The organism is Streptomyces sp. NPDC008163 (genome assembly GCF_042956885.1).
GTDB lineage: Bacteria > Actinomycetota > Actinomycetes > Streptomycetales > Streptomycetaceae > Streptomyces > Streptomyces drozdowiczii_A.
On record NZ_JBIBHG010000016.1, the window covers coordinates 128,559 to 178,820 of the forward strand.

Below are 50,262 nucleotides of genomic sequence, written 5' to 3' on the forward strand. Positions count from 1 at the left end.
GGGGATGCTCAGCGCATGACTGCGATTTCTCTCGGAATGCCCGCCGTTCCGACCAAGCTCGCCGAACGGCGGGTCAGCCGGAAGATCCAGGTCGGATCGGTTGCGGTCGGCGGGGACGCGCCCGTCTCGGTGCAGTCGATGACGACGACCCGTACGTCCGACATCGGCGCGACGCTTCAGCAGATCGCCGAACTCACCGCCTCCGGCTGCCAGATCGTCCGTGTGGCCTGCCCGACGCAGGACGACGCGGACGCCCTGAAGATCATCGCGTCCAAGTCGCAGATCCCGGTGATCGCGGACATCCACTTCCAGCCGAAGTACGTCTTCGCCGCGATCGACGCCGGCTGCGCGGCGGTCCGTGTGAACCCGGGGAACATCAAGCAGTTCGACGACAAGGTCAAGGAGATCGCGCGCGCCGCGAAGGACGCGGGCACGCCGATCCGGATCGGCGTCAACGCCGGCTCGCTGGACGCCCGGCTGCTGAAGAAGTACGGCAAGGCCACCCCCGAGGCACTGGTCGAGTCCGCGCTCTGGGAGGCGTCCCTCTTCGAGGAGCACGACTTCCGCGACATCAAGATCTCGGTCAAGCACAACGACCCGGTCGTGATGGTCAACGCCTACCGCCAGCTCGCCGCCCAGTGCGACTACCCGCTGCACCTCGGCGTCACCGAGGCCGGTCCCGCCTTCCAGGGCACCATCAAGTCGGCCGTCGCCTTCGGCGCCCTGCTCAGCGAGGGCATCGGCGACACCATCCGCGTCTCGCTCTCCGCCCCGCCCGCCGAAGAGGTCAAGGTCGGTATCCAGATCCTGGAGTCGCTGAACCTGCGCCAGCGCCGTCTGGAGATCGTCTCCTGCCCGTCCTGCGGCCGCGCCCAGGTCGACGTCTACAAGCTCGCCGACCAGGTCAGCGCCGGCCTGGAGGGCATGGAGGTCCCGCTGCGCGTCGCCGTCATGGGCTGCGTCGTCAACGGCCCCGGCGAGGCCCGCGAGGCCGACCTCGGCGTCGCCTCCGGCAACGGCAAGGGCCAGATCTTCGTCAAGGGCGAGGTCATCAAGACCGTGCCCGAGTCGAAGATCGTGGAGACCCTCATCGAGGAAGCCATGAAGATCGCCGAGCAGATGGAGAAGGACGGCGTCGCCTCCGGCGAGCCCGAGGTCTCCATCAGCTGACCCGCCCCGGCCCCCGCCAGCGCCCCGCGAGGAACCCCTCGGCGGGGCGCTGCCACGTGCCGTCCCGCAGCGGGTGCGCACAGCTGTTCCCGGGCACGGGCGGCGTCACTCAGGCTCTTCGGTTACAGTGCGGAAATCAGCAGACCGCATGGTGAGGCCCCCTCGTGTTGACGCACACCACTACCCGGGTCCTCGAACCCAGCGACCTCGGCGCCGCTCTCGCCGTCCTGGAGAGCGAGCCCGTGGTTAACGCCTTCGTGACGTCCCGCGTCCAGATCGCCGGACTCGACCCCTGGCGCCTCGGCGGCGAGATGTGGGGCTGGTACGCCGACGGCCGGCTCCGCTCCCTGTGCTACTCGGGCGCCAACCTCGTCCCCATCTGCGCCGGCCCCGAAGCCGTCCGCGCCTTCGCCGACCGCGCCCGCCGGGCCGGCCGCCGCTGCTCCTCGATCGTCGGCCCCGCCGAGCCCACCGCCGAGCTGTGGCGCCTCCTCGAACCGGGCTGGGGCCCCGCCCGCGAGGTCCGGGCCAACCAGCCCCTCATGGTCACCGAGAGCCCGTCCGCCGACGTGGAACCCGACCCGCTGGTCCGCCGCGTCCGCAAGGACGAGATGGACATCCTGATGCCCGCCTGCATCGACATGTTCACCGAGGAGGTCGGCGTCTCCCCGCTCGCCGGCGACGGCGGACTCCTCTACCAGGCCCGCGTCGCCGAACTCATCGGCGCCGGCCGCTCCTTCGCCCGGATCGACGACGGCAAGGTCGTCTTCAAGGCGGAGATCGGCGCCACCACCCCGCAGGCGTGCCAGATCCAGGGCGTCTGGGTCGCCCCCGAATACCGCGGCCGCGGCCTCTCCGAGACCGGCATGGCCGCCGTCCTGCGGTACGCGCTGGCCGACGTCGCCCCGATCGTCAGCCTGTACGTGAACGACTACAACACCCCCGCGCGCAAGGCGTACCGCCGCATCGGCTTCCGGGAGACCGGCGCCTTCATGAGCGTGCTCTTCTGACCGGCCCCCGTCAGGGGCCTCCCGGACAGTAGGGTCGGCCCATGGCAGCAGATTCCGGGGGCGGCCCCCGCACCACCGGCGTCCGGGTCGGGCCGATCGACCTCGCGGCCCGCGTCGACGAGGCACTGGCCGTTCAGGCCGTCGCCTTCGGCCTGAGCGCCGGAGAGGTCGAGGTCCGCCGGCACATCGTGCTCCGGCACCTCGACCACCCGCACGCCCGCGCCCTCGGCGCCCTGACACCCGAGGGCCGGCTCGTCGGCTTCGTCTACGGCATGCCCAACGACCGCGGCCACTGGTGGTCCACCGTCGTCGAGCCCTACCTCCGCGCCACCGGCAGCGCCCACTGGCTGAACGACGCCTTCGTGATCACCGAGCTCCACGTCCACCCGGACTTCCAGAACCGGGGCATCGGCCGCACCCTGATCACCACCATCACCGACGCCGTCGCCCAGCCCCGCTCGATCCTCTCCGCGATCGACACCGAGAGCCCGGCCCGCGGCCTCTACCGCTCCCTCGGCTACCAGGATCTGGCCCGCCAGGTGCTCTTCCCCAGCGCCCCCAAGCCGTACGCGGTGATGGGAGCACCCCTGCCACTGCGCCGTACGTGACGGAATGGATTTCCGCCCGCACGGGCCGCCCCGCTAACCTCGGGCCCATCACCCTTCCGAGCAGGAGTTCACCATGGCCCAGGTCCAGCGCATGTCCCGATTGATGATCAAGACACTGCGCGACGACCCGGCGGACGCCGAGACGCTCAACCACAAGCTCCTCGTCCGAGCCGGCTACGTACGACGCACCGCTGCCGGAATCTGGTCCTGGCTGCCGCTCGGCAAGAAGGTCCTGGAGAACATCACCCGCGTGGTCCGCGAGGAGATGGACGCCATCGGCGGCCAGGAGGTCCTGCTCCCCGCGCTGCTGCCCAAGGAGCCCTACGAGGCGAGCGGCCGCTACGACGAGTACGGCGACCTGCTCTTCCGGCTTCAGGACCGCAAGGGCTCCGACTACCTCCTCGGCCCCACCCACGAGGAGATCTTCACCCAGATCGTCAAGGACATGTGCTCGTCCTACAAGGACCTGCCGATCATCCTGTACCAGATCCAGACGAAGTACCGCGACGAGGCCCGCCCCCGCGCCGGTGTGCTGCGCGGCCGCGAGTTCCACATGAAGGACTCGTACTCCTTCGACACCACCGACGAGGGCCTGGCCGAGGCGTACCAGCTGCACCGCGCCGCGTACATCCGCGTCTTCGAGCGGCTCGGCCTGGACCACCGCATCGTCTCCGCCGTCTCCGGCGCCATGGGCGGCTCCGCGTCCGAGGAGTTCCTGGCCCCGGCGCCCGCCGGCGAGGACACCTTCGTCGACTGCCCCAACTGCGACTACGCGGCCAACACCGAGGCCGTGACGTTCAACGCCACCCCCGGCGACGCCTCGGGAGTCGGCCCCGTCGAGGAGCTGGACACCCCCGACACCCCGACCATCGAGACCCTGGCCGCCCACCTCGGCGTGGAGGCCTCCGCCACGCTGAAGAACGTGCTGGTCAAGGTCGACGGCGAGATCGTCGCCGTGGGCGTGCCCGGCGACCGCGAGGTGGACCTCGGCAAGCTGGGCGAGCACCTGGCCCCGGCCGTGGTCGAGCTGGTCACCGCCGAGGACTTCGTCGGCCGCCCCGACCTCGTACGCGGCTACGTCGGCCCCCAGGGCCTGGAGAAGGTCCGCTACATCGCCGATCCCCGCGTCGCCCCCGGCACCGCCTGGATCACCGGCGCCAACAAGGACGGCAAGCACGCGAAGAACGTCCTCGCGGGCCGCGACTTCGAGGTGCACGACTACCTCGACGTCGTCGTGGTCGAGGCGGGCGACCCCTGCCCCAAGTGCGGCACCGGCCTCCAGGTCGACCGCGCCATCGAGATCGGCCACATCTTCCAGCTCGGCCGCAAGTACACCGACATCTTCGCGCTCGACGTGCTCGGCCAGCAGGGCAAGCCCGTCCGCGTCACGATGGGCTCGTACGGCATCGGCGTCTCCCGCGCCGTGGCCGCCATCGCCGAGCAGACCGCCGACGACCGGGGCCTGTGCTGGCCCCGCGAGGTCGCCCCGGCCGATGTCCACGTCGTCGCCGCGGGCAAGGCCCTCCAGACCGAACTGGCCCTGGAGGTCTCCGACAAGCTGGCCGCCGCCGGGCTGCGCGTCCTGGTGGACGACCGCGCCGGCGTCTCGCCCGGCGTCAAGTTCACCGACTCCGAGCTGATCGGCGTCCCGAAGATCCTGGTCGCCGGCCGCCGCTCGGCCGAGGGCGTCCTGGAGCTGAAGGACCGCCGCACCGGCGAGCGCGAGGAGCTGACGGTCGAGGAGGCCATCGCCCGCCTCTCCGAGCAGGGCTGACGCTCTCCACGCGCGAGGGCCCCGCACGGAACGCTCCGTGCGGGGCCCTCGCGCGTACCTACAGCCAGCCCGCGAACTCCAGGGTCACTTCGCCCTCCTGGCGGCGCCCGGCCGCCAGTGCCCGGGTGCCCGACTCCACGGCCCGGAACAGCGTCCAGCCGTGCAGCCGCTCCTGATCCACGTCCAGCGAGTCCGCGAGTTTCTTGACCCTGCGCCGGGCCGTCGTCGCCCCGGCGGGCGACGCGATCAGGTCCTCCACCCGGTCCCGGACCAGCCGCGCCAGGTCGTACGCCCGCTCACCGACCAGCGGCTCGGGCCCGACCGTCAGCCAGGGCGCCCGCTCACCCGCGAGCACCTTGCTCTGCCGGAAGTTGCCGTGCAGCAGCAGCGTCTCGGGGGAGCCGGCGACCAACTCGTCCCGGACCGCCAGCGCGGCGGTGACCAGGGGTTCGAGTGCGGGGTCGGACGCGGCGGCGGCGCGCATGGCGTCCACCCGCCGCCCGGTCCGCTCGGTGACCGTCTCGAAACCGTGCCCGGCCGGCGGGTCGACCCACAGCCGCCGCACCGTCCCGGCCGCCTCCAGGAGCGCCTTCGCCTCCGGCAGCGACCGCAGCGACATCTCGGGGTGCAGCCGCTCCAGGAGCAGCGCGCCCTCCACGGGCCGCCCGCCGTCCTGGGGATCGAGCAGCCGCACCGCGCCCCAGCCGTTCCAGTGCGCCAGCGCCGCCCGTTCCAGCTCCGGCGCGGCACCGGACGGGGCCAGCTTCAGGGCGGCCGGGGTGCCATCGGCCCCCCGGACCAGCAGAACCAGACTGCTGCGCCCGCCGGGGGCCGCCACCCGCTCCACGACCGGGGCGCGGCCGGTCGCGGCCAGCGCCTGCTCGGTCCGTGCGGGGAGCCCCGCGAGCCAGTCCCCGGCGGCCGTATCCCCGTACGACTCACCGAGCGCTCGCACCAGACGCTGCGGCGGTTCAAAACCCATACGTGCCGTGTTCCCTTTCAGAGCCTTTTCGTGTGCGCCCTATTTCAGTGCGCGGTGGCGGCCCCGGCCCGCGTCTTTGTCCCGGCCTCGGCGCCGGCCCGCTCGGCGAGCCCGGGAAAGGGTACGCCGCTGCCCCGCCAGCGCGCCGCGCGCACCGCGGCCTCCCGCAACGCGTCCGCCGCGCTGCGCCGCAGCGAGCCGTCGGCGGCCCGGACCAGGTCGGAGTACACGTACCCGACGCGGTCCTCCAGGACTGCGGCGAGCCGGACCGCCGCCGCGGCGTCCGGCACCGCGAACGGCAGAGCGTACGCGGCGTCCGAGGCCACCGGCTCACCGCCCAGGTCCCGGACCGTGCGCACCAGGGCGTCGCGGCGGGCGCGGTGGGCGTGGTACGCGGCGGTGGCCTCGGCCCGGCGCTCGGACCCGACCCGGCCGCCCGCGACCCCGTAGCCGTAGACGGCGGCGTGCTCAGCGGCCAGCGCCGCCTGGGCCGCTTCCAGCGGGCCGTCGCTCTTGCCGTCGCTCATGCCGGGGTCTCCTTGGCCAGTTCGGTCAGCAGGTAGGCGTGGGCCGCACAGGCGGCGGCGACCGAGGCCAGCAGCCGGGCCAGCTCCCCGGGCGCCTCCAGGAGCAGCGCGGTGTAGGCGTCCGCCGCGCTGCGCTCGGCAGCGGCCAGCTCCTTGACCGCGGCGGCGGGGGTGGCGGCGCGCGAGCGGGCCGTGCCGGGCGCGGGCGTCTTCTCCGGGGCGAGCGCCGTGAGGTGGGCCCGGACCGCGTCGCGCAGGGGGGTGAGGGCCGTCGCGGTCGCCGGGTGGGCCCGGAGCACGTGCTCGTAACCGGCGAGCAGGGTCGCCGTGGTGCGGGTGGCGCCGGCGCGCAGCGTCTTCTCCGCGCGCGCCGAGGACGCCTTGCCGGCGGCGGTCCGCGCGCCGCCGTGCGCGGAGCCCTTGGTGGACCCGCCCGTGTCCTCGTCGCTTCCGCAGCCGGACAGCACCGCCCCGGCGGCCAGCGCGCCGGTCGCCGCGAGCGCGCCCCTGCGCGTCGTCCCCGTACGCCGCACTTGCTCTCCTTCGGGCTGGACCTGTCTTGACTGGATCTGTCCGGAAGTGATCACCGCCTGTGAGCGTACCCGCGCTCGGGGGACCGGCTGACAGCAACACCCCTTGCGACCGGATACCCTTTGACCAGACACGCGAGATCCCCACAACAGCACACGCGGCCGAGGAGTCACCCGGATGAGCACCACCCAGAGCGAGAGGCTGCGCGGGCTGGTCGAACCGCTCGTCAGCGCCGAGCAGCTGGAGCTGGAAGAGATCGAAGTCTCCCGGGCAGGCCGCCGCAGGGTGCTGCGGATCGTCGTGGATTCGGATGAGGGTGTCGAGCTCGACACCTGCGCGGAGCTGAGCCGCGCGATCTCCGCGAAGCTGGACGAGACCGATGTGATGGGCGAGGACGAATACGTCCTGGAGGTCAGTTCGCCCGGCGCCGACCGCCCGCTCTCGGAGCACCGCCATTACGTACGCAACACCGGGCGCCTCGCCAGGCTGACCCTGCGCGAGGGCGGCGAGCTGGTGGCCCGCATCCTCGCGGTGGACGAGGACGGTCTCGACCTGGAGGTGCCGGGCGTCAAGGGCCGCAAGCCCACCGCCCGCCGGATCGTCTTCGACGAGATCGCCAAGGCCCGCGTGGAGCTGGAATTCAACCGCAAGGACAAGAAGGAAGAGGAGGCGTAGCCGTGGACATCGACGTGAAGCTGCTGAAGGGCTTGGCGCAGGACAAGGAGATCCCGTTCGACGTCCTGGTCGAGGCGATCGAGTCGGCCCTCCTCATCGCGTATCACCGCACCGACGGCAGCCACCGCAGGGCGCGCGTGGAGCTGGACGAGCGCGGCCATGTGACGGTGTGGGCCAAGGAGGACCCGGCCGATCTGGAGGAGGGGCAGGAGCCCAAGGAGTTCGACGACACCCCGTCGGGCTTCGGACGGATCGCCGCGACCACCGCCAAGCAGGTCATCCTCCAGCGTCTGCGCGACGCCGAGGACGACCGCACGTTCGGCGAGTACGCGGGCCACGAGGGCGATGTCGTCACCGGCGTCGTGCAGCAGGGCAAGGACCCGAAGAACGTCCTGGTCGACATCGGCAAGCTGGAGGCCATCCTGCCGGTGCAGGAGCAGGTGCCCGGCGAGGAGTACACCCACGGCCTGCGGCTGCGCACGTACGTCGTGCGCGTCGCCAAGGGCGTGCGCGGTCCCTCCGTCACGCTGTCGCGGACCCACCCCAACCTGGTGAAGAAGCTCTTCGCGCTGGAGGTCCCGGAGATCGCCGACGGTTCCGTCGAGATCTGCGCGATCGCCCGCGAGGCCGGCCACCGCACCAAGATCGCGGTCCGCTCGACCCGCTCCGGCCTCAACGCCAAGGGCGCCTGCATCGGCCCGATGGGCGGACGGGTGCGCAATGTGATGGCCGAGCTGCACGGCGAGAAGATCGACATCGTGGACTGGTCGGACGACCCGGCCGAGATGGTCGCCAACGCGCTGTCGCCCGCACGGGTGAGCGAGGTGGAGGTCGTTGACCTCGGGGCCCGTTCCGCCCGGGTGACCGTGCCGGACTACCAGCTCTCCCTGGCGATCGGCAAGGAGGGGCAGAACGCCCGCCTGGCCGCCCGGCTCACCGGCTGGCGCATCGACATCCGCCCGGACACCGAGACCGACGCCGAGCGCGACGTCGCCGACCGCGAGCGCGCGGAGCGGGCCCGGGAGCGCTCGGACCGGCGCTGACGCGCCCCGGGCGGCGTCCAGGGAATAGATCACGTCGGCCGGTCGCTGAGATCACGACAACGTACGTTCGATTTTTGCCCCAAAGGGGTGAGGTCGGTGCGGGGAGGTAGACTTAACCGTGTCTGGCCGGACGCACGCCCGCGCTTGCCCTGAGCGAACCTGTGTGGGATGCCGGGAGCGGGCGGCCAAGAACGAGTTGCTGCGCATCGTCGCGGACGGGGACCACTGCGTCCCCGATCCTCGCGGTACGCTGCCCGGCCGGGGTGCGTACGTGCATCCCGTCCCCGACTGTCTGGACCTGGCGGTTCGCCGCCGGGCATTCCCCCGGGCCTTCAAGGCCAAGGGGCCGTTCGACCCGACCGCGGTACAGCGGTTCGTCGAGCGGGTGACACCGTAAGAAATGAACGGCACGGGTCCCCGTGCGGTCAGGTACCTCGCGAGTTGGAAGTAGGTCGAGATTGCGATGAGCACTCGATGAGTACGCGATGAGTACGCCCATGAAGTAGCGACGGTCCGGCGGTAACCCGGACCTAAAAGGAGCGAAGTGGCTAAGGTCCGGGTATACGAACTCGCCAAGGAGTTCGGTGTGGAGAGCAAGGTCGTCATGGCCAAGCTCCAAGAACTCGGTGAATTCGTCCGTTCGGCGTCCTCGACGATCGAGGCGCCGGTCGTGCGCAAGTTGACTGACGCACTGCAGGGGCCCGGCGGCAACGCCGGCAAGCCCGCTGCCAAGCCGGGCGCGCCCCGTAAGGCCGCCCCCGCCAAGCCCGCGGCGCCGTCTCCGGCCCCCGCGGCACGTCCCGCTGCCCCGAAGCCCGGCGCCCCGGCCCCCAAGCCGGCCGCCGCCGAGGCCCCGAGCAGCACCCCCTCCGCCCCGTCGGCGCCGGCCCCCGGCCCGCGTCCGGGCCCGAAGCCTGCGCCGAAGGCCCCGGTCACCCCGGTGCCCGCCGCGGAGTTCTCGGCCCCGGCCCCGGCCCAGCCGGCCGCGCCGCAGGCACCGCGCCCCACCGGCGCGACCCCCGGCCCCCGTCCCGCGCGTCCGGCCCCGGCCGGCCAGCGTGACGGCGGCCAGCGTGACGGTGGCCAGCGCGGCGGCGAGCGTCCCGCGCGCCCCGCCGGCCAGGGCGCCCCGCGCCCCGGCGCCCGTCCGGCCGGTCCCCGTCCGGGCAACAACCCGTTCACCTCCGGTGGCTCGACGGGCATGTCCCGTCCGCAGGCCCCCCGTCCCGGCGGCGCCCCGCGTCCCGGTGGCGGCCAGGAGCGCCCCGGCGCCCCGCGTCCGCAGGGCGGCCCCGGTGGCGCCCCGCGCCCGCAGGGCCAGGGTGGCGCGCCGCGTCCGACCCCGGGCGGCATGCCCCGGCCGCAGGCGCCCCGTCCGGGCGGCGGCCCCGGTGGTAACCGACCCAACCCGGGTATGATGCCGCAGCGTCCCGCTGCCGGCCCGCGTCCCGGTGGTGGCCCCGGCGGTGGCCGCGGTCCCGGCGGCGGCGGTCGTCCGGGCGGCGCAGGTCGTCCCGGTGGCGGCGGCTTCGCCGGTCGTCCGGCCGGTCCCGGCGGCGGTGGCGGCGGCTTCGCCGGCCGTCCCGGTGGCGGCGGCGGTGGCGGCGCGGGCCGTCCCGGCGGCGGCGGTGGCTTCGGCGGCCGTCCCGGCTTCGGTGGCCGTCCCGGCGGCCCCGGTGGCCGCGGTGGCACGCAGGGCGCCTTCGGCCGTCCCGGCGGTCCCGCGCGTCGTGGTCGCAAGTCGAAGCGGCAGAGGCGCCAGGAGTACGAGGCCATGCAGGCCCCGTCGGTCGGCGGCGTGATGCTGCCTCGCGGCAACGGACAGGCCGTCCGGCTGTCGCGCGGTGCCTCGCTCACCGACTTCGCCGAGAAGATCAACGCCAACCCGGCTTCGCTGGTCGGCGTCATGATGAACCTCGGCGAGATGGTCACCGCCACGCAGTCCGTCTCCGACGAGACGCTGAAGCTCCTCGCGGACGAGATGAACTTCGTCCTGGAGATCGTCAGCCCGGAGGAGGAGGACCGCGAGCTGCTCGAGTCCTTCGACATCGAGTTCGGCGAGGACGAGGGCGGCGACGAGGCCCTGCTGCCGCGTCCGCCGGTCGTGACCGTCATGGGTCACGTCGACCACGGTAAGACGCGACTCCTGGACGCGATCCGCAAGACGAACGTCATCGCGGGCGAGGCCGGCGGCATCACCCAGCACATCGGTGCCTACCAGGTCTCCGCCGACGTCAACGGCGAGGACCGCCGGATCACCTTCATCGACACCCCGGGTCACGAGGCGTTCACCGCCATGCGTGCCCGTGGTGCGAAGTCGACCGACATCGCGATCCTCGTGGTGGCGGCGAACGACGGTGTGATGCCCCAGACGATCGAGGCGCTGAACCACGCCAAGGCGGCCGACGTGCCGATCGTGGTCGCGGTCAACAAGATCGACGTCGAGGGCGCCGACCCGACCAAGGTGCGCGGTCAGCTCACCGAGTTCGGTCTGGTGGCCGAGGAGTACGGCGGCGACACCATGTTCGTCGACATCTCCGCCAAGCAGGGTCTGCACATCGACCAGCTGCTGGAGGCCGTCGTCCTCACCGCCGACGCCTCGCTCGACCTGCGGGCCAACCCGGAGCAGGACGCGCAGGGCATCGCGATCGAGTCCCACCTCGACCGCGGCCGCGGTGCCGTCGCGACCGTCCTGGTCCAGCGGGGCACCCTGCGGGTCGGCGACACGATGGTCGTCGGCGACGCCTACGGACGTGTCCGCGCGATGCTCGACGACAAGGGCGAGAACGTCGAGGAAGCGGGTCCTTCGACCCCCGTCCTCGTGCTGGGTCTCACCAACGTCCCGGGCGCCGGCGACAACTTCCTCGTCGTGGACGAGGACCGTACGGCCCGCCAGATCGCCGAGAAGCGTGCCGCTCGCGAGCGCAACGCCAACTTCGCCCGCAAGGGTGTCCGGTTCTCCCTGGAGAACCTGGACGAGGCGCTCAAGGCCGGTCTGGTCCAGGAGCTCAACCTCATCATCAAGGGCGACGCGTCCGGTTCGGTGGAGGCCCTCGAGTCCTCGCTGCTCCAGCTCGACGTCGGTGAAGAGGTCGACATCCGGGTCCTGCACCGCGGTGTGGGTGCGGTCACCGAGTCGGACATCGACCTGGCGACCGGCTCCGACGCCATCGTGATCGGCTTCAACGTGCGCGCCGCCGGGCGTGCGCAGCAGATGGCCGACCGCGAGGGTGTGGACGTCCGCTACTACTCGGTCATCTACCAGGCGATCGAGGAGATCGAGGCGGCCCTCAAGGGCATGCTCAAGCCGGAGTACGAAGAGGTCGAGCTGGGTACGGCGGAGATCCGCGAGATCTTCCGCTCGTCCAAGCTGGGCAACATCGCCGGTGTGCTCGTCCGGTCCGGCGAGGTCAAGCGCAACACCAAGGCGCGCCTGCTGCGCGACGGCAAGGTCGTCGCGGAGAACCTCACCATCTCCGGTCTGCGCCGCTTCAAGGACGACGTCACCGAGATCCGCGAAGGCTTCGAGGGCGGTATCAACCTCGGGAACTTCAACGACATCAAGATCGACGACGTCATCGCGACGTACGAGATGCGCGAGAAGCCGCGAGGCTGACCCGTACCTCAACAGTCGGGGCCGGTCGACGGGACCTATTTCCGTCGATCGGCCCCGGCCGTTCCGTGTACGGTTCTTGTGTCCCCGCCGATCATCGGCGGGGCGCGAACCCGAACCGGCGGGACATCCGGGCATACATGTATGTGGGGACACTGTCCTTCGACCTGCTTCTCGGCGACGTACGGTCGCTGAAGGAGAAGCGTTCCGTGGTCCGTCCGATCGTCGCCGAACTCCAGCGCAAATACGCGGTGAGCGCGGCGGAGACGGGCGATCAGGACCTCCATCGCAGGGCCGAGATCGGCCTCGCCGTGGTTTCCGGGGACACCCGGCACCTCACAGACGTACTCGACCGGTGCGAGCGCCTCGTCGCCGCCCGGCCGGAAGTGGAGCTGCTGTCCGTACGACGGCGGCTGCACAGCGACGAAGACGATTGAGCAAGGCGAGAAGGAGACGGACCAGTGGCCGACAACGCGCGGGCTAAGAAGCTGGCGGACCTCATCCAGGAGGTGGTCGCCGGGAAACTGCAGCGCGGCATCAAGGATCCGCGCCTCGGGACGCACGTGACCATCACGGACGTCCGGGTCACCGGTGACCTGCGGGAGGCCACGGTCTTCTACACGGTCTACGGGGACGACGAGGAGCGGGCGAGCGCTGCGGCCGGCCTGCAGAGCGCCAAGGGCATCCTGCGGTCCGCGGTCGGCTCGGCGGCGGGGACGAAGTTCACCCCGACGCTCACCTTCGTGGCCGACGCCCTCCCGGAGAACGCCCGGGCCATCGAGGACCTGCTCGACCGGGCGCGGGCCTCGGACGCCAAGGTGCGCGAGGCGTCCTCGGGCGCCACGTACGCCGGTGAGGCGGACCCGTACCGCAAGCCGGAGGACGAGGACACCGCCTCCGAATGACAACGCAGAACAGGACGCCGGACGGGCTTGTCATCGTCGACAAGCCGTCCGGCTTCACTTCGCACGACGTCGTCGCCAAGATGCGCGGCATCGCCCGCACCCGCCGCGTCGGCCACGCCGGGACCCTGGACCCGATGGCGACGGGCGTGCTCGTGCTCGGCGTCGAGAAGGCCACCAAGCTCCTCGGCCACCTCGCGCTGACCGAGAAGGAGTACCTGGGCACGATCCGGCTCGGCCAGAACACCGTCACGGACGACGCGGAGGGCGAGATCACCTCGTCCGCCGACGCCTCCGGGGTGACGCGCGAGGCGATCGACGCCGGGGTCGCCGCCCTGACCGGCGCCATCATGCAGGTGCCGTCCAAGGTCAGCGCCATCAAGATCGACGGCAAGCGGTCCTACGCGCGGGTGCGCGGCGGCGAGGAGTTCGAGATCCCGGCCCGGCCGGTGACCGTCTCGTCCTTCCGCGTCTACGACGTCCGCGAGGCCGTCGCCGAGGACGGTACGCCGGTGGTCGACCTGGTCGTCTCGGTGGTCTGCTCCTCGGGGACGTACATCCGGGCCATCGCCCGTGACCTGGGCGCCGGGCTCGGTGTGGGCGGCCATCTCACCGCCCTGCGGCGCACCCGCGTCGGCCCGTACGGTCTGGACGCCGCGCGCACGCTGGACCAGCACCAGGAGGAGCTGGCCGTGATGCCGGTGGCCGAGGCCGCCGCTTCGGCGTTCCCCCGCTGGGACGTGGACGAGAAGCGCGCGAAGCTGCTGCTGAACGGCGTACGCCTGGACATGCCCGCCCACCCGCCGGGGCCGGTCGCCGTCTTCGGGCCCGACGGGCGGTTCCTGGTGCTGGTCGAGGAGCAGAAGGGCAAGGCCAAGAGCCTCGCCGTCTTCGCCTGACCGGGCGCCGGCGCCTTGCCGGACCCTCATCGTGGAGCGGGCGGAGCCCCCTGCGCCCGCTCCACGATCCCCCACCCGTTCCTGTCCACCGAACGCCCCTGATTCACCCCAACGGGCAGGCGCTCGGAGTGAATCAGGGGGTGACGGGGGCGCTTTCGCCCGGAGTGGTCCGCGCGGGGATCTTCGGCGGCCTACCGTCTGACCATGGGATGCGGGGACCGGGCGACGCTGGTACGACTGTGCGATCCGGCCGGCCGGCCGCGAGGGACCGGCTTCGTCGCCGACGACCGGGGCACGGTCGTCACCAGCCACGAGGCGGTCGACGGCCTTCCGCACCTCCTGCTGCACGGCACGGGCGGCCGCAGCCACCGCGTCGAGGCCGCCGACATCACCGCCGTCCCCGAGTGGGACCTCGCCCTCCTGCCCACCGGCGGCCCCGACACCCTCGGCGTACGGGCGCTGCCCATGTGCGTACGGGAGCGCATCGACCCCGGTACGTATGTGACCGTCGCCGCGCACGGCCTGCGCGAGGCGCGCATCCTGGGCCGCACGCCGGTTACCTACACCAGCCGCGGCCGCACCCACCGGATCGACAAGGCCCTGGAACTGGCCCTGGGCACGGACGGCAGCGACGCGCTCCGGCTGGGCGGCGCGGCGGTCGGCGGGCCCGTGCTCGACCCGGACAGCGGAGCCGTCATCGCGGTCATCGGGCTCGCCCTGCGCGCCTCCCACGCCACCGCCGGCTGCGCGGCACCGCTGGCCGGGGCGCCCGCCGACGGGCCGCTGGGCGAGCTGCTGCGGCGCAACGCCGCGACCGTCCCCGGCTACGGCCCCGATCTCAACCTCGCCGGCGCCCTCCAGCTCACCGCCATGTCCGTCGGTTCGGCGGGCGGCCCGGGCGAGCGTCACGAGCCGGTGGAGCGGCCCGACGTCCGCGCCGAGGCCGAGGCGTTCGCGGCGGCCGGACCCTTCGCGGCGGCCGGACCCGACGCACCCGCCGTGGTCCTCGCCCTCGTCGGCGAGCCGGGCACCGGCCGCACCACCGAGCTCGCCGCCGTCGCCGCGCGCCGGGCGACCGGTCCGGTGCCCGCGCCCACGCTGTGGCTGCGCGGCGCCGACCTCCTCGCGGCCGACACCTCCGTCGCCGACGCCGTCGCGCGCACCCTCCAGCAGGCCGGGCGCATCGTCGGCGCCGCCGGGGCCCCGGGCGACATGGCGAGTGCCACACCCGAGCGGGTCGCCCGGCTGGCGGCGGGCTCCGGAGTGCCGCTGCTGGTCCTGCTGGACGCCCCGGAGGAGATGCCGCCCGTTCTGGCGCACCGGCTCGCCGACTGGACCACCGGCACCGTCGGCTGGCTCCGCGAGAACGGCGCCCGGCTCGTCGTGGGCTGCCGCCCCGAGCACTGGGAGACGGCCGGGGCGCTCTGCCCGCCCGACGCCCTGCACCGGCCCGCCAGGCCCGCCCGGCGGCTCCCTCCGGCGGTCCGCGTCACCGACTTCACCGCCGCCCAGGCCGAACGCGCCCGGAAAGCGCTCGGCCTCCCGCCCGACGCCCTCGCCGCCGGCCACGACCGCCACCCGCTGACCCTCCGGCTGCTCGCCGAGGTGCGCGAGGCTCTGCCGCCGGGCACCGCCGGGCGCCCCGGCACGGAGGAGGTCTTCGCCGCCCACCTGGACCTGATGTGCCTGCGCATCGCCGTCCGCATCGCCGCCGGGAGCCGCCCCGCGCCCACGGCGGTGCGCCGCCTGGCGGCCCGGGTGGCGGGACAGGTCCACGAGGCGGCCCGCCGCTGCCTCGGACCCGGCCAGGGCGAGCTGGACCGGGCCGCCTTCGAGGAGCTGTTCCCCTGGCGGACGGGGTGGGCCCCGGCGGTCCTCACCGAAGGGCTCCTCGTCCCGGCCGGCGCCGGCTACCGCTTCGCCCACGAAGAGGTGGGGGACTGGATCCAGAGCACGCACCTCGACCTGGACGCGGCCCTGCGGGCGCTGGTGCACCGGTGGCACGCGGAGCCGGCGGACGACGACGGCCGGGTGCCGCGCCCCCGCCGGGGCGAACAGGCCGGGGACCCGCTCACGACCGGGCCCCGCAGCCTGCCCGTGCCCCGGCACCGGATCGGCCCGGTGATCCAGGCCCTCCTGCTGCTGGCCCGCCGCCACGGCACGGCCGCCCTGGCCCACCGGCTGGCGGACCTCATCGAGGCGCTGGACCGGCTGCCGGAGGGGGCGGCCGACCGGCCCCTCTCCGACCCCCGTTGGTGGGCCGCCCGGCTGCTCGGCGAGACGCTGCTCCGGGCCCCCGACGCGCGGCCGTACCTCGGGGTGCTGCGGCTGCTCGCCGGGCGCGTCGTGCGCAGCTCCGGCGAGGAGGGCGGTGCGGGCGGGGCGTACGTCGAGTTCGGGCCCTGGTTCTGGCGGAAGCTGAGGCTGCCCGAGGCGGACCGGATGGACCTGTTCCGGCGGCTCGTGCCCGCCGACGGACCGCCCGGAACCGGGCGCGGCGAGGCACGGTTCCTGGACGCCGTCGACCGGCGGCTCGCCGACCGGCCCCGCAGCGTCATGCCCCTTCTGTGCGCCTGGTTCACGGACGACCGAGCGCTTGCCCCGGCCCCGGACGCCGTGGTGCGGCCGACCGTCGCCGCCGCCGCGCAGGCACTGCTCTACGCCCGCCGGGACCTCGCCGTGGACGACCTGGCCGACGCGCTCGTCTCCGCCGGGCACCCCCGGGCCGAGGAACTGCTCGCCGCGCTCGCCGAGGACGAGCCCGCCGCGCTCGGCCGGGCCGTCGAGCGGTGGGCCGGGGACGAGGAGCGGCGCGCGCGCCGGGTCGCCGCCGTCACGTACGCGACGCTCCTCGCCCCCCGTTCGACCCTGGACGCGGACCGCGACCGGGTGCGCCGGGCCGTGCTCGCGGTGCTGGCCCGCCCGGCCGACAGCGAGCTGCACGGACCGGTCCTCGCCCTGCTCGTCGCGGACCCCCGCACCCGGGCCCGCTATCTCCCGCAGGCCGTCCGGGCCTTCGTCGCCGAGGGGCCCCAGGACGTGCGCGTGCCCGCCGACGCGCTCGCCGCCGCCCTGCCCACGCACGCGGACATCGTGGTGACCGCCTACCGGGACCGGCTCGCGCGGCCGGACCAGGGCGCCGGCGAGGTGCTGCGGGCCCTGGCCGGGATCGACGCCCCGGAACTCGCGCTGCACGCCGCCGGGCTCGTACGCGCCTACGCCGAGGGCCACCCGGAGGACACGGCGCACACCGCCGCCTACCTCGACCGCCGCCTGGAGCGCGGGCCCGCCGCGCGCGCCCTGCTGCTGCCGCTGCTCACCGGGCTGCTCCGGGACCGCCCGGCGGCGGCGCCGGTCCGGGGGTCGCTGGCCGCGGTGCTCGCCTCGCCCGGCAGCCCCGGATCGCAGCCCACCCGCGACGAGCTCCTGGAGGTGCTGCTGGACGCCGAGCAGCGCGGCGGGACCCCCGACCCGGTGGTCCTGGAGGCCCTGCTGCGGGCCGCCGCGGCCGGATGCGCCGGGCGGTCACCGGTGCGCACCAGGGCGCTGCTGCACCGGACCGGGATGCTCCTCGTGCGTACCCCCGAAGGAGCCGCCCTGTTCGACCGGCGGCTCGTCGCGCTGGTCCGCGAGGTGCCCGGGTTCGGCGCACTGGTCGCGGGCTGGCTGGACGAGGCGCCGCAGGAGTGGGCGGCCGTCGTCGGGCCCAGCGCACGGCGCACGGTGGAGGCGCTGGAGGCTCCGACGACCATGCCGATGCGGGCCGCAGGGCGTGAGCATGGCAGTCTTAGACCTGCGTAATCGAGATATCCACGTACACAGGTTCGGGCGAGGAGCGGTCAGAGTGCAGCGCTGGCGAGGCTTGGAGGACATCCCCCAGGACTGGGGGCGCAGCGTCGTCACCATCGGCTCGTACGACGGGGTGCACCGGGGGCACCAGCTGATCATCGGCCGCGCCGTCGAGCGGGCCCGTGAGCTGGGCGTGCCCTCGGTCGTCGTGACTTTCGACCCGCACCCCAGCGAGGTCGTCCGGCCCGGCAGCCACCCCCCGCTGCTCGCCCCGCACCACCGGCGCGCCGAGCTGATGGCGGAGCTGGGTGTGGACGCGATGCTGATCCTGCCGTTCACCACGGAGTTCTCGCGGCTCGCCCCGGCGGACTTCATCGCGAAGGTGCTCGTGGACAAGCTGCACGCCCGGCTGGTCATCGAGGGCCCCAACTTCCGTTTCGGCCACAAGGCGGCGGGGAACGTCGAGCTGCTGGCCGAGCTGGGCGCCGAGCACGACTACCGCGTCGAGGTCATCGACCTGCGGGTGAGCGGCGCGGCGGGCGGCGGCGAGCCGTTCTCCTCCACCCTGACCCGGCGTCTGGTCGCCGAGGGCGATGTGGCCGGGGCCGCCGAGATCCTGGGCCGCCCGCACCGTGTCGAGGGCGTCGTCGTCCGGGGTGCGCAGCGCGGCCGCGAGCTCGGTTTCCCCACCGCGAACGTCGAGACCCTCCCGCACACCGCGATCCCCGCCGACGGCGTCTACGCGGGCTGGCTGCACGCGAACGGCGAGGCGATGCCCGCCGCGATCTCGGTCGGCACCAATCCGCAGTTCGACGGCACCGAGCGCACGGTGGAGGCGTACGCGATCGACCGCGTCGGCCTCGACCTGTACGGCCTGCACGTGGCTGTGGACTTCCTGGCGTACGTACGCGGCATGCTGAAGTTCGACACGATCGACGACCTGCTGGTGGCGATGGCCGCCGACGTGAAGCGGTGCAGCGAACTGGTCGCCGCCGCCGAGGCCGGACAGGACTGACCGCGGCGGGTTTCCCGGCCGGGCAGGCCGGGAAACCCGCCCCGCCCGTCAGGCGGTCGGCGCGGTGACCTTCGCCGTGGCCCAGTGGCACGCCACCTGCGTCTCCCCGCCGCCCGACAGGACCGGCAGGTCCTGCGTACGGCAGGCGTCCGCGACGCCCGCCCGCTCCGCCTCGCCCGAGGCCAGCACCTGGCAGCGGGCGTGGAAGCGGCAGCCGGACGGCACCCGGGACGGGTCCGGCGGCTCGCCCGTCAGCACCACCGGATCGCCCGGCGCCTCCGGCAGCACCGAAAGCAGCGCCTGGGTGTACGGATGGCGCGGGGCCGTCAGGATCTGCTCGACGGCACCCGTCTCCACGATGCGGCCCAGATACATCACCGCGACCCGGTCCGCGATGTTCCACGCCAGACCGAGATCATGCGTCACGACCAGCGCGGAGAGCCCCAGCTCCTCGCGCAGCCGCAGCAGCAGCGCCAGGATCTCGCCGCGCACCGACGCGTCCAGCGAGGCGACCGGCTCGTCCGCCACGATCAGCTCCGGCTCCAGGACCAGCGCCCCCGCGATCACGACGCGCTGGCGCTGACCGCCCGACAGCTCGTGCGGGTAGCGCAGGAAGAACCGCTCCGGCGGACGCAGCCCGGCCCGGGACAGCGCGTCGTGCACCGCCTGCCGCTCGTCGCCCGCGTAGCCGTGGATGCGCAGCCCTTCGGCCACCGCGTCGTACACCGTGTGGCGCGGGTTCAGCGAGCCGCTGGGGTCCTGGAGGACCAGCTGGGCGCGCTTGCGGTACGCCTTGAGCGACCGGCTCCCGTAGTCCAGCGGCTTCCCGTCGAACGTGACCTGACCGGCCGTCGGCGGGACCAGGCCCAGCAGCGAGCGGGCCAGCGTCGTCTTGCCGCATCCCGACTCGCCGACCAGGGCGACGATCTCGCCGGGCCGGATGTCCAGGTCGACCCCGTCCACCGCACGCGCCGGTTCGGCACCGTGCCGGCCGGGGAAGGTGATCCGGAGCCCCTGCGCGCTGAGCAGGTCCACGGGGGTCGTCGTCATGATGTGCTCCTTGCTTCCTCGGCGCCCGGCAGGACCGGCGCCGCCGCCCCCTCCGGACCCACCAGCACGCACGCGGCCTGCCGCCCCGGGCCCGCGTCCCGCAGCTCCTGGTCCTGCGTGGCGCAGGAGTCCAGGGCCAGGGCGCAGCGCGGGTGGAAGGTGCAGCCGGCCGGCAGCGCCGACGGGTCGGGCGGGTCGCCCGGCAGGCCCTGCGGCGCGAACCGGGACGTCGGGTCCCCGATGCGCGGGAAGGCGCCCGACAGGGCCCTGCTGTACGGGTGGTGCGCGCCCTCGTAGACCTCGGACGCGGGGCCCTCCTCCACGACCCGGCCCGCGTACATCACGGCGAGCCGGTCGCAGGTGTCGGACAGCACCGCGAGGTCGTGGCTGATCATGATCAGGCCGAGGTCCTGTTCGGAGACGAGCTGCTCGATCAGGCGCAGGATCTGGGCCTGGATCATCACGTCCAGGGCCGTCGTCGGCTCGTCGGCGATGATCAGGCCCGGGTCGCAGGCGAGCGCCATCGCGATCATCACGCGCTGCCGCTGCCCGCCGGACAGCTCGTGCGGATAGGCGTCCACCCGGGCGGCGGGCAGCCCCACCTGCTCCAGCAGCTCACCGGCGCGCTTGCGCGCGGCGGCCTGGGTGACCTTCTTGTGCAGCAGGATCGGCTCGGCGATCTGGTCCCCGATGCGGTGCACGGCGTTCAGCGAGTGCATCGCGCCCTGGAAGACGATCGAGGCGCCCGCCCAGCGGACGGCCCTGACCTGGCCCCACTTCATCGCGAGGACGTCCTCGCCGTTCAGCAGGATCTCGCCGGTCACCTTCGTGCCCGCGGGCAGCAGCCGCAGCAGGGCCAGCGCCAGTGTGGACTTGCCGCAGCCGGACTCCCCGGCGATGCCCAGCTTGCGCCCGGCCTCCACCTGGAGGTTCACGCCGCGGACGGCCTGCGCCCCGCCGGCGTACGTCACCGTCAGGTCGCGTACGTCCAGAAGAGGCGTCTTGCGGATGCTCGTCGTGCTCAACGGGCCACCCCCAGCTTGGGATTGAGGACGGACTCGATCGCGCGGCCGCACAGCGTGAACGCCAGGGCCACCAGGGCGATGGCGATGCCGGGCGGTGCCAGGTACCACCAGTCGCCGGCGCTCACCGCCCCGGCGGCGCGCGCGTCCTGGAGCATGCTGCCCCAGGAGGTGATGGTCGGGTCGCCGAGGCCGAGGAAGGCGAGGGTGGCCTCGCTCAGGATGGCGCTGGAGATGGCCAGCGTGGTCTGGGCGAGCACCAGCGGCATCACGTTCGGCAGGACGTGCCGGAGCATGATGTGGCCGTGCCCGCCGCCCAGCGCGCGGGCGCGCTCGATGTACGGGCGGGACTCCACGGCCAGGGTCTGCGCGCGGACCAGGCGGGCGGTGGTCGGCCAGGTCGTGACGCCGATCGCGATGATGATGGTCCACAGGGAGCGGTCCATCACCGAGGCGAGGGCGACCGCGAGGACCAGCGTCGGCATCACCAGGAACCAGTCGGTCACCCGCATCAGCACGGTCGAGTACCAGCCGCGGAAGTGACCCGCGACGATCCCCACGATCGTGCCGATGGCGACGCACAGGAACGCCGCGAGCAGCCCCACGGTCAGCGAGACGCGCGCGCCCCACACCAGGAGCGCGAGCACGCTGCGGCCGAACTGGTCGGTGCCGAGCGGGAATGCACCGCTCGGCGATTCGAGCGCGCCGCCGGACGCCTCGGTGACGCTCTCGGAGTCGGCACCGACGAGCTGGGGTGCGGCCAGGGCGATCAGCGCGATCACGATCAGGCCGGCCAGGCCCCACATGCCGCCCTTGTGACGGCGGTACTCCCGCCAGAAGCGGGCCGCGGACTCGCGTTTGCGGGCCCGGGCCAGGGCGCGGGAGCTCCGGACGGGCTCGGGCGGGGCCGACGCCGGGGTCGGCGTGGGCATGGAATCGGTCGTGGTCATCGGCCCACCCGGGGATCGAGCAGCGGATACAGCACATCGGCAAGGGTGTTCGCCAGGATCACCGCGGTGGCGAAGACGAAGAACAGGCCCTGGACGAGTGGCAGGTCGGGGGTGCTGAGGCCCTGGTAGAAGAGGGAGCCGAGGCCCGGCCAGGAGAACACGGTCTCGACCAGGATCTGCCCGGCGACCACATGCCCCAGGTTGACGAACATCAGCGTGAAGGTGGGCAGCATCGCGTTGGGCACGGCGTGCTTGCGGCGTACGACGTCGTCCCGCAGCCCCTTGGCACGGGCGGTCGTGAGGTAGTCGCTGCCCATCTCGTCCAGCAGCGAGGACCGCATGACCAGCAGCGTCTGCGCGTACCCGACCGCCACCAGCGTGATCACCGGGAGCACCATGTGATGCGCCACGTCGATGACGTAATCGAATCCGCTCGTGTCGCCCGACGACATCCCGCCCGTCGGGAACATGCCCGGGATCGGGCCGACGCCCACCGAGAAGATGATGATCAGGAGGAGCCCGAGCCAGAACGACGGTACGGAGTACAGCGTGAGGGCGAGCGCGGTGTGGAACCGGTCGCCGGCCGAGCCGTTGCGCCAGGCGGTACGGGTGCCGAGCCAGAGGCCGATGAGGCTGTAGAGGACGTAGGCGGTGCCGGTGAGCAGCAGCGTCGCCGGCAGCTTCTCGACGATCTTGTCGATGACCGGTGCGTGGTACGCGAAGGAGACACCGAAGTCGCCGGTGAGGGCGTCCCCGATGTAGCTGGTGAACTGCTGCCACATCGGCTGGTCGAGCCCGAGTTGGTGGCGCAGTGATTCCAGCTGTTCGGCCGATACGGGCCGGCCGCCCGTCATCTGCTTGACCGGGTCGCTCGGAATGAGCCGGAAGAGGAAGAAGCTGGTGACCAGAACCGCGAACAGCGAGACGACGGCGCCCGCGATCTTGGCGGCCACATATTTCAGATAGGCCGTGGTGTTGCGCGCCCGTGGACCGCGTGCGGCCGAGGGACCGGCCGGAGGGCCGTCCGTGGCCGCGTCCGCCTGTTGCACGAGCGCCGGAGTGCTGTCAGCTGTCATGGGGAACTCTCGTTACTCGTGTCGTTCCTGGAAAGAACCGGCCGGCGCGGGCCTGGTACCGCACCCGCGCCGGCCGGTTCCTCGCATCCCGTTCGAGAACCTACTCGCGATCGTCCGCGGTGGTGCGGCGGCGCCGCGAGATCAGGAACCCGCCACCTGCGAGGACCACGACCGCCACCACGATTCCGATGATCACACCGGTGGAGGAGCCGGAGCTGCCGCTGTCCGAGTCGCCGCTGCCGCTCGCCGGCACGGCCGACCACCAGCTCCAGTAGCCGTCCTGGCCGTAGATGTTGCCGGCCGCCTCGGGCATGGTCGTGATCGACTTGATCTGGTCGGTGCGGTACGCCTCGACCGCGTTCGGGTAGGCCATCACGTTCATGTACCCGGAGTCGTACAGCCACGACTGCATCTGCCCGACGAGCTCCGCGCGCTTCGCGGGGTCGTACTCGGCGAGCTGCTTCTTGTACAGCTCGTCGTACTTCTTGTCGCAGATGAAGTTGTCCGTGGTCGCGCTGGCCTTGGCCTTCGTCGGCAGGGCGGCGCAGGTGTGGATGCCGAGGACGAAGTCCGGGTCCGGGTTGACCGACCAGCCGTCGAAGGCGAGGTCGTACTCACCGGCGTACCAGGGCACGGAGACGTCGTCCAGGCAGTCGACCTTCAGCCCGATGCCGAGCTTGCCCCACCACTCCTTGAGGTACTTGCCGACCGCCTTGTCGTTCGGGTCGGTGGCGTGGCACAGGAGGCGCAGGTCGAGCGGCTTGCCGTCCTTGCCGACGCGCTGGTCGCCCTTGAGCTTGTACCCGGCCTCGTCCAGCAGCTTCGCCGCCTTGTCGGGGTCGTAGGTCAGCGCCTGGTCACCGGACGGCTCCCAGGCGTACGCCGAGAAGCGCGGCGGGATGTAGCCCTTGCCCTCGACGGCGTGGCCCTGGAAGACCTTGTCGATGATCGTCTCGCGGTCGACCGACAGGAACAGTGCCTGGCGCACCTTCTGGTCCAGCAGCGCCTTGTTGCCGTTGCCGAACTTCTTGCCGTCCTTGGTCTGCGCGCCGGGGTTGGTGGCCAGTGCGTAGAAGCGGCGGCCGGGACCCTCGTTGACCTTGATGTTCTTGTCGCCCTTGAGCGAGTTCGCCTGAGCGGGCGTCAGCGCGGGCGAACCGGCGACGAAGGAGACCTCACCCTTGCGCAGGGCGGCGACGGCTGCGTCCTGGTCCTTGTACGTCTTGAAGACCAGCTCGTCGAACTTGGGCGCCCCGCGCCAGAAGTCCTTGTTGGCCTTGAGCTTCACGTACTGGTCGACCTTGTAGTCCGTCAGGATGAACGGGCCGTTGCCGACGACGGGGAACTTCGTGTCGTTGTTGAACTTGGAGAAGTCCCCGACCTTCTCCCACACGTGCTTCGGCACTATCGGCACGTCGAGCGCGGCCATGGTGGCCTGCGGCTCCTTGAGCTCGATGACCAGCTTGGTGGGGCTCGGGGCCGTGACCTTCTTGAAGTTGGTGACGAAGCTGCCGTTGGCCTGCGCCGCGGCCTCGTCGTCCATCATCTTGTTGAACGTCCAGGCGGCGTCCTCGGCGGTCGCCTGCTGCCCGTCGGACCACTTCGAATCGGTCCGAATGGTGTACGTCCACGTCAGCTTGTCGGCGGAGGGCTCCCACTTGGTCGCCAGGCCGGGGATGGCGTGGTTGTCCTTGGCGTCGTAGTTCGTCAGGAAGTCGTACATGAGCCGCGAGACGCTGGTGCTCAGCAGCTTCTGGGCGAGGAACGGGCTCAGGGAGTCGACGCTCTGCGCGACCGCGACGGTGAGCGTCTTGTTGCCGCTGTCGGCGGCCTGCGCCTGCTGGGGCGCGGCCCCGAGGGGCATGCCCGGCACGACGGACCCGGCTGCGAGAGCGAGGGCGGCGGCACCGGAGGCCAGGAGCACACGCAGACGTGAGCGTGGCGGGGCGGAGGAGGACGGGACTCTTACGACCATGGTCTGGGACCTCGTGTCATGACTCGCACGGGAAAGGCGTGTTGAACTTCGGTTCGCCGGCTGGTGTTGCGAAGGTTTATCAGCGGGGGTCGAGCCACGTCAACGGTCGTCGAAACGGCGTGTGGTCTGCGGATATGCCAAAAAGGGTCCGCATCGCGGAGGCGATACGGACCCTCATTGGTTTAGACCTCTGACGCCCTACTGCTGAGGCGCTGGCGGCGGCTGCTGCTGCCATCCGGCGGGCGGTACGGGGCCTTGCAGCTCGGGGTGAGCGGGCCGGCCGGGCTGACCTGCCTGGTCGCCCTCGGGCTGGGGCTGTCCCTGTTGGTACGGCTGCTGGGCCTGCGCCGGCTGCTGCTGCCAGTTCTGCCCGGCGCCGGGGCCCGGCTGCGGGGGATAGGGCTGCTGCTGGCCGCCGTACGACTGCGGTTGCTGCGGCTGCGGATAGGGCTGACCGGGTTGCTGTGGCGCGTACGGCTGTCCGGGGTACTGGGGGTGGCCGGTGTGGCCGGGCTGCTGCGGCTGCTGGGGTGCGTACGGCTGCTGGCCCGGGTCTTGCTGTCCGGGGATCTGCTGGCCCGGGACCTGCTGGCCCGGCAGCGGCGGGGCGTACTGCGGCGGCGGGCCGCTGCCGTCCGATGTCCACAGTCCCTGCTGCTGCTGGGCGCGCGCGAAGTCCTCGGCGACCAGGGCGGAGAGGTTGAAGTACGCCTCCCGGGTCTTCGGCCGCATCATGTCGAGGTCGACCTCCGCACCGGCCGACAGGTGCTCGTCGAACGGCACGACGACCACCCCGCGGCAGCGCGTCCGGAAGTGCTGCACGATGTCGTCGACCTTGATCATCTTGCCGGTCTCGCGGACGCCGGAGATCACGGTGATGGAGCGCTGGACCAGCTCCGCGTACCCGTGCGCCGACAGCCAGTCCAGGGTCGTGGACGCACTGGAGGCGCCGTCGACCGAGGGCGTCGAGACGATGATCAGCTGATCGGCCAGGTCCAGTACGCCGCGCATCGCGCTGTACAGCAGGCCGGTGCCCGAGTCCGTGAGGATGACCGGGTACTGCTTGCCGAGCACGTCGATCGCGCGCCGGTAGTCCTCGTCGTTGAAGGCCGTGGAGACCGCGGGATCCACGTCGTTGGCGATGATCTCCAGACCGGAGGGCGCCTGCGAGGTGAACCGCCGGATGTCCATGTACGAGTTGAGGTGCGGGATCGCGTGCACCAGGTCGCGGATGGTCGCCCCGGTCTCGCGGCGCACCCGGCGCCCCAGCGTTCCGGCGTCCGGGTTGGCGTCGATGGCGAGGATCTTGTCCTGCCGCTCGCTGGCCAGGGTCGCCCCGAGCGCGGTGGTGGTCGTGGTCTTGCCCACGCCGCCCTTGAGGCTGATCACCGCGATCCGGTAGCAGGACAGCACCGGCGTACGGATGAGCTCCAGCTTGCGCTGCCTCTCCTGCTCCTCCTTCTTGCCGCCCAGCTTGAAGCGCGAGGCGCCCGAGGGGTTGCGGCTGCTCCGGGCCTTCTGCTTGCCCCGGATGAGGCGGTCGGAGGTGAGTTCCACGGCCGCCGTGTACCCGAGTGGGGCACCGTGCGCGGAACGCGGGTCGCGGGGGGCGGGGGTGGGCCAGGAGGTGCCGGCCCGGGGGTCGACGGGCTGCTGGGGCTGCGGCTGGACCTGTGCCGGGAGGTTCGGGCTGTTGGCTTCGGCCGTGGGGGCGGGGGTGCCGTTGGCCGGGGTGCCCTGAGCCGGGGGCTGGGCGCTCTGCGGGAAGCCGTAGCCGCTTTGGGGCTGGGGCTGCTGCTGTGCGGACCAAGGGGCCTGCTGCTGCGGGGCCTGCGGGGCCTGCGGGGCCTGCGGGGTCTGGGGCGCGGGCGGCTGCGGACGCTGCGCCGGGAGGTTGGCGGCCGGGAGGTTGGCGGCCGGGAGGGGCTGCTGGGGCTGGGGCTGGGGCTGCGGTTCCGGCTGCGGGGGCCGCGGTGCCTGCTGGGGGAAGCCGTAGCCTGACTGCGGGGTGGGGGGCTGGGCCTGTGCCTGGGGCTGGGCGGGCTCGGGCTGCGGAGCCTGCGCCTGCTGCGCGGCCGGCCGGAAGGCGGGCGGCAGCGGGGGGAGACCACCCTGCGCGGGAGCGGCCGGCGCCCAGGGGGACTGCGAGGCGTCCTGCGGAGCGCTGTCCGCCGGCACGTCACGGGGCGCCGCGTCCGGGACGGCGTCGCTCACCGGAGCCTTGTCGTCCGGCTCGGGGGAGTCCGGTTCGGGGGAGTCCGGCTCGGGGGAGTCCGGCTCGGCGAGGGCCTCGGGGGCCTCGTCGGAGGGCGCTGCGTCCGAGGGCGCGGCGTCGGACGGTTCCGAGTCGAACGGCTTCAGGCGGTACGGCTCCGAGGACGTGCCGCCCGACGCGAGGTCGGCGCCGTCGCCCTCCTCGTCGTCCCCGGCAGCCGGGGCTTCGCCGGTCTCGTCCGAGGGCTTCGGCGCCGTCGCCTCCTCCTCGGGCTCGAAGTCGAAGACCCTTCCCAGGACGTCGTCCCAGGACTCCTCCGGATCCGCGCCGGGCGTACCCGCCTCCGCGTCGTCCGAAACGGCACCGGCGGCCTCGGGCGCTTCGTCGTCGCCGTCGGCACCGGACGGCGCGTCGCCGCCCGCCGCCTCGGCGTCCTGCTCCGCCTGGCGCTCCCGCTCCGCGCGGTCCCGCTCCTCGATCTCCCGCTTCAGCGCGGAGGCCGAGAACCGCATGGTGGCGCCGCTGTCGAGGTCGCCGGTGTCCGGCGCACCGGTGTCCGAGGGCTCCGCCGGGGCGGGGGTCCAGTCGGGGTCGAAGCCGCGCTGCGCCGGGGGCGGCGGCAGCGGCACCGGGTCCCCGCTCGGCGGCGGGGGCGATACCGGCGGCGTACCGGCCCCGCCCAGGGAGTCGCCCGGTGCGTTCTGCGTGTACCAGGCGGGCGGGGTGTAGTCGATGGTGAACTCACCCGTCGTCTCGGCGGGCTCCGCGTCGGACGACTCGTCGACGGGCTTGTCCCAGCCCCCGCGCATCTCGTCCCGATCGCCGTTCACTTTGCCTCCTGGTGTGGTCGAGCACCCTTGTGCCGTGGTGGGTGGGGGCGTTCCCGTAACGCGAACCGCCCGGCTCTCCCCCTGGGACGCACATGGCCTGCCCACAGGTTCTCCGCCGCGTCCGGACCCAGCCTAATCGCCATGGGCCCCGCCACGGCAGGCCGTACGACGCCGCGAACGCTGTCCCGTACGTCACGTCCTGCACCCAAGTGGACCGAGTGCGACAGGGAGTGAAACCCAAAGCGGTCAAATGCGTACAACTACACCGCGCTTCGCGTCCGTCGTACTCAGGTGCGCACTTCGCGTTCCCTCGGGCGCAGCCGTCAGTCCACCCGGCGCGCGGCGCCCAGCAGCCCCGTCTCCGCGTCGGTCGCCCGGGTCGTCACCAGCCGGGTGTCCCGCCGCGTGCACCAGAGAGTGGCCCCGTCCGCCAGGGCAGGCAGCGCGCGCACCGCCTCGGCCGGCAATCCCAGCAGGCGCCCGGCCTCCTCCGCCTCGTCGGGCGACACCCGCTGCACGCCCACCAGCGACGCCTTCTCCAGCAGCCCGGACGCGGCCGGACCCAGATACGGCAACAGGGTCAGCACCGACTGCCACGGCCCTGGCACGCCCCGCCCGGGCGGCGGACGCATGCCGCAGTCCCGTACGACGACGACCGGGGAGGCCGCCGAGGGGCCCAGCGGCGGCACCCGGCCGATCTCGTGCAGCGCGACGTACCCGCTGTCCCCGGCGGCCCGGGCCAGGCTCGCCCAGGCGTGCGCCCGGCCCGTCTCCACCGCGATCCGCGCACCCGTCGCCGCCGCCCGCAGCGCGAGCACCCGCGCCGTCCACAGCCCGCCGATGAGCGTGATCTCGTACGGGGAGGGGCGGTTGAGGCCGAGCACGGCGGGGAAGCCCTCCTCGTCCTCACCGATCACCACTCCGTCGTCGCCCACCGGCAGTTCCAGCGAGGCCAGTTGCTCGGGCCCGATGGTGTACCGCCGCCGACGCGGACCGACCGGCCCGAACCCCAGCCGGCCCCGCACCCGCTCGCCCGCCGCCATCAGCGGACCCCGCCCAGCGGCAGTGTGGCGAGCACCCCGGGCAACTGCTCACGGTCCAGCCGTACGAGCGAGACCCGCACCCCGCGTGCCACCCGCTCCACTTCGCGTCGCGCGGCCCGGAGTTCCTCACCGGTGCGCGCGCTGACGCGCAGGTGTCCCGCCGCGGCGACCTCCTCCCGGTCGCCCCGCGCCAGCGTCAGGCTGAACGTCGTGGCCAGCGCCGGGGCCGAGGTGAGCAGCGCGACCAGCCGGGGCATCGGCGCATCGCCGGAGCGCGGCCACCGGCGCACCCAGTACACGGTGTGCCGGCGCCCGTCGCAGCTCCACGTCCGCGAGGTCTCCCGGGTGCGCCGGGCGGGCCGCCCGGCACCGTCGGCACGGGGCCCACCGGGCGCGTCCGCGCAGGCCGCCGTGGCGAGCGCGGTCCCGAGCTCCTGCTCCGTCAGCACCGTCGCACCGAACCCCGCCCCGGTCAGCCGGCCGGACAACTGCTCGGCCGCCCGCACCAGGCACCGCTGCGCCCCGGTCAGGCCTCCGCCACGGATGCGTACGGCCTCCGGGCAGAGCTCCGGGTCCAGCGTCAGGGTGACCCAGGTGAGCCGCACCGCCGGTGACCCCGTACGGGCCTGGAGGGGTGCGTAGTTGAGCGTGGCGACCGCATCGCCCGGGAGGTGCGGGGCCGGGGCCGGGCGCGTGTGCTGCACGATCCGCGCCGATTCCAGGCGGATGCCGTCGACGTCCATCACCTCCCGGACGAGCCCCGGCGGCAGCGGCCGTGCGGTCCGGTCCTTCCGCAGCACCGTGTCCTCCGCGTCCACCCGCACCACCACCGTGAGGTGCGTACCGTCGCCGACCATGCCCACCGGCCGCCCGTCCCGGTGCGTGAACGAACGGGTGCGCAGGGCCGGTACGCACTCGGCCAGCGGGGCCACCGGAGATCCGGCACCGGGGGCCGGCGTCCGCGAGGCGGCCCGCCGGTTCCGGACCCGGAACGCGATGACCGTGGCCAGCCAGGCCGGAAGGGAGCGGCGGCGCCTGCGCACCACGGCGAGGACCACGAGCAGCACGGCCGTCGGCCCGGCAGGCCCCAGGAGCACGGGCCCGACGACCCAGGCGCACAGCAGGACCGCCACCGCGACTTCGAACAGAACCAGCTGTTGCAATCGAAAAGTGCCGATCGGCCCGGCGCGCCGGTTCAGCCGCGCTCCGCCCTTGCTCGCCATCGTGCCCCGCCCTGTCCGTGCCCGTCCCGCCGAGCTCCCCCGCGGAAGCGCACAGCGTACCGGCATTCGATCAACCCCCAGGTTCGGAGGGCATAGTGATCGCCGACAGCGGAGGGCTCCGCCGAAGCGCGGACGGCGAGCGTCCGAAGGTGTGCGGCGCGGGCGGAGAGGAAAGGCGGGCCGGGCCATGGTGACCCGACGGGACGAGCTGAACGCGTACACATTTGCGAAGAGGAGAGCCCTGGGCGCCTTCCTCCAACCTTCACCGGCCGGCTCGGACGAGGGCGCCCCGCGCCCCCTGCGCGCCGTCCTCCCCGGCGTGCTCACCGGGGCCCTGCTCCTCGCCGGGTTCGGCGCGTACGGCATGTTCCGCCCGGTCGCGCCCAAGGGCTGGGACCGCCCCGGCGCCAAGGTCGTCGTGGGCCGGACGTCGACCACCCGCTATGTCGTGCTCACCACCGGCCGGGGCGCCCATCGCCGTACCCGGCTGCACCCCGTCCTGAACCTCGCGTCCGCCCGGCTGCTGCTCGACCCCGGCGACTACGGCGTCGTCCAGGTCGCCGACGACGTCCTCGACGCGGGCGGTCCCCCGCGCGGGCCGGTCATCGGCATCCCGTACGCCCCCGACCGGCTTCCCGGCGAGCGGGACGCGGGCACCGCCAAGCGGTGGGCCGTGTGCGTACGGCCGGGAGGCGGGGACGCCGGGGTGCAGAAGGCAGGCTTCGTCCTCGCCGCCCGCGACCACCGGCTGACGGAGGGCCCGAACCGGCTCACCGGCGGCCAGGTCCTCTACGTACAGGATCCGCACGGCACCCGGTACCTCGTGGACGCCCGGGGCACGAAGTACCGCGTGGACGAGCGCCCCGGCGATCTCGGGCACCTCACCGAAGCCCTGGTCGGCCGCGCCCGGCCGCAAGCCGTCTCCGGCGACTGGCTGGCCACCCTGCACACCGGCAGCCCTGTCGCCTTCCCCGTGGTGCCGGGCCGGATCGGTGCCCCCGCCCGCGTCGAAGGCCACCTCTCAGCCCAAGAGAACCGCGTCGGCGCGGTGCTGCGGACAAGGAACGGCGCGGGCGCCGCGTACCACGTGGTGCTCGACGGGAGGATCCAGACAGTCTCCGAGTTCACCGCCTGGCTGATCGTCAACTCCCCGCAGACCGCCGCCCTCGACCAGTCCGGCACCGCCTACCCGGCAGGGCTCCAGGACTTCGTGCCCGACCCGGCGCCCTTCGCGGGCCAGGCCGCGCGCTGGCCCGCTCGCAAGGCCGTCCGCGTCGACACCGCGCACCGGAGCACGGTCTGCTCCGTACTGCGCGCGACGGACGGCCGAGGCCGCACCACCCTGAGCACCTGGGCCGGGACCACCTACCCCGCCGCCGTCGGCGCGGGCGGCACCAGCACGTACGTCACCCCCGGCAGCGGGCTCCTCTACACCCAGGTCCGGGGCCGCCGGCCCAGGCCCGGCGGATCACTCTTCCTGGTGACGGACACCGGATTGCGGTACGCGGTTCAGGGGAACGGCGGCGGCGACCCCGAGCGCTCCACGCTCCCCGCCGACGGCGCCCCGCACGTTCAGGGGCGGGCCGACGAGGCGCAGACCAGGCTCGGCTACGAGGACGTGCGGCCCGCCCTCGTGCCGGCCGAGTGGTCGGAGTTCCTTCCCCGCGGACCACGGCTCGACACCTCCGGCGCGCGCCGCCCGCAGGGCTCCTGACATGGCGGCGATCCGGCGGGTGGCGGCCCTCGTCGCGCTGGCCACCCTCGCCGTGGCCCAGCCCGTGTGCGCGGCCACCGGACCGGAAGGCCGTGCGTGCCTCCTCCCGGCGAACCGGCCGTTCGAGGGCCGCCCCTGGTCCTTGCAGCGCGTGCTCCTGGACGAGCTGTGGCACGACACCCGGGGCGCGGGCGTCCGCGTCGCCGTCATCGACACCGGCGTGGACGACACCCACCCCCAGCTCGCGGGCGCGGTCGCCCCCGGTGTCGACACACTGGCGCCCGGCGGCGACGGCACCGGCGACACGGTGGGCCACGGCACCCTGGTCGCGGGCATCATCGCGGCCCGCCCCCGCCGGGGGACCGGCTTCGTCGGGCTCGCCCCCGCGGCGACCGTCGTCCCGGTCCGCCAGAACGACGCGCGCGACCACGGCACCGACGCGTCGCTGGCCGCCGCGATCCACTACGCCGTCGCCCGCGGCGCCCGGGTCATCAACATCTCGCAGGAGACGGTCCGCCCGCAGGCCCCCGGCTCGGCCCTGGGCCGCGCGGTGGCCGAGGCCGTCCGCCGGGACATCGTGGTCGTCGCCTCCGCCGGCAACGACGGCGCCGACTCCCGCCGTACCGCCACCTACCCGGCCGCGTTCGACGGGGTCCTCGCCGTCGCCGCGACCGACCGCGACAACGAACGCGCCCCCTTCTCCCGGCCCGGGAGCTTCGTGGACATCGCCGCGCCGGGCGTCGACATCGTCTCCACCGCCCCCGGCCGCGGCCACTGCGCGGACAGCGGCACCAGCTTCGCCGCGCCCTACGTGAGCGCGGTCGTCGCGCTGATGCGCGCCAAGTACCCGCACTGGACAGCCGGCCAGATCGCCGCCCGTATCGAACAGACCGCGGAACGCTCCGTCAACGGCCGTGACGACTTCGTCGGATGGGGTGTAGTCGACCCGGTCCGCGCACTGTCCGGCGACGACGCCCCGCAGGACGCCCCGCACCCCGACGAGCCGCCCGCCGCGGCCCGCGCACCCGACCCCGCGCCGCTGCCGGCGGCGGACACCCCGCAGCGCCGCGACCGCCGCTACGCCGCCTGGGCCATGGCCCTCACGGTCCTCCTGACCGGCGCGGTGGCGGGCGGGGCGGCCGTCGCGCGGGAGCTGCGCCGACGCCGTCCGGGGTGAGCGGGAGTGCTCCCGGAACCCGGTCTCGTCCACCTGCCAGGAGCCTTCGCGGCGGCCGGGAGCGGACCCCGGACTGGCTAGCCTGAGCGGCCTGAACGGCCCAGAGAGAGGACCTCGTATGACCAGCCCCACGGGTGGATTCGCGCTTGCCGACGATCCGGTCGTCCAGGCCAGGAACAAGATCGTCCACACCGCCGAGGCGGTGTCCCGGCAGGCCCGGGAGCTGGCCGACGTCCTCGCCACGGTGGGGGCCGGCTGGACCGGTGCCGGCGCCTCGGGCTTCACCTCCGCGCAGCTCGTCGTCAACGAGGACCACGACGAGATCCGCCGCCTCCTCGGCGTCCTGCTCAACGCCGTCGACGGCACCAGGAACCTGAGCAACGCCAACGACGAGGAGGTCCGCGCGGCCTTCAAGGCGGTACGGGAACCCGCTTCCGCCGGCGGTACTTCCGCCCTGAACGGCGTCTGAGCCCGGCGCCGTTCCCCCGACACGAGCAGAGGAGAAGCGGTGGCGCACGACCCGCACACCAAGGTCAGGTACGAGAGCGTCCAAGAGGTCGCCAACCGCATCCGCGCGGTCTCGCGGAACATCTGCCAGGACCTGGAGGAGATGGACGCCGCGCTCAAGGTCGTCACCGACACCTGGGACGGCCAGGCGCACGCCGAGTACGTGACGCTCCAGCACAAGTACCGCAACAAGGCCGACCACATGAGGGCCCGGCTCGAAGAGGTCGCGCGGCTCATCGAGACCGGCAAGGACCACTACCGGGCCACGGACCTCCGGTCCTCACGCCTGTTCACCGAGGCTTTCTGAGCCGGGCCCCCGGGCCCGGACGTACGAAGGGGCACGTTCACCCGAACGTGCCCCCCTGCCTGCCCGGCGACGACTACGGAAGGTCGAACTCGCCGTCCCTGGCGCCCAGTACGAACGCGGTCCACTCCGCCTCCGTGTACCTGAGCACCGTGTCCGGGTCCAGAGAGGACCGCATGGCCACCGCACCGCCGGGAAGGTGCGCGATCTCGACGCGCTCCTCCTCCTGCTCGGTCCCGGGGGCACACAGCCACTCCACCCCCGAGATGTCGAGTGCGTACAGCTCGTCCTTCTCCGCCTGCGTGCCCATCGTGAGGGCTCCTTTCGTACCTGGCTCTGCACGGCACCGTACAGGCAACACGGCGGCCGGGGATCCGCTCCGCCAAACCCCCGCGACTGCCCCGGCGCTCACCCCCGTTCCGGCAGCCAGCCGGTCTGCACGAGGCTCTTCCCACCGCGCCGGGTCGCCATGCACGCACGCCCCGGCGGCATCGGGCGAGCCCGCACCGAGCCGACCAGATCACCCTCCGCCGGATCGCCCGACAGCACCACGCCCTGGGCGCCCAACTCCTTGATCCGTTGCAGGAACGGCTCGTACATCGCACGCGAGGCCCCGGCACAGTTGCGCGCGACGACGAAACGCACCCCGGTGTCCCGCGCGAACGGCAGCCAGTCCGCGAGCGGGGCGAGCGGGCTGCCCGTACCCGTCGCGACGAGGTCGTAGTCGTCCACGACGACGAAGATCCGCGGACCCGTCCACCAACTGCGCTCCCGCAACTGCCGGGGCGTGACATCGGCCGGTGGCCGGCGCCGCGCGAACACCCCGGCCAGCGCCTCCATATGCGTCGCGAGCGCGTCCGGTGTCGGCGCGTACTCCAGCAGATGGCTCTCCGGCAGGGCGCCCAGCAGCCCCCGCCGGTAGTCCCCGACGACGAGCTTCGCCTCGTCGGGGGAGTAGCGGCGGGCGATCTGCCGGGCGAGCAGCCGCAGCAGCGCCGTCTTCCCCGATTCGCTCTCCCCGAACACCAGAAGGAAGGGATCGGCGTCGAAGTCCACGAACACCGGCTCCAGATCCGTCTCGGCGATACCGATCGCGACACCCCGCTGCGGGAACTCGTTCCCCTTGGGCAGCCGCTCGGCGGGAAGCACGGCGGGCAGCAGCCGTACGGGCGGGGCCGGCGGACCCGCCCAGTCGTCCCGGATCCGCCCCGCCAGTGCCGCCGCACGGTCCGGGAGACCGGCCGCGTCCTCCACCGGGCCGAGGCACGGCGACGCGGCCAGGAAGTGCAGCCCCTCCGCCACCTGCCCCCGGCCCGGCATACCCGCGGGCACCTGCGCGGCGACCCTGCGGTCGAACTCGGAGTCCGACACATCACCGAGCCGCAGTTCGAGCCGCCCGGTCAACTGGTCCTTCAGCGCGGCCCGCACCTCCAGATAGCGGGCGGCGGTGAGCACCACATGCACGCCGTAACCGAGCCCCCGGGCCGCGATGTCGGTGACGACCGGCTCCAGCTCCTCGTACTCCGTGCGGAAACCGCCCCAGCCGTCCACGACCAGGAAGACATCGCCCCATGCCTCACCGGACAGACCGCCCCGGGCCCGCTCCCGCCGGTACGCGGCCATGGACCCGATGCCCCGGGCCCGGAACATCTCCTCGCGGGCGCGCAGCACCCCGGCCACCTCCGCGACCGTACGCCGCACCCGCTCGGGATCCAGCCGCGAGGCGACCGAGCCCACGTGCGGCAGGCCCGACAACGAGTCGAGCGCACCGCCGCCGAAGTCGAGCCCGTAGAACTGGACTTCACGCGGGGTGTGCGTGAGCGCGAAGGACGTCACCAGCGTGCGCAGCAGCGTGGACTTCCCGGACTGAGGCCCGCCGACCACCAGCATGTGGCCCGCCGCCCCCGAGAAGTCCTGGAACAGCACCTCCCGCCGCTGCTCGAACGGCTTGTCCACGAGCCCCAGCGGAATGACCAGCCCACCGGGTCCGGCGTCCCCCGCAACGGTGAACCCTCGCTCCGGGTCCGTGCCCAGGCCCGGCAGCAGCGCGTCCAGCCCCGGCGACCGGTCCAGCGGCGGCAGCCACACCTGGTGAGCGGGCACGCCCCGCCCCTCAAGCCGCCGCACCACCACGTCGAGCACGGAATCCGCGACCGTTGCACCGCCGCGCGCCGGGGAAGCGGGGGCCGGAGCACAAGGCTCTTCCGCCGCGCTCACCGGCATCGCCGCAGCCACCGGCAGCGCGCTGAACAACGCCGCCGCACAGCCGCCCGGCCTCTCCCCGACAGCCCGCCCGGGCCCACCTGCCCGGTACGGCCCCGAGACGTACGCCGCTTTGAAGCGGGTGAGTTCCCGCGTACCGGTCTTCAGGAACCCCGAACCGGGCAGCGGCGGCAGGTCGTACGCGTCCGGCACACCCAGCGCGGCCCGCGACTCCTCGGCCGAGAACGTGCGCAGCCCGATCCGGTACGAGAGATAGGTCTCCAGGCCCCGCAGCCTGCCCTCCTCAAGGCGCTGGGACGCCAGCAGGAGATGCACGCCCAGCGAACGGCCGATGCGCCCGATCCGGATGAACGTGTCGATGAAGTCCGGTTTCGCGGCCAGCAGTTCGGAGAACTCGTCGATGACCAGCACCAGCGTGGCCAGCGGTTCCAGCGCGGCGCCCGCCGCCCGCGCCCGCTCGTAATCGTGGACGCCCGCGAAGTTGCCCGCAGCCCGCAGCAGTTCCTGACGCCGCTGGAGCTCGCCGCGCAGCGCGTCGCCCATCCGGTCGACCAGTGCCAGGTCGTCGGCAAGATTGGTGATGACGGCGGCCACGTGCGGCATCCCCGCCATCCCCGCGAACGTCGCCCCGCCCTTGAAGTCGGCCAGCACGAAGTTCAGCGTTTCGGAGGAATGGGTGACGGCAAGACCGAGCACCAGCGTCCGCAGCAGCTCGGACTTCCCCGAACCGGTCGCGCCCACACACAACCCGTGCGGCCCCATCCCGTCGAGCGCCGACTCCTTCAGATCGAGCACCACCGGGACACCGTCCTCACCCACCCCGATGGGCACCCGCAACCGCTCCGCGACCGGCCGGGGCCGCCAGGTCCGCTCCACCTCCACCGCACCCGCGTCACCCAGCTCCAGCAGGTCCGTGAAGTCCAGCGCGGCCGACAACGGCTCGTCCCCGTCCCGCCCACCGGCCCGTAACGGAGCGAGCCGCCGGGCCAGCGCCTCCGCCCCCGGCAGCGAAAGCCCGTCCGGCACACCCACCCCGCACTCCGCCTCCAGCACACCGGCACGCACCCGCACACACAGAGCACCGCGCGGCCCCTCCGCGTCACCCGGGGCCACCTCGACCAGCGTCACCCCCTCCACGCCCCCCGCCGCACCCAGCGCCGAACCAGGAGCCACCCCCGCCCCGTCCAGCACCACGACGACATGAGGCCGGTCCGGCAGCGGCGCCCCCTCCGGCACGAAACGTCCCCGCCCCTCCAGCAGCGCGCCGAGCAGGGGCTCCAGCCCTGCCGTATCCCGCGCGCACAGCCTCTTCGTACCGGCCCCGTCCACCTCACCGGGCACCTGGACATGCGGCAGCCACTTCACCCACTCCCAGCACGCCGCCCTGTCCCGCGCGGCCACCACCGCCACCACCAGGTCCCGCGGCGAGTGCAGCGTCACCAGCTGCGCCACCAACGCCCGCGCCGCCGCCCCGACCGGCTCCGCCGAACCGCTCAGCCGCACCCGGTACGCCTCCCGCAGCGGAACGCACAACGGCAGACCGTCCAGCGAGCCGTGCACCGCCACGAACCGCCGCACCGCGTCCGCGCACACCGGCTCCGGCTCACCCGCAGCGTGCTCCGGCACGGCCAACGGCGTCGCGAGCCGCTGCCTGCCGAGCCCGATCCGAACCACCCCGAAGTCCGCGTCGCCGGGCCGCCGCTCCCACACCCGGCTCCCCCCGGCGACCACCGACCACAGCTGACCGGGAGCGGGATGCGTGAACAACAGGCCCTCGCGCTGGGCCCGCGCCGTCCGCCGCACCGCACGGCGGGCCCGCGCCAGCCGAGCCAGGTAATCGCGCCGCACATCCGCCGCCCGCCCCTGCGTACCGCGCCGGAAACGCACCACCTGGGCCACCACCATCGCCAGCGTCGACACCAGCATCAGCACCCCCATGACCCGCATGAACGGCGGCGCCTGCGGCGAGAAGAAGAACACCACCGACGACGCCATGCCCAGCACCGGGAGAAGCTGCATCAGCACCCCCTCGCGCTGACCGCGCGGCAGCACCGGAGGCGGGTCCAACAACACCTCTTTCGTGGGAACTTCCGGCGGCAGCAGACGGGGCGGACGCTTCACGACGATCTGACTCACCGGTACATCGATCCTTGGGTGCGTACGTGTGTGGGACAGGGCGGGAAGGGGAACGCACGCCGACGCATGCGTACATGAGCGTGCGTACACCGAGGAACACCCCCGCCCCGAAGCGCCCGTGATCCTACGCACTGTCAGCCTTCGCCCCGATCCGCCCGATAGGGTGACCCGCCCATCGTGCGGACACCGCCGACCAGCGACGAACAGGGGCCCCCGACACGTGAGTCCGACCGCAACGACCGGCTTCCGCCGCGTCACCGTCGTCACGCCCGACAGCCGCATCGACGTCGCCCTGCCCGAGGACATCGCCGCCGCCGACATCTGGCCCGAGATCCTGCGCCTCACCGGACCGGCCGCACCCGACACCGCACCCCCCGGCCACCACCTCGTCCGGCTCGACGGAACGGTCCTGGACGGCGACCGCACCCTCGCCGCGCAACGCGTTCTCGACGGCGAGATCCTCACCCTGCGCCCCTTCGCCGCCTCGCTCCCCCCACCCGTCTTCGACGACGTCACCGACGCCATCGCCTCGGCCACCGGCCGCGACCGCCACCTGTGGAGCGACGACCTGCTGCGCGGCGCCGCCCCGGCCGCCGGCGCGCTGCTCCTCCTCCTCGCGGCTCTCGTCCTGTGGCGGGCCGACCCGATCCGCCACGACCTGCACGGACCGCCCGGAGCCGTCGCCGGCGCCGCCGGACTCCTGTCGGCCGCCGTCGCCGCCGTACGCGCCCGGGTCCACGCCGACCGCGTCACCGCCGCCGCGCTCGGCCTGGGCGCCCTGCCCCTCGTCCTCCTCGCCGGCTCCGGCCTCGTCGCCCCGGATCCGGGCGGGGGAGCGGGGAGGCTGCAGCTCCTGCTCGGCTGCGCCGCCGTCCTCGTCGTCTCGGCCGCCCTCACCGCGCTCGCCCCGTGCGCCGACGCCCCCTTCGCGGGCGCCGCCCTCCTCGCGGGTGCCGGTGCGCTGGCCGCCTTCGCCGCCATCCTCACCGAGGCGTCCGCCACCGCCACGGCCGCCGTCTGCGCCCCCGCCGCCCTCGGCCTCATCGCCTTCCTGCCCGGCCTCTCCGCCCGTTTCGCCCGCCTCCCGATCGGGTACGCCGCACCCCGGCCGACGGACCCCTTCGGCGAGGAGGACGACGCGCACGAGGACCCGGACGCCACCCCCGTCGACACCCGCCTCGTCGCGGACCGGGCCCGGCGCGGCCACGAACTGCTGCTCGGCCTCGCCGGGGGCTGCGCGGGCCTCGCCGCCTGCGCGGCCGCCGTACTCGGCGCCTCCGGCAACACCTGGGCCCGACTCCTCGCCCTCGCCACCGGGCTCGCGCTGCTGCTCCGCGCCCGCCTCTTCCGCTACACCGCCCAGGTCGCCTGCCTGCTGGTCGCGGGCATCGGCGCGCTCGCCGCCCCGGTCACCGGCCTCGCCCTCACCGCCCAGGGAGACGACCCGGCGCTGTATCCCCGTACGACCGCACTGTGCGCGGCGCTCGTCGCCGGCGCGCTCCTGCTGGCCGCCGCCGGGGCGACCGTCCCGCGCAACGGCCTCTCCCCGTTCTGGGGCCGATTCCTGGACCTGGCCGAGAGCGCGCTCCTGCTCTCCCTCGTCCCGCTCTGCCTCGCGGTCCTGGACCTCTACGCGCGCGCGAGGGCCCTCACCGGCTGACGACCGGCAGGGCCGGGTCCGGGCGGCTGGTAGTCTGGCTGTGGCCGTTTGTGTACGCGTTCCCGGTTCGCTCTGGGAACTGCGCTCATCGGACCCTCGCTCCCGAGTCACCAAAGCTCCCCTGAGAACCAGACCAGGGGCACTCGTGGGCGCATCGAACACCAAGAGGAGTACCGCGTGCCGCTCGACGCCGCTACGAAGAAGCAGATCATGACCGAGTTCGCGACGAAGGAGGGCGACACCGGTTCCCCCGAGGTCCAGGTCGCCATGCTCTCGCGCCGCATCTCGGACCTGACGGAGCACCTCAAGACGCACAAGCACGACCACCACTCCCGTCGTGGTCTGCTGATCCTGGTCGGCCAGCGTCGCCGCCTCCTGCAGTACCTGGCCAAGAAGGACATCCAGCGCTTCCGTGCGCTCGTCGACCGCCTCGGCATCCGCCGCGGTGCGGCCGGCGGCGCCAAGTAAGACCGCTGCGCAAGGGAGCGGTTCCCTCACTCAGGGAGCCGCTCCCTTTGCCGTACGTGCGGTACCGGGGGCAACCTCAGTAACCTGGACGTACAACAACAGACGAGGAGAGGCGCCGCACGGCCGCCGCCGGTCCTCGGTAGTGGCCCCCGGGACAACGCCCGGGAGCTTCGATCGAAGACCGGCCCCGCACAGACGGCGCGCTTCTCCGCTCCGTCCGGCGCCACACGGGCGCCCGGACGAAAGACGACGAGTATGGAGAATTCACTAGTGGAGAACGAGACCCACTACGCCGAAGCCGTCATCGACAACGGCACCTTCGGCACCCGCACCATCCGCTTCGAGACGGGCCGCCTGGCCAAGCAGGCCGCCGGCTCCGCCGTCGCGTACCTGGACGACGACACCATGGTGCTGTCGGCCACCACCGCTTCCAAGCGGCCCAAGGACAACCTCGACTTCTTCCCCCTCACGGTGGACGTCGAGGAGCGGCAGTACGCCGCGGGCAAGATCCCCGGCTCCTTCTTCCGCCGGGAGGGCCGCCCCTCCGAGGACGCGATCCTCACCTGCCGCCTGATCGACCGCCCGCTGCGCCCCTCCTTCAAGAAGGGCCTGCGCAACGAGATCCAGATCGTCGAGACGATCATGGCGCTCAACCCCGACCACCTGTACGACGTGGTCGCGATCAACGCCGCCTCCGCCTCCACGATCCTGGCGGGCCTGCCCTTCTCCGGCCCGATCGGCGCCACCCGCGTCGCCCTGATCAAGGGCCAGTGGGTCGCCTTCCCGACGCACACCGAGCTCGAGGACGCCGTCTTCGACATGGTCGTCGCCGGCCGCGTCCTGGAGGACGGCGACGTCGCGATCATGATGGTCGAGGCCGAGGCCACCGAGAAGACCATCCAGCTCGTCAAGGACGGCGCCGAGGCCCCGACCGAAGAGGTCGTCGCCGCCGGTCTGGAAGCCGCCAAGCCCTTCATCAAGGTGCTCTGCAAGGCCCAGTCCGACCTCGCCGCCAAGGCCGCCAAGCCCACCGGCGAGTTCCCGGTCTTCCTCGACTACCAGGACGACGTCCTGGAGGCCCTCACCAAGGCCGTCAGCACCGAGCTCGCCAAGGCGCTCACCATCGCCGGCAAGCAGGAGCGCGAGGCGGAGCTCGACCGCATCAAGGAGATCGCGGCCGAGAAGCTCCTCCCCGCGTTCGAGGGCCGCGAGAAGGAGATCTCCGGTGCCTACCGCGCGCTGACCAAGAAGCTGGTCCGCGAGCGCGTCATCAAGGACAAGGTCCGCATCGACGGCCGCGGCGTCACGGACATCCGTACGCTCGCCGCCGAGGTCGAGGCCATCCCGCGCGTGCACGGCTCCGCCCTGTTCGAGCGTGGCGAGACCCAGATCCTGGGCGTCACCACCCTCAACATGCTCCGCATGGAGCAGCAGCTGGACACCCTCTCCCCGGTGACCCGCAAGCGGTACATGCACAACTACAACTTCCCGCCGTACTCCGTCGGCGAGACCGGCCGCGTGGGTTCGCCCAAGCGCCGCGAGATCGGCCACGGCGCGCTCGCCGAGCGCGCCATCGTGCCGGTCCTCCCGTCCCGCGAGGAGTTCCCCTACGCGATCCGCCAGGTCTCCGAGGCCCTGGGCTCCAACGGTTCGACGTCCATGGGTTCGGTCTGCGCCTCCACCATGTCCCTGCTGAACGCCGGTGTGCCCCTCAAGGCCGCCGTCGCCGGCATCGCCATGGGCCTGATCTCCCAGGAGATCGACGGCAAGACCCACTACGTCGCCCTCACCGACATCCTCGGTGCCGAGGACGCGTACGGCGACATGGACTTCAAGGTCGCCGGTACGAAGCAGTTCGTCACCGCGCTCCAGCTCGACACCAAGCTCGACGGCATCCCCGCCTCGGTCCTGGCCGCCGCGCTGAAGCAGGCCCGCGACGCCCGCCTCCACATCCTCGACGTGATGAACGAGGCCATCGACGTCCCGGACGAGATGTCCCCGAACGCCCCGCGGATCATCACCGTCAAGATCCCGGTGGACAAGATCGGTGAGGTCATCGGCCCCAAGGGCAAGATGATCAACCAGATCCAGGAGGACACCGGCGCCGACATCACGATCGAGGACGACGGCACCATCTACATCGGTGCCCAGCAGGGCTCGCAGGCCGAGGCCGCCCGCGCCACGATCAACGCGATCGCCAACCCGACCATGCCGGAGGTCGGCGAGCGCTACCTGGGTACGGTCGTCAAGACCACCACCTTCGGTGCGTTCGTCTCCCTCATGCCGGGCAAGGACGGCCTGCTGCACATCTCGCAGATCCGCAAGCTGGCCGGCGGCAAGCGCGTGGAGAACGTCGAGGACGTTCTCGGCGTCGGCGCCAAGGTCCAGGTCGAGATCGCCGAGATCGACTCCCGCGGCAAGCTCTCCCTCATCCCCGTCATCGAGGGTGAAGAGGACGAGAAGAAGGACGACACCGACAAGTGACGTCCCGTAGTTCCGCGACGACGGCCCGCCCCTCCTCGGAGGGGCGGGCCGTCGCCCGTACCCAAACGCTTCTCAAGGGCAGCAACGGCATCGGCACGGTCCGCCGTACGGTCCTCCCCGGCGGCCTCCGCGTCGTCACCGAGACTCTGCCCTCCGTACGCTCCGCCACCTTCGGTATCTGGGCGAACGTCGGCTCGCGCGACGAGACGCCCGCCCTGAACGGCGCGACGCACTACCTCGAACACCTCCTCTTCAAGGGCACCGCCAAGCGCAGCGCCCTCGACATCTCCTCCGCCATCGACGCGGTCGGCGGCGAGATGAACGCCTTCACGGCGAAGGAGTACACCTGCTACTACGCGCGGGTCCTCGACACGGACCTGCCGCTCGCCATCGACGTCGTCTGCGACATGCTGACCGGCTCGCTGATCGCCCCCGAGGACGTCGACGCCGAGCGCGGTGTCATCCTCGAAGAGATCGCGATGACGGAAGACGACCCGGGCGACTGCGTGCACGACCTGTTCGCGCACACCATGCTCGGCGACACCCCGCTCGGCCGCCCCGTCCTCGGCACCGTCGACACGATCAACGCCCTGAACCGCGGCCAGATCGCCCGCTTCTACAAGAAGCACTACGACCCGACCCGCCTCGTCGTCGCCGCCGCGGGCAACATCGACCACGCCACCGTCGTACGCCAGGTCCGCAAGGCGTTCGACAGGGCCGGCGCCCTCTCCCGTACGGACGCGGTCCCCACCGCGCCCCGCGAGGGCTCCCGCACCCTGCGCACCGCCGGCCGGGTCGAGGTCCTGGGCCGCAAGACCGAACAGGCCCATGTGGTCCTCGGCATGCCCGGCCTGGCCCGCACCGACGAACGCCGCTGGGCCCTCGGCGTCCTCAGCACCGCCCTCGGCGGCGGCATGAGCTCCCGCCTCTTCCAGGAGGTACGGGAGAAGCGCGGCCTCGCCTACAGCGTCTACTCGTACACCTCGGGCTTCGCGGACTGCGGCCTGTTCGGCGTGTACGCGGGCTGCCGCCCGAGCCAGGTGCACGACGTCCTCAAGATCTGCCGCGACGAGCTCGACCGGGTCGCGTCGGACGGGCTGAGCGACGAGGAGATCAGCCGCGCCATCGGCCAGCTCTCCGGCTCCACCGTCCTCGGCCTGGAGGACACCGGCGCACTGATGAACCGCCTCGGCAAGAGCGAGCTGTGCTGGGGCGAGCAGATGTCGGTGGACGAGATGCTGACCCGTATCGGCGAGGTGACCCCGGACGACATCCGCTCCGTCGCGGGCGAGATCCTCGGACACCGCCCCTCGCTGTCCGTCATCGGACCGCTCAAGGACAAGCAGGCCGCCCGTCTCCACGAAGCGGTCGCCTAAAACTCCCAAGGAAGCAGGGCAATGAGCAAGCTGCGCGTGGCCGTTCTCGGCGCCAGGGGCCGTATCGGCTCCGAAGCGGTACGAGCCGTCGAGGCCGCCGACGACCTGGAGCTGGTGGCCGCACTCGGCCGGGGCGACAAGCTGGAGACCCTCGCCGAGACCGGCGCTCAGGTCGCCGTCGAGCTGACCAATCCCGACTCGGTCATGGCGAACCTCGAGTACTGCGTCGGCCACGGCATCCACGCGGTGGTCGGCACCACCGGGTGGACCGACGAACGGCTCGCACAGCTCAACGGCTGGCTCTCCGCCTCCCCGGAGACCGGTGTGCTCATCGCACCGAACTTCTCCATCGGCGCGGTCCTCACCATGAAGTTCGCCCAGCAGGCGGCCCGCTACTTCGAGTCCGTCGAGGTCATCGAGCTCCACCACCCCAACAAGGCCGACGCCCCCTCGGGCACCGCCGCCCGCACCGCCCAGCTCATCGCCGCCGCCCGCCGCGAGGCGGACTGCGCCCCGCAGCCGGACGCCACCAGCACCGCACTGGACGGGGCACGCGGCGCCGACGTCGACGGCACCCCGGTCCACTCGGTCCGCCTGCGCGGCCTCCTGGCCCACCAGGAGGTGCTGCTCGGCGGCGAGGGCGAGACCCTCACCATCCGGCACGACTCCCTGCACCACAGCAGCTTCATGCCCGGCATCCTGCTCGGCGCCCGCCGCGTGGTGACCACTCCCGGCCTCACGTTCGGCCTGGAACACTTCCTCGACCTGAACTGACTGGCCCCGCCATGCGCGCAAAGATCACCTACGTCGTCACCGCTGCCGTCCTGGTCTTCTACTTCGTCCTGGTCGGCAGCCGTGGCGTCCTGCTCATCAAGCACGGCACCCTCATCACGGTGACCTTCGGGATCGCCGTGCTGGTCCTGCCGGCGATCGGCGTGTGGTTCCTGTGGAAGAACACCCAGTTCGTCCGCAGGGCCAACGCCCTGGCCGCCGAACTGGACGCGGAGGGCGGCCTCCCCGTGGACGAACTGCTGCGCACACCCAGCGGCCGCATCGACCGCGCCTCCGCCGACGCGGTGTTCGAACGCCGCCGCGAGGAGACGGAGGACACCCCGGACGACTGGCGCTGCTGGTTCCGCCTGGCAGTCGCCTACCAGGACGCCCGCGACACCCCCCGAGCCCGCAAGGCGATGCAACGAGCAATCGCGCTGCACCGCGCGGGCGTCGCTTCCAGCCCGTCCGGCGTTTGAGGACATAAAAGAAGCCGTCCGGTGACTGAGGACACCTCAGTCACCGGACGGCGAACGCCACGAAGCCGCTACCGCGGCCGATACTCGTCCCCCCACGCCTCAATCGTGTCCGCGGCCCGATCGAACGCCTCCCCCCGCGCGAGAAAATCCGCGTTGGAGTCCGTGAGCAGCGGCGGCACCGCGTCCCCGCCCTTACGGACGACGATCAGCGCCTGCCCCTGCACGGTGCGGGGGAATCCGAGCCACTTCACGGGCTGCTGCACCGTACGTACGGCAGTGGCCCGGCTCCACGGAACGGTCGTCGTACGGAAGAAGCCCACCCGGCGCACACCGTGCCGGCTCACCCAGGCGCCGATGCGCAGCATCCGGAGGGCGCACAGGATGAGCGCGAGGGCGAGCGCGAGACACGCCCCCGCCCCGGGCAGCGCTCCGGCGAACGCGATGATCATCCCCGCGAAGAGGATGAACGAGGCGAGCAGCAGCAGACCGGCCGCAGCGGCGACCCGCCACGGACCGGGACGGTAGGGCCGCCGCCAGCTGTCGTGGTCGTCGAACGGCAGCGCGACGTCCTCCGCGTTCGCGTCAAACGCGCGGTCGGCCGTCAGAAAGGGCAGGGGCACGACTGATCCTCACTCACAAGCACGCTCGATTGCTGTGCCCGGTGAGGCTACCGAGGAGATGCCCGGACCGACCACCCCAGGGGGGCCGTCCGGGTCAGCGCCCGTGCGCGGCTTCGGTCTGCTGCGTGTGCCCCGGGGCCTGCTCGGGCCCCAGCGCCGGCAGGCCGAGGAGCAGCGAGCCCGCGATCCCGCCGATGACGACGAGGCCGATCAGGGCGCGCCCCATCCGCTCGGAGACCGTACTGCGGGGGCGGGGAGGCGGGGTGACGTTACTGCGGAACCGGTCGGCCTCGGCTACGAACGAGAACGGGACGGATTCACGCCGGCGGAACATGGGGTGGCTCTCCTTGGAGTTTCTTTCGGGTGGTGCTACCGAGTCAGACGCTCGACTACCCGATTCGGTGCCCCGAATCGCCCGATGAAACAAGAAAAAACCGGAAAGACGTTCCCCACCCACGCCGCCGTCAAACGCCAGGACCCCAGGTCGTAGAGTGGTCGCCGCCCGAGCGACGCCATTGGAAGGACCCTGCCGGTGACCGACGACACCCCCGAGCCCACGAAGGCCCATTTCCGCAGCGACGTCACCGTCGACCTGGTGAAGTCCGCCGCGGGAGACGCCGACGTGCTGTTCGCCGCCCGTGTCTCCACGGCCGGTGAGCAGTCCCTGGAGGAGATCGCCAAGGACCCCGAGCGCTCGAAGGGCCTCATCAACTACCTGATGCGGGACCGGCACGGCAGCCCGTTCGAGCACAACTCGATGACCTTCTTCATCAGCGCCCCGATCTTCGTGTTCCGCGAGTTCATGCGGCACCGCGTCGGGTGGTCGTACAACGAGGAATCGGGCCGCTACAGGGAGCTGCAGCCGGTCTTCTACGTCCCCGACACGTCCCGCAAGCTCATCCAGCAGGGCCGCCCGGGCAAGTACGAGTTCGTCGAGGGCACCCCGGAGCAGCACGCGCTCACCACCCGTGCCATGGAGGACTCCTACCGGCAGGCGTACGAGGCGTACCAGGAGATGCTGGCGGCGGGCGTGGCCCGTGAGGTGGCCCGCGCGGTGCTCCCGGTCGGCCTGTTCTCCACGATGTACGCCACGTGCAACGCGCGCTCCCTGATGCACTTCCTGGGCCTGCGTACCCAGCACGAGCTGGCCAAGGTGCCCTCGTTCCCGCAGCGGGAGATCGAGATGGTGGGCGAGCAGATGGAGGCCCACTGGGCGCGCCTCATGCCGCTCACCCATGCAGCCTTCAACAAAAACGGACGCGTCGCCCCATAGGGCGGTGTCCGTATTGCGGCGTTTCGAGAAGTTCATCTAGGCTGATCAAACGGACCCGGCACTGCTTGAACCCCCGAGCAGGCAGTGCCGGGCTCCTCTTGCTTGTCCCCCCGAGGGGGCACCGTGCGTCGAGCAGCGAGTAGCGTGTTACCCATGGCTCCGATCTCCACTCCGCAGACCCCCTTCGGGCGGGTCCTCACCGCTATGGTCACGCCGTTCACGGCGGACGGCGCTCTCGACATCGAGGGCGCGCAGCGGCTCGCCACCCACCTGGTGGACGCAGGCAACGACGGCCTGATCATCAACGGCACCACCGGCGAGTCCCCGACCACCAGCGACGCGGAGAAAGACCAGCTCGTCAGGGCCGTCCTCGAAGCGGTGGGGGACCGGGCGCACGTCGTCGCCGGTATCGGGACCAACGACACCCGGCACAGCATCGAGCTCGCCCGCACCGCCGAGCGCAGCGGCGTCCACGGTCTCCTCGCCGTGACCCCGTACTACAACAAGCCGCCGCAGGAGGGCCTGCTGCGACACTTCACCGCCATCGCGGACGCCACCGGCCTGCCGGTGATGCTCTACGACATCCCGGGCCGCAGCGGTGTGCCGATCGACACGGAGACGCTCGTACGGCTCTCCGAGCACCCCCGGATCGTCGCCAACAAGGACGCCAAGGGCGACCTGGGCCGCGCGAGCTGGGCCATCGCCCGCTCGGGTCTCGCCTGGTACTCGGGCGACGACATGCTGAACCTCCCCCTGCTGTCGGTCGGCGCGGTCGGCGTGGTCTCCGTCGTCGGCCATGTCGTCACCCCGGACCTGCGGGCGCTCATCGAGGCCCACCTCGGCGGGGACGTACAGAAGGCCACCGAGATCCACCAGAAGCTGCTGCCCGTCTTCACCGGCATGTTCCGCACCCAGGGTGTGATCACCACCAAGGCCGCGCTGACACTGCAGGGCCTCCCCGCGGGCCCGCTCCGGCTGCCCCTGGTCGAGCTGACCGCGCAGGAGACGGCCCAGCTCAAGATCGATCTCGCCGCCGGCGGGGTAGAGCTCTGACAACGGACTTCACAACTGAATACGCGATACACAGCTGAACACGTGGGGAAACCCGCAGCACAGCACCACCCAAGACAACAGCAAGTGCACGAATGACATGCGCGCCACGTGCCCAAGCGGTACGTGGCGCGCGTGGTAAGGAGAGTCTTTTGAGTCATCCGCATCCTGAACTCGGCACCCCGCCGAAGCTGGCGAAGGGCGCCCTCCGGGTCACCCCGCTCGGCGGCCTCGGCGAGATCGGCCGGAACATGACGGTCTTCGAGTACGGCGGCCGCCTGCTCATCGTCGACTGCGGCGTCCTCTTCCCCGAGGAGGAGCAGCCCGGCATCGACCTGATCCTGCCGGACTTCACGACGATCCGGGACCGCCTGGACGACGTCGAGGGCATCGTCCTCACGCACGGCCACGAGGACCACATCGGCGGTGTCCCGTACCTGCTGCGCCTGAAGCCGGACATCCCGCTCATCGGCTCCAAGCTGACCCTCGCGCTGATCGAGGCGAAGCTCCAGGAGCACCGCATCCGGCCGTACACCCTGGAGGTGGCGGAGGGGCAGCGCGAGCGCATCGGCGTCTTCGACTGCGAGTTCATCGCGGTCAACCACTCCATCCCGGACGCCCTCGCGGTCGCCATCCGCACCCCTGCGGGCATGGCCGTGGCTACCGGCGACTTCAAGATGGACCAGCTCCCGCTGGACGGCCGCCTCACCGACCTGCACGCCTTCGCCCGACTGAGCGAGGAGGGCATCGACCTTCTGCTCTCCGACTCCACGAACGCGGAGGTCCCAGGCTTCGTACCGCCCGAGCGGGACATCCAGAACGTCCTGCGCAACGTCTTCGCCAATGCGCAGAAGCGCATCATCGTGGCGAGCTTCGCCAGCCATGTGCACCGCATCCAGCAGATTCTGGACACCGCACACGAGTACGGACGCCGGGTCGCCTTCGTCGGCCGTTCGATGGTCCGCAACATGGGCATCGCCCGTGACCTGGGCTATCTGAAGGTCCCGGCCGGGCTCGTCGTGGACGTCAAGACCCTGGACGACCTGCCGGACGACGAGGTCGTGCTCGTCTGCACCGGTTCGCAGGGCGAGCCGATGGCGGCCCTCTCCCGGATGGCCAACCGCGACCACCAGATCCGCATCGTCCAGGGCGACACGGTCATCCTGGCCTCTTCCCTGATCCCGGGGAACGAGAACGCGGTGTACCGCGTGATCAACGGCCTCTCGCGCTGGGGCGCCAACGTGGTCCACAAGGGCAACGCCAAGGTCCACGTCTCGGGCCACGCCTCGGCCGGCGAGCTGCTGTACTTCTACAACATCTGCCGCCCGAAGAACCTGATGCCGGTCCACGGTGAATGGCGCCACCTGCGTGCCAATGCCGAGCTGGGCGCCCTGACCGGCGTGCCGAAGGACCACATCGTCATCGCCGAGGACGGTGTGGTCGTGGACCTCATCGACGGCAAGGCGAAGATCGTCGGCAAGGTCCAGGCCGGTTACGTGTACGTCGACGGCCTCTCCGTCGGCGATGTCACGGAGACCTCGCTCAAGGACCGCCGCATCCTCGGAGACGAGGGCATCATCTCGGTGTTCCTGGTGGTCGACAGCACCTCGGGCAAGATCGTGGGCGGGCCGCACATCCAGGCTCGCGGCTCCGGTATCGACGACGCCGCGTTCACCGCGGTCGTTCCCAAGATCGAGGAGGCGCTCAACAAGTCGGCCCAGGACGGTGTGCTGGAGCCCCACCAGCTCCAGCAGTTGATCCGCCGCACGGTGGGCAAGTGGGTCTCGGACACCTACCGCCGGCGCCCGATGATCCTCCCCGTCGTCGTCGAGGTCTGACCCTCCGACAGGCGCGAACTCCGGAGCGGAGCCCCCGATTTGCATCGGGGCGCTCCGCTCCAGTACGTTTACGTCTCCACCTCACCGGGAAGCAGCGAACGCACTCGTGCGCCCCGAAGTTTCCGAGGGGGGTGGAAATTCCGACTCAGAACTTCTGATAAAGTCGGAGCCGCCGGAAAGGGAAACGCGAAAGCGAAGAACTGGAAAGCGAAAATCGCTTGACCCGCTTCGACCGGGAATCGGACACGAAAGAGTCTGAT

At 72.5% G+C, this 50,262-nt stretch carries 41 protein-coding genes; 26 read left to right on the forward strand and 15 right to left on the reverse strand.

Annotation, left to right across the window (positions count from 1 at the left end):
* Positions 1-15 precede the first annotated feature (15 nt).
* From ispG to ACFZAT_RS29960, 4 genes are all read left to right on the forward strand, one after another.
* Entirely contained in the window at positions 16-1,170 is a 1,155-nt protein-coding gene (gene ispG, locus ACFZAT_RS29945) for a flavodoxin-dependent (E)-4-hydroxy-3-methylbut-2-enyl-diphosphate synthase (protein WP_026171415.1), read from the forward strand.
* A gap of 164 nt (positions 1,171-1,334) precedes the next feature.
* The gene (locus ACFZAT_RS29950; RefSeq protein WP_391268636.1) at positions 1,335-2,180 is read left to right on the forward strand and encodes a GNAT family N-acetyltransferase; all 846 of its coding nucleotides are present in this window, start codon (positions 1,335-1,337) and stop codon (positions 2,178-2,180) included.
* 41 nt (positions 2,181-2,221) lie between these two features.
* Positions 2,222-2,788, forward strand: a complete 567-nt coding sequence (locus tag ACFZAT_RS29955) for a GNAT family N-acetyltransferase (RefSeq protein WP_391268637.1) — start codon at positions 2,222-2,224, stop codon at positions 2,786-2,788.
* A gap of 73 nt (positions 2,789-2,861) precedes the next feature.
* A complete protein-coding gene (locus tag ACFZAT_RS29960; protein WP_391268638.1) occupies positions 2,862-4,562 on the forward strand; it encodes a proline--tRNA ligase in 1,701 nt (566 codons plus the stop codon).
* A 58-nt stretch (positions 4,563-4,620) separates the two neighbouring features.
* Here ACFZAT_RS29960 and ACFZAT_RS29965 read toward each other — a convergent pair whose 3' ends face one another.
* The 3 genes from ACFZAT_RS29965 to ACFZAT_RS29975 are packed head-to-tail and all read right to left on the reverse strand — an operon-like array spanning position 4,621 to position 6,604.
* A complete protein-coding gene (locus tag ACFZAT_RS29965; protein ID WP_391268639.1) occupies positions 4,621-5,544 on the reverse strand; it encodes an aminoglycoside phosphotransferase family protein in 924 nt (307 codons plus the stop codon).
* Positions 5,545-5,588: 44 nt separating this feature from the next.
* Complete coding sequence (locus ACFZAT_RS29970) at positions 5,589-6,071, reverse strand: DUF4439 domain-containing protein (protein ID WP_391268640.1); 483 nt, start codon at positions 6,069-6,071, stop codon at positions 5,589-5,591.
* On the reverse strand, positions 6,068-6,604 hold the full coding sequence (locus tag ACFZAT_RS29975; protein ID WP_391268641.1) for a hypothetical protein: 537 nt from the start codon (positions 6,602-6,604) through the stop codon (positions 6,068-6,070). Before ACFZAT_RS29975 ends, ACFZAT_RS29970 begins: the two co-directional genes overlap by 4 nt.
* 175 nt (positions 6,605-6,779) lie before the next feature.
* On the opposite strand from ACFZAT_RS29975, the gene rimP reads away from it, so the two are divergent.
* The 9 genes from rimP to ACFZAT_RS30020 all read left to right on the forward strand — a co-directional run bounded on the left by rimP (position 6,780) and on the right by ACFZAT_RS30020 (position 18,538).
* Positions 6,780-7,277 carry a ribosome maturation factor RimP gene (gene rimP / locus ACFZAT_RS29980; RefSeq protein WP_391268642.1) on the forward strand — a complete coding sequence of 166 codons (498 nt, stop codon included), beginning with the start codon at positions 6,780-6,782 and terminating at the stop codon, positions 7,275-7,277.
* Positions 7,278-7,279: 2 nt separating this feature from the next.
* A complete protein-coding gene (gene nusA, locus ACFZAT_RS29985; protein WP_018102330.1) occupies positions 7,280-8,320 on the forward strand; it encodes a transcription termination factor NusA in 1,041 nt (346 codons plus the stop codon).
* Positions 8,321-8,438: 118 nt separating this feature from the next.
* Positions 8,439-8,717 (forward strand): YlxR family protein, encoded by a 279-nt coding sequence (locus ACFZAT_RS29990; RefSeq protein ID WP_073963653.1) that lies wholly within the window; start codon positions 8,439-8,441, stop codon positions 8,715-8,717.
* Between the two features lie 147 nt (positions 8,718-8,864).
* Complete coding sequence (gene infB / locus ACFZAT_RS29995) at positions 8,865-11,936, forward strand: translation initiation factor IF-2 (RefSeq protein ID WP_391268643.1); 3,072 nt, start codon at positions 8,865-8,867, stop codon at positions 11,934-11,936.
* Positions 11,937-12,073: 137 nt separating this feature from the next.
* On the forward strand, positions 12,074-12,370 hold the full coding sequence (locus ACFZAT_RS30000; RefSeq protein WP_073863182.1) for a DUF503 domain-containing protein: 297 nt from the start codon (positions 12,074-12,076) through the stop codon (positions 12,368-12,370).
* 24 nt (positions 12,371-12,394) lie between these two features.
* A complete protein-coding gene (gene rbfA, locus ACFZAT_RS30005) occupies positions 12,395-12,838 on the forward strand; it encodes a 30S ribosome-binding factor RbfA (protein WP_073963651.1) in 444 nt (147 codons plus the stop codon).
* Positions 12,835-13,734 (forward strand): tRNA pseudouridine(55) synthase TruB, encoded by a 900-nt coding sequence (gene truB, locus ACFZAT_RS30010; RefSeq protein WP_391268644.1) that lies wholly within the window; start codon positions 12,835-12,837, stop codon positions 13,732-13,734. Before rbfA ends, truB begins: the two co-directional genes overlap by 4 nt.
* Before the next feature lie 204 nt (positions 13,735-13,938).
* A complete protein-coding gene (locus tag ACFZAT_RS30015) occupies positions 13,939-17,535 on the forward strand; it encodes a trypsin-like peptidase domain-containing protein (RefSeq protein WP_391268645.1) in 3,597 nt (1,198 codons plus the stop codon).
* Between the two features lie 43 nt (positions 17,536-17,578).
* Positions 17,579-18,538, forward strand: a complete 960-nt coding sequence (locus ACFZAT_RS30020) for a bifunctional riboflavin kinase/FAD synthetase (protein WP_391268646.1) — start codon at positions 17,579-17,581, stop codon at positions 18,536-18,538.
* A 48-nt stretch (positions 18,539-18,586) separates the two neighbouring features.
* Here ACFZAT_RS30020 and ACFZAT_RS30025 read toward each other — a convergent pair whose 3' ends face one another.
* From ACFZAT_RS30025 to eccE, 8 genes are all read right to left on the reverse strand, one after another.
* A complete protein-coding gene (locus tag ACFZAT_RS30025; RefSeq protein ID WP_391268647.1) occupies positions 18,587-19,588 on the reverse strand; it encodes an oligopeptide/dipeptide ABC transporter ATP-binding protein in 1,002 nt (333 codons plus the stop codon).
* Complete coding sequence (locus tag ACFZAT_RS30030; RefSeq protein ID WP_391268648.1) at positions 19,585-20,613, reverse strand: oligopeptide/dipeptide ABC transporter ATP-binding protein; 1,029 nt, start codon at positions 20,611-20,613, stop codon at positions 19,585-19,587. Before ACFZAT_RS30030 ends, ACFZAT_RS30025 begins: the two co-directional genes overlap by 4 nt.
* The gene (locus tag ACFZAT_RS30035; protein ID WP_391268649.1) at positions 20,610-21,560 is read right to left on the reverse strand and encodes an ABC transporter permease subunit; all 951 of its coding nucleotides are present in this window, start codon (positions 21,558-21,560) and stop codon (positions 20,610-20,612) included. Before ACFZAT_RS30035 ends, ACFZAT_RS30030 begins: the two co-directional genes overlap by 4 nt.
* A complete protein-coding gene (locus ACFZAT_RS30040) occupies positions 21,557-22,636 on the reverse strand; it encodes an ABC transporter permease subunit (RefSeq protein ID WP_391268650.1) in 1,080 nt (359 codons plus the stop codon). The genes ACFZAT_RS30035 and ACFZAT_RS30040 overlap by 4 nt, the downstream gene beginning before the upstream one ends.
* Positions 22,637-22,736: 100 nt before the next feature.
* Positions 22,737-24,611: an ABC transporter substrate-binding protein gene (locus ACFZAT_RS30045; protein WP_391268651.1), complete on the reverse strand. Its 1,875-nt coding sequence runs from the start codon at positions 24,609-24,611 to the stop codon at positions 22,737-22,739.
* A 198-nt stretch (positions 24,612-24,809) separates the two neighbouring features.
* Positions 24,810-27,656, reverse strand: coding sequence for an SCO5717 family growth-regulating ATPase (locus ACFZAT_RS30050; RefSeq protein WP_391268652.1), 2,847 nt, complete (start codon positions 27,654-27,656; stop codon positions 24,810-24,812).
* Positions 27,657-27,979: 323 nt separating this feature from the next.
* A complete protein-coding gene (locus ACFZAT_RS30055; RefSeq protein ID WP_391268653.1) occupies positions 27,980-28,699 on the reverse strand; it encodes a hypothetical protein in 720 nt (239 codons plus the stop codon).
* Positions 28,699-29,862 carry a type VII secretion protein EccE gene (eccE, locus tag ACFZAT_RS30060; RefSeq protein WP_391268654.1) on the reverse strand — a complete coding sequence of 388 codons (1,164 nt, stop codon included), beginning with the start codon at positions 29,860-29,862 and terminating at the stop codon, positions 28,699-28,701. The genes ACFZAT_RS30055 and eccE overlap by 1 nt, the downstream gene beginning before the upstream one ends.
* A gap of 247 nt (positions 29,863-30,109) precedes the next feature.
* Between eccE and eccB the strand changes: the two genes are divergently transcribed.
* The 4 genes from eccB (at position 30,110) to ACFZAT_RS30080 (ending at position 33,627) form a co-directional block, all read left to right on the forward strand.
* Entirely contained in the window at positions 30,110-31,636 is a 1,527-nt protein-coding gene (eccB, locus tag ACFZAT_RS30065) for a type VII secretion protein EccB (RefSeq protein ID WP_391268655.1), read from the forward strand.
* A gap of 1 nt (position 31,637) precedes the next feature.
* A complete protein-coding gene (gene mycP, locus ACFZAT_RS30070; protein WP_391268656.1) occupies positions 31,638-32,813 on the forward strand; it encodes a type VII secretion-associated serine protease mycosin in 1,176 nt (391 codons plus the stop codon).
* A gap of 118 nt (positions 32,814-32,931) precedes the next feature.
* Entirely contained in the window at positions 32,932-33,282 is a 351-nt protein-coding gene (locus tag ACFZAT_RS30075; protein ID WP_391268657.1) for a hypothetical protein, read from the forward strand.
* A gap of 39 nt (positions 33,283-33,321) precedes the next feature.
* The gene (locus tag ACFZAT_RS30080; RefSeq protein WP_391268658.1) at positions 33,322-33,627 is read left to right on the forward strand and encodes a WXG100 family type VII secretion target; all 306 of its coding nucleotides are present in this window, start codon (positions 33,322-33,324) and stop codon (positions 33,625-33,627) included.
* 73 nt (positions 33,628-33,700) lie between these two features.
* Here ACFZAT_RS30080 and ACFZAT_RS30085 read toward each other — a convergent pair whose 3' ends face one another.
* Entirely contained in the window at positions 33,701-33,934 is a 234-nt protein-coding gene (locus tag ACFZAT_RS30085; RefSeq protein ID WP_073963635.1) for a DUF397 domain-containing protein, read from the reverse strand.
* Positions 33,935-34,032: 98 nt separating this feature from the next.
* Entirely contained in the window at positions 34,033-37,983 is a 3,951-nt protein-coding gene (gene eccCa, locus ACFZAT_RS30090) for a type VII secretion protein EccCa (protein ID WP_391268659.1), read from the reverse strand.
* 220 nt (positions 37,984-38,203) lie between these two features.
* Here eccCa and eccD point away from each other — a divergent pair, with 220 nt between their 5' ends.
* The 6 genes from eccD (at position 38,204) to ACFZAT_RS30120 (ending at position 45,221) form a co-directional block, all read left to right on the forward strand.
* A complete protein-coding gene (gene eccD, locus ACFZAT_RS30095; RefSeq protein WP_391268660.1) occupies positions 38,204-39,643 on the forward strand; it encodes a type VII secretion integral membrane protein EccD in 1,440 nt (479 codons plus the stop codon).
* Between the two features lie 177 nt (positions 39,644-39,820).
* Complete coding sequence (gene rpsO / locus ACFZAT_RS30100; protein WP_018102307.1) at positions 39,821-40,111, forward strand: 30S ribosomal protein S15; 291 nt, start codon at positions 39,821-39,823, stop codon at positions 40,109-40,111.
* A gap of 270 nt (positions 40,112-40,381) precedes the next feature.
* Positions 40,382-42,595, forward strand: a complete 2,214-nt coding sequence (locus ACFZAT_RS30105) for a polyribonucleotide nucleotidyltransferase (RefSeq protein WP_391268676.1) — start codon at positions 40,382-40,384, stop codon at positions 42,593-42,595.
* On the forward strand, positions 42,592-43,971 hold the full coding sequence (locus ACFZAT_RS30110; protein ID WP_391268661.1) for an insulinase family protein: 1,380 nt from the start codon (positions 42,592-42,594) through the stop codon (positions 43,969-43,971). The genes ACFZAT_RS30105 and ACFZAT_RS30110 overlap by 4 nt, the downstream gene beginning before the upstream one ends.
* 21 nt (positions 43,972-43,992) lie before the next feature.
* Positions 43,993-44,745 carry a 4-hydroxy-tetrahydrodipicolinate reductase gene (gene dapB, locus ACFZAT_RS30115; RefSeq protein ID WP_391268662.1) on the forward strand — a complete coding sequence of 251 codons (753 nt, stop codon included), beginning with the start codon at positions 43,993-43,995 and terminating at the stop codon, positions 44,743-44,745.
* Positions 44,746-44,756: 11 nt separating this feature from the next.
* Positions 44,757-45,221, forward strand: coding sequence for a hypothetical protein (locus tag ACFZAT_RS30120; RefSeq protein WP_391268663.1), 465 nt, complete (start codon positions 44,757-44,759; stop codon positions 45,219-45,221).
* Positions 45,222-45,289: 68 nt separating this feature from the next.
* On the opposite strand, the gene ACFZAT_RS30125 is transcribed toward ACFZAT_RS30120, so the two are convergent.
* A complete protein-coding gene (locus tag ACFZAT_RS30125) occupies positions 45,290-45,841 on the reverse strand; it encodes a hypothetical protein (protein WP_391268664.1) in 552 nt (183 codons plus the stop codon).
* A 94-nt stretch (positions 45,842-45,935) separates the two neighbouring features.
* Positions 45,936-46,175 carry a hypothetical protein gene (locus ACFZAT_RS30130; protein ID WP_391268665.1) on the reverse strand — a complete coding sequence of 80 codons (240 nt, stop codon included), beginning with the start codon at positions 46,173-46,175 and terminating at the stop codon, positions 45,936-45,938.
* Positions 46,176-46,373: 198 nt separating this feature from the next.
* On the opposite strand from ACFZAT_RS30130, the gene thyX reads away from it, so the two are divergent.
* From thyX to ACFZAT_RS30145, 3 genes are all read left to right on the forward strand, one after another.
* The gene (gene thyX, locus ACFZAT_RS30135; protein WP_073963626.1) at positions 46,374-47,114 is read left to right on the forward strand and encodes an FAD-dependent thymidylate synthase; all 741 of its coding nucleotides are present in this window, start codon (positions 46,374-46,376) and stop codon (positions 47,112-47,114) included.
* A gap of 153 nt (positions 47,115-47,267) precedes the next feature.
* Complete coding sequence (dapA, locus tag ACFZAT_RS30140; protein WP_391268666.1) at positions 47,268-48,167, forward strand: 4-hydroxy-tetrahydrodipicolinate synthase; 900 nt, start codon at positions 47,268-47,270, stop codon at positions 48,165-48,167.
* A 149-nt stretch (positions 48,168-48,316) separates the two neighbouring features.
* On the forward strand, positions 48,317-50,002 hold the full coding sequence (locus ACFZAT_RS30145; protein WP_391268667.1) for an RNase J family beta-CASP ribonuclease: 1,686 nt from the start codon (positions 48,317-48,319) through the stop codon (positions 50,000-50,002).
* The last annotated feature ends 260 nt before the right edge of the window (positions 50,003-50,262 follow it).

Bases quoted from the DNA above. Each gene is read 5' to 3' on its own strand.
- ACFZAT_RS30040 (WP_391268650.1), bottom strand. From the start codon at position 22,636: ATGACAGCTGACAGCACTCCGGCGCTCGTGCAACAGGCGGACGCGGCC.
- truB (WP_391268644.1), top strand. From the start codon at position 12,835: ATGACAACGCAGAACAGGACGCCGGACGGGCTTGTCATCGTCGACAAG.
- ACFZAT_RS29960 (WP_391268638.1), top strand. From the start codon at position 2,862: ATGGCCCAGGTCCAGCGCATGTCCCGATTGATGATCAAGACACTGCGC.
- rimP (WP_391268642.1), top strand. From the start codon at position 6,780: ATGAGCACCACCCAGAGCGAGAGGCTGCGCGGGCTGGTCGAACCGCTC.
- ACFZAT_RS30015 (WP_391268645.1), top strand. From the start codon at position 13,939: ATGGGATGCGGGGACCGGGCGACGCTGGTACGACTGTGCGATCCGGCC.
- dapB (WP_391268662.1), top strand. From the start codon at position 43,993: ATGAGCAAGCTGCGCGTGGCCGTTCTCGGCGCCAGGGGCCGTATCGGC.
- ACFZAT_RS30055 (WP_391268653.1), bottom strand. From the start codon at position 28,699: ATGGCGGCGGGCGAGCGGGTGCGGGGCCGGCTGGGGTTCGGGCCGGTC.
- dapA (WP_391268666.1), top strand. From the start codon at position 47,268: ATGGCTCCGATCTCCACTCCGCAGACCCCCTTCGGGCGGGTCCTCACC.
- ACFZAT_RS29970 (WP_391268640.1), bottom strand. From the start codon at position 6,071: ATGAGCGACGGCAAGAGCGACGGCCCGCTGGAAGCGGCCCAGGCGGCG.
- ACFZAT_RS30035 (WP_391268649.1), bottom strand. From the start codon at position 21,560: ATGACCACGACCGATTCCATGCCCACGCCGACCCCGGCGTCGGCCCCG.
- ACFZAT_RS29955 (WP_391268637.1), top strand. From the start codon at position 2,222: ATGGCAGCAGATTCCGGGGGCGGCCCCCGCACCACCGGCGTCCGGGTC.
- ACFZAT_RS30045 (WP_391268651.1), bottom strand. From the start codon at position 24,611: ATGGTCGTAAGAGTCCCGTCCTCCTCCGCCCCGCCACGCTCACGTCTG.
- mycP (WP_391268656.1), top strand. From the start codon at position 31,638: ATGGCGGCGATCCGGCGGGTGGCGGCCCTCGTCGCGCTGGCCACCCTC.
- ACFZAT_RS30025 (WP_391268647.1), bottom strand. From the start codon at position 19,588: ATGACGACGACCCCCGTGGACCTGCTCAGCGCGCAGGGGCTCCGGATC.
- ACFZAT_RS30130 (WP_391268665.1), bottom strand. From the start codon at position 46,175: ATGTTCCGCCGGCGTGAATCCGTCCCGTTCTCGTTCGTAGCCGAGGCC.
- eccB (WP_391268655.1), top strand. From the start codon at position 30,110: ATGGTGACCCGACGGGACGAGCTGAACGCGTACACATTTGCGAAGAGG.
- ACFZAT_RS30075 (WP_391268657.1), top strand. From the start codon at position 32,932: ATGACCAGCCCCACGGGTGGATTCGCGCTTGCCGACGATCCGGTCGTC.
- ispG (WP_026171415.1), top strand. From the start codon at position 16: ATGACTGCGATTTCTCTCGGAATGCCCGCCGTTCCGACCAAGCTCGCC.
- ACFZAT_RS30085 (WP_073963635.1), bottom strand. From the start codon at position 33,934: ATGGGCACGCAGGCGGAGAAGGACGAGCTGTACGCACTCGACATCTCG.
- ACFZAT_RS30000 (WP_073863182.1), top strand. From the start codon at position 12,074: ATGTATGTGGGGACACTGTCCTTCGACCTGCTTCTCGGCGACGTACGG.
- ACFZAT_RS29965 (WP_391268639.1), bottom strand. From the start codon at position 5,544: ATGGGTTTTGAACCGCCGCAGCGTCTGGTGCGAGCGCTCGGTGAGTCG.
- ACFZAT_RS30120 (WP_391268663.1), top strand. From the start codon at position 44,757: ATGCGCGCAAAGATCACCTACGTCGTCACCGCTGCCGTCCTGGTCTTC.